Source organism: Rhodococcus sp. FG69, assembly GCF_057808915.1.
The window spans coordinates 1-56974 of record NZ_JBMDIX010000036.1 but is presented as its reverse complement, the minus strand read 5'-3'; the positions used below and the strand labels follow the sequence as shown (position 1 = coordinate 56974).

Genomic DNA, 56974 nt, shown 5'->3' with positions numbered 1-56974 from the left:
CGACCAACGTGCCTCTGGTTCGGGGTTCGTTCCATTCGTCTCCCGGATCGTCGAAGACGAGAAGATCGTTGCGCCACAGCTCTTCGCCGGTAGTCCGATCGAATGCCGTGTCGCCCAGGACCACAGGAACGCTGGAGTCGGTGGGCTCGTCGATCGACAGATAGTGCTCGGCGGACCCCCGATAGGTCGCCAGCTCCTTTCCATTTCGAGTCGATGCGGTCGATCCGGTAGCATCGGAAGAGGTTGCATTGCAATCGAAGTCGGACGCAACCGCCAGATCGCCCGCTGTTCGGTACTGGGCAATCATGCAGTCGTCGAGGATGTCCGTCGACCAGATTTCCTCGCCGGTTTGGGCATCGAAGGTGGCAAAATTTCCGCCCACGTCGAAACTCCCGACCTCGGGACCCACTATCAACTGGTCGGCGTACTGATCCTCCCACCCTGCCGATACTGCGATCGGTGTGCTCCAATCCGCGTCGTAGTCGTCCAGCATTCCGCGGTGGAGCGTGACTTCGGCGCTCTCGAGGTCGCCCTCGGCGATGTACAGGCGATCGTTGGCGACTGTCGCAGCGACTATCTCGGGTGCAGTCTCGATCGTATGCGATTCACCCGTGGTCAGATCGAAGGTGACCAGGCCGAGTTGTTCGCTGTACGACGGCCTGTGGCAAACAAGCATGCCGCCCAGCGGCTGCTCTGCGCACGACGCGAGTTCGAATGCGGGCGACGTCCACTTCACAGCGCCGCTGGCCGCGTCGACGGCGACCATGACGGCGTCGGAGTTCATGCCATCACCGTCCGGAGTGACCGCGAGCGTGAGCAGCATGTCGTCGATGCGGATCGAGCCCGGGCCCCAGGGATACATCGAACCGGTTCGGGGATCGGAGAACGTCGCGCCGTCGATTCCGCTTGCCGACACTTCCGTCACCCACGCCACTCCGGGAGCGGCAGGGGAGGCGTCGGTGATGCGCTTGATCGTCGTCGATCGGTCTTGCATCAGGACCACCGCGGCCGCAGATACCGTGACAACGGCGACGGCTCCCGCGATGGCGCGTTGCACGGAGGATTTCACGGTAGATCCAATCCGGGTGTCAGGGCGAGTCTTTCGAGATCCGCGCGTTCCCATGGACGCTCGGTCGTGATCGTTATTCCCATTCCGGAAGGTGACGGCAATGACACGGTGGTGCCGGTCACGGCATAGCCGGGGTCGGGTTGCGGGTCATCGCTGATCGCGATGGTGAGTACACCTGCCGCGCTGTTCACGACCTGGCAGAGTCCGCCGCCCCATCCGCTCGTGCGTAGTGATCCGAGCGGTGGCGATGGTGCAAGAGCGGCGGTATCAGCCTGGCGCAGCGCGGCATCCAAGGTTGCGACATCGGTGACGGTGTACTCGCGAGTCGATTCGGTCAGCGTGGACGGGCTGCACTCCGAGATGTTTCCCGGGGTCCCGGGTGGGGGAGGGGTGGAGGTCTCCAACCCGGGCGCGGTCACTATGTCGATCAGCTCGTCCCGCGAGAGCGGCAGAGCCTCTTCCTCGGCCGGGGCCGATGTGTAGGCCGACACCACGGAGTCGTCGGGGCGATAGGCGGTGGCATTGCGCTCGTAGGTGCGATCACCGTTGACCTCGTACCAGGTGGTCAAGGTGTCGACCACGGTACCGTCGGACATGGTCGCCCGTTCGTCGACATCGCCTGCGATGCAGGGCGGTACACCGCCGTCGGTCTGGCCGACGCCGACGCTGAGATAGCCGTCTCCGGTGTCGGCGGGAATCGATCCGTATGCACTCGTCGAATCGATCGCAGTCTCTTCGGTCATTCCTTCGTAGACGGGAATCGGATCGAAGTACGGAATGATGCCGTCCTGGAACGTGATTCTCGATGGGAGTGCAGCGAGGAGTGCTTGCGACATGCGATGCGCTTTCGGTCCGCTGAACCGTGGCGCGATCGGATTGTCGTAGCTCTGCGAGCCTGTTCCGAAGTATGACGAGTACGTCGAAGCCACCGGCCGGTCGACGGTGTCACATCCGGGGATTGTCGTCGGGTACTCCACTTCCGGGGTGACGTACTCGTACTCTTCGGCCAATGGCGGGTTGTCCGATGCCGGTGCGACAGGCTGCACCGTCAGCTCCGGCGCCTCCGGTGTGGCGGTCAGACCGGCGACGACGATTCCTGTTGCGACGATAGAGGTGATGACCAGAGTGGTCACCACGGCGTCGTGCCGTCGCGGCGGTGCATGCTCGGTCATGGTCCTCGTTCGGGTCGAGATCGTCTCCGGCGGTCACCGAGATGTCTATTGATACCATTCGTTTTGTTAACGAGCGAGGTGTCGATCGACGATGAGTTCTTTCCGCGCTGGAAGTCTTTACTGAACGACTGCGACGAAGGGAAGAATCATGGCCAAGCTCCTGTACTCCGCAACGATGTCGGTCGACGGTTTCATCGCCGGTCCCGGCGGTGACATGTCGTGGCTGTCCGAGCACGTGGGCGAGAAGAACGAGACTGCGGACCGCCTACTCGAGCAGATCGGCGCAATTGTGTGCGGTGCCGTCACGTTCTTCGGTGACGATCCGAACCGTGGTACCGACGCGGAAGGCGCCTTCGGAGGGCAGTACGACGGACCGGTCGTACTGCTGACTCATCGTCCGCCTCAGCCGCCGCCCGAGGGACTGGTCGTCGCAACCGATCTGGAATCCGCCGTCGCAACGGCGAAGGAGATGGCGGGGGACAAGTACGTCAATATCTTGGGAGCCAACGTCGCGCGTCAGTGCATCGAACAGCAGTTGCTCGACGAGATTCTCGTCTTCACAGCGCCGGTTCTGCTGGGCGATGGGGTGCGGTTGTTCGACCGTCCGGGAGGACGCGCAGTGCGAATGGAACAGCTTTCACAGGAAACCGAATCGTGGTTCCGGGTGGTCTATTGAGGCTGCTTCAAGCCGCGAAGGAGCAAGTCACCGACGAACGTCGCATTCTCCTCGGGACTGACGTTTCGTCGTGTGAAACATCGCATGAGGAGGGTGTTGGTGATACCTGCCGCCAGGTCCGCAGGCGTGCCGATGAGCGCTAGGGTCCCGTTGTCCTGACCCCGCTCAATGATGGGCCCGATGATGGCCGGGATGTTCAGCTTCTGCTTCACCGACATCAAGCCCTCAGGTTCGCCGTAAGTGTCGTGGGCGACAGCCACCAACAGTGCGTCCATGAAAGCACTTTCGTCCGCGGCAAGCTGAGCGCAACGGAGTAGGAAGTTGTCTATGACCGTGACGTCGTCCAACCCGATCAACAGGTCGTCGGCCACGCTTTCCCGCAGCGCGTCGACGTTGGCTTGCAGTGCGGCCACGAGAATGTGGAGTTTCGTCGGGAACAGCTTTTTCAACGCGGCACGCGGAACACCGGCGTCGTCAGCGATGTCGTCCAATCTCGTCATGAAGTAGCCGCGCTTGCCCAGTTCAATTCGTGCGGCCATGATGATGGCTGTACGGGGGTCGCGCGGCATCGGTGTGGGAGTCGAACCTTCGATGGGCTCGATCATGTCGTCCAGGTGCTGGTGGCCACCAGAGGTGTCGACGGCGGAACCGATCAGGGCCAGAAGGGCGCTTGCCACCGCATCGGCCGTGACCGCTTCGGGGTCGACTGCGCTTCTGCTGCGGAACCCGTCGAGTAGTGCATTCACCGCGATCGCAAATGTTCGGGTGGTGAACGGACGCCGCAGCGCCGCGTCCGTCGTACGGAACAGCGCCTCGAATGCGGACAGTGCGAGCCTGTCCCGTCTCGCGTAGTCGGTCTTGATTGCGTAGTCGCTGCCGAATACTCGGGCCAGTAGGTCGGTTGCTGTCGACGTGTCGTCCGTGAGGCCGGCAAACCAGCGGTTGACGATCGCGAGCACCGCGGGACGCAGCGAATTGTCGTGCGCCTGCATCGTTGAATCGACGAGGTGTTCGATGTCTTCGGCCGAGACACGTTCGAAGCTCGTGAGCTCGGTGACGACGGCGTCGATGAAATCGGCCTTGGTGTTGAATTTTCGGTAGAACGTCGCTTGTGACGCGTTCGCATGGTGGACGATGTCCTCGCTGCGAATTCCCCGGTCGAGCACCTGCCTGGGGTTGCTCACGAGATACCGAATCCCCGCGTCGATGAATTGACGAGTTGGACCGTCGTGGTCGGTCAACGTGGCCCCTGTCGAATTCGGTTGCATGTCGGATTGCCACTGTATGACAAGAGCGTGCGGTTCACAGCGTTCGGTGAGAGTCATTGCTATCACCTGAGTGCGCGCACACTCAGGTGGCGGAGTGAACCTGCGGAGATTCTGAGATTCCATTGATGTCCGACCACGCCCGCGTCGCCGATCGAATTCGGCGGCGCCCGGACACCAAGGACGATCGATGAGCGTTGCAGCGCATTTCCCCTCCAGTCTCGTCCAGTCGCCGCATCTCGAGGGCCCGACGCGTCGGACCGATCCGGGACTCAGTGCCCGCGAGGTCGAAGTGCTGCTGACGTGGATCAGGAACGACCACAAGTCGGCTGTATCGCAGCAACTGTTCATTGCACCTGGGACGGTGAACACGCACCTCACTCGGATCCGCACGAAGTATCACCGTGCCGGTCGTCCTGCATCGACCAAAGCCTCGTTGCTGGCACGGGCGATTCAGGACGGCCTGATCGGGCTCGACGAGCTGTGATGGGGTCGAAGCGTAGCCGAGGTGATCGCATTGATCGCTGTGGCGCTGTAGGTGCGGGCAGCGTCCGATCGTGGGTGGAAAGTGAGTCCCGGCGGTAACTCTGAGGGCAGGTAGCTCAGAGACCGGATTTGCGGGTTCGGTAGGCCGCGACCGCCTCGCGGTTGCCGCACGCCGTACTGCAGAATCTGCGCGAACGGTTGCGCGAGAGATCCAGAACGATGCCGTTGCAGTCTGCCGCGCAGATGTCGAGCCGTGACAGCTCATCGGCGCGGATGACGTCGATCATCGCCATCGCCGTTTCGACGGCAATGCGGTCTGCGAGTGGGCGATCATCGCTCACCGCATGTAGGTGCCAGTCCATCTCGCCGTGGCGGACCAGTCTCGGCAAAGCACGGGCGTCGGACAGGATTGTGTTCACGATTTCCACCGCGGAGTCCCGATCGCTGGTCAGCAGGCGACGCAGCGACGGGCGCAGATTTCGGACGGTCTCGAGTTCGACCTCGTCGCCGTCGAAGCGGCCGGTGTAGCCCTGCTCGACGAAGAAGGCCGACAGCTGCTCCCGTGTGGTGAGCGTATCGGGGTCCTCGCCGGAGTTCACCAGAGCGACCGCCGACGTGAGCGCACCCTCGGTGTCATGAGTGAAAACCATGTTGACACCTTACCTCGCGGTCCCTAGTGTCATGGTCCATGACTTCTTTGACCAATGACATAGCGCTTCGGCCGCCCTCCCGGCTCGCCTCGGGGCTCGGCTTGGCCGTGGTGTCCTCCGCAGCGTTCGGGTTGTCGGGGCCGTTGGCGAAGAGCTTGCTCGACGCGGGTTGGTCTGCCGGGGCTGCAGTTACATCCAGGATTCTCATCGCCGCAGCGGTGCTGCTGATTCCGGGCGTGTTGGCGTTGCGTGGTCGCTGGGGTCTGCTGTCGAGCAATGCCGGAATAATCCTCGCGTACGGAGCCTTCGCGGTCGCGGGTTGTCAGTTGGCGTTCTTCAACGCCGTCGGCTACATGCCGGTGGGCGTCGCCTTGCTGATCGAATTCACCTCCCCGATTGCGGTGATCAGCTGGATGTGGTTGCGGCACAAGCAACGTCCGACGCTGAAGACTGTTGCGGGTGCCGCGCTGGCCGCCGTCGGATTGATTCTGGTGCTCGATCTCGTCTCCGGCACATCCATCGACCCGGTCGGTGTGGTGTGGGCCCTCGCGGCGATGGCCGGTGCTGCTGTGTACTGGATCATGTCCGCCGACGAAGGCAACGGGTTGCCGCCGTTGACGCTCGCTGCGGCCGGATTGCTCTGCGGCGGAACCATTCTGCTGCTGGCGGGATTGGTCGGGATCGTCCCGTTCTTCGCTACTGCCGGCGACGTGCTGCTCGCCGGTCTCACGATGCCGTGGTGGATATCGGTCCTGGGACTCGGCGTCGTGACGGCGGCGGTGGCGTACGTCTGCGGCATCGCCGCGATCAGGCGCCTCGGCTCTCGCCTCGCCTCGTTCATCGGACTCACCGAAGTACTCTCGGCACTGGTCTTCGCATGGCTGCTCCTCGGCGAGACTCCGCGGGCAGTCCAAGTTGCCGGCGGTCTACTCATCCTCGCCGGCGTTATCGTCGTCAAGCTCGGGGAGCCGCGAGCAGTCGACACTCCCTGACAATCTCCGACGACCGAGCCCGGAAACCGTTCCGAGCTCGGTCGATGATCCTTCCTCAGGAATTGACCGCCTGCGCAAGCTCTTTCAGTCGCGGAAGTGCGCGGTTGGTCAGCAGGTCTCTGCGAGTCTCGGCTGACACCGCCATGCTGTCCTTCCACAGTGAGCGTCCCGCCATGGCGCCGCTCGCACCGTTGGCGACAGCCGTGCGGACCTGTTCGATGAACGTCTCGTGATCGACTCCCGCCGACAGAACGGCCCACGGAACACCCTGCGCTGCTTCGGTGACAGCCGCGCACGCTTCGGCGGACCCGGGGAATGGAAGCTTGAGAACCTTCGCCCCGCACTCGACCGAGATACGGGCGGAATCCGCGATGAGCGTGCCGAAGACCGCCTTGTAGTCCTCGTCGGATTCACCGTCCAACTTGTAGGTGAGGATCTCGACGATCAGAAGAAGGCCCTCCGACGAGCATGCCTTGACGATCTCGCGGATTTCCTCGGCTACACGTGAATCGACGCCCTGCTTGTCGGGGCGCATGTAGAACAGCATCTTCGCCACGTCGCCGCCGAGGTCGCGAACGACACGAGGGGTGACGCCGTCGACGTAGCGGGTGTAGCGGAGCCCGTCGGTTTCTTCGAACCCCGATGCGTCCATTCCGACCACGAGTGCGGTGTCGCGGGAGAGGGTGGCGTCGTCGACGATCTTCGGCAGAGCGACCTCGGGGTCGAGCAGAATGGCCGGCGCGTGGTTCCCGAGATAACGCACGAGATCGGCCTTGGCCCCGGCGAGTTGCTCGAAGGTCACCGAACCTGGCCCGTCGGGCGCGTCGGTCATGACGGCTTTCATTCCATTGCGCTGATCGCCTGCCACGATGAGCATGTTGCCCTCCGGTGTGGAAATGGCAGCCATTCCGCGGCGTTCGAGAGTGGTGAGCTCGTTCATGGTTCTCTCCTGTTGTTGTGGTGAAGTGGTCGTGTTGTTGTGGTGAAGTAGTCGTGAGACAACGTTGTCTCGAATCGGATATGTGGGCTCAGATTTTCGTGAGCGCGAGAAGTTGTGCGGCGAACATTGCCGCGCCGTACGCAGTGTCCTGCGATCTCGTGGACACGCTGACATTCGGCAGGACTTTCGAGCGGGCATCTCGAACGCTGGTCATGCTCGCCCAGCCGCCGGTGAGCAATGTGCTCGTGGCTTCGGGTACTTCGGCGTCGAGAGCATGCGTCAGCCGAGCGATCTCGTCGTTCCCGTGTAGCAGAATCGCCCGGAAGAGCTCGGCGGAGTTCACCCCGTCGGTTCGAAGGGTGATCGACAGAACTCCATCGTCATTGCGAGCTCCGCTGACCTCGAGTCCGCCGTCGGTCACCGCGTTGTCGGGGCCGAGTGCCGCCACCCGTCGATCGAGAAGATCCCTACCCGCGCGATCGTTGATGTCGCACAGTTGCAAGGCTCGGCGCATCAGTAGACCCGTCTTCACCCCCGCGACGAGGACGTGCTGGCCAGGCACTACGTGACGGACAGAATTGATGAAGTGGGCAGCCAGGCGTGTCCGGGCTGCCCGGGTGAGCGGTTCGTCGAGGACGCGAAGCAGAACTTCGGCTGTGCCCATGGAAACGTGGTAGCGGTCCCGATCGATTTCTCCGCCGGAGACGGCGGAGACCAGATGGTCGTGGCCGGCGACGGTGAGACGGGCGCCGGCGATGGCGTCCGGAAGCGTTGGATGGTCTGCTGTTCCGAGATCGGATCCCGCGTCGATCAGTGGAGGCAGAAATTGTGGTCCGACGCCGACGTATTCGAGCATTTCGGTCCACGGCTCGCCGGTGTCCTGATCCAACAAACCGGTGCGCGACGCCAGCGAGTAGTCGGCCACGGCCCGGCCACCGAGCGACAATACGACGAATTCAGGTAGGTTGAACCATCGCAGTCCGGTCAGATCGAGGCCGTTGTCTCGCAGATGCAGAATCTTGACGACGGACACCTGGACCCCGGCGGGCAGGCCGGTTCGGCCGGCGAACTCGTCTCGCAGCTGCTGGGGTAACGCGTCGACCTGCTGGCGACCTCGGGGATCGAACCACGCGAATGCCGGGGCGCAGACAACGTTGTCTTCGCTGAGCAAGAAGCCGGTTTCGCCCATTCCGGAAATCGCGATGGCCGCGATGCGGGCGAGCGGGTCGCCGGTAGTCTCGGGCAATCGGCGGGCGACCTCGTCGAACAGCGAGGCGACGGTGTCCAACAGGTCCTCGGCCGCAAGATCGGTGGTTCCACCGGTCCCGTGCCGCCAGGGCGTCGGGCGCTGCTCCATGAGCAACTCGGTGCCGGTCTCGTCGGTTACCAGTACTTTGACGCCGGTGCTCCCGAGGTCAAGTCCCGCAACAAGTCTGGATTTCACGGACGTGTTCTCATTTCTTGGAAGTCGGGGTGAGTGAGTGGGAAACCCGCTCCATCAACACCGTGGGAGCGATCTGTTCCTCGGGTTCGAGATAGGGATCGTCGAATCGGCGCACAAGACGATCGAAAGCGAGGTTGCCGATGCGGTAAGGATCCTGGTCGATGCATGTCACCGACGGATCGACGGCGTCTGCAAGTGCAAAGTTACCGAACGAGACCATCGCGATGTCGGTACGTCCGATCTCGTGCAGAACGGACACGACGGCAATGGCATGCCGTGCATTGGCCACGAAGAATGCAGTGGGGGGCTCCGGCTCGGCCAGCAGCTTCTTGACGACCGGACGTACAGAATCAGCTGCCAGTGAAACATGAGGTGCGAAAGCAGTATTGGGTATCCGCCCCAGGTCTGCGAGGACGTCGAGATACGCTTCACGGCGACGTCGCGCAGTTTGCAATCTGTCGTCGAATCCGAGCAGGGCGATGTTCGAATGGCCGGAATCCACGAGCTTCTGCACAGCCTGCTTGGCGGCACCGTAGTCGTCGACGATCACCGAATCGAATCCTGGAATCGATCGGTCGATGGTGACCGTCGGCAGAGTTCGACGCCGTGGAACGAGGAAGTCGCTGTGATCGCCGACCGGAGCGAGGATGATCCCGCGGACGTGCTGGCCCGCGAGCACGGCAAGTTGGTCGCGTTCACGCTGTGCATCGAACCCCGTGCTACCCACGATGACTGCTAAGCCGAGCTCGAGTGCGCGGTCCTCGACTGCGCTGACGAGAGATGCGAAGAACACGTCGTCGATCGAGTCGACGATGATGCCGATGGTGTTGCCGGAACCGGACTTGAGTGATCGTGCGGCTGAGTTGGGAACGTAGTTCAATGTCTGCACAGCCGCCTCGACCCGCTCCCGGAGCTCGGGCAACACCGTGTCCACGCCGTTGACGACGCGAGAAACGGTCTTGAAACTGACGCCGGCCAACGCGGCGACGTCTTTGATGCTGGCTCGCTCGGTCACGTGAACTCTCGGTGGATCGTTCGGTGGAGGGTGCTGAACTCACTCTCCTCGGAGGCGTTGAACTCACCTGTGAGACAACGTTGTCTTGTATGATCCACGCTATGCCTCATGTCTGTCAAGGTGTCACCGGAAACGCCGGAGTATGCGCACCCGTTCTTGTCGTAGCCGGCGCTGCCGGAAGCGGAAAGACCACCCTCGGAAGGGAACTCGCCAAGCATCTAGGTGCCCCGATGTTGGACCTCGACACCCTGACCAACCCCCTACTGGACCGGCTGGACTCGCTCGTCGAGGGTCCGCATTGGAACGGCGCAGGGCCGCATTCGGATACGATCCGGGAGGGGCGGTACGACGCCCTGCGTTCGGTCGCACGTGACCTAGTGGCCGTCGGTCAGCGTCCCGTTCTCGTGGCTCCGTTCACGCGTGAACTCGCCGCAGGACCCGAATGGGAAAAGCTGGTGCAGGACGTGGCCCCCGCCGACGTCGTGGTCGTCCACATCGATGGATCGCCAGAACTTTTCGCCAGCCGACGCGCCGCTCGCAAGGCCGCCCGCGATGAGCATCGGCCCGTCGACGCGCCATCTTCCCCGGTCCTGGTGCCCCACATCCGTGTCGATGCCGAATCGAGCACGGCAAGTCAGGTCGAACAGATAGTCCGGGAGCTCGGTCTCATCTGAACGGATTTTCGGTTCTCGGAGAGCAGGATTCGCGTCTTACGAGTTCGACACCGAGCACGTTTCGTCGCCGATACCGGGCGTGTGGGCTGTCGATGCGTCGGATCAGCCGCTCGATTGCCAAGCGTCCGAGTTCGGCGGGGTTTTGATCGATCACGGTCACTGGCGGGCGCACCGCGTCGGCCAACGGGAAATCGCCGAATCCGACGAACGCCAAGTGCAGCAGATTCATCTGTTGCAGGACTGGAACGCATGCCATCGAGGTTCGCGCGTTCGAAAGGAACAGTGCTGTCGGCGGGGAGTCGAGATCAGTGAGTTCGGTGAGCGCGGCTCTGGCGTCGTCGCGGTTCTGGACCCCGAGTGAGACCAGCGCGTCATCGAACGCGATTCCGTGGCCTTCCAACGATTCTCGGTATCCGTCCAGCCGATTTCGGCTGGTCGGGATGCGTGCGCTGTCGCCGATGATCGCGATGCGAGTGTGTCCGAGATCGAGGAGGTGATCCGTGGCCAGAACCGCGCCGCCGTGATCGTCGTCGACGAAGCTGTCGGTCTTGAGGCCGTCCGGTGCGCGATCGACGAAGACTGTCGGTGTCTTGTCGAGCCAACGCTCGAGGTAGCGATGGTCGTTTCCGGTCGGTGCGATGATCAGCCCGCTGAGTTGTCGACGCAGTAGCGACTCGACCAGGCCTTGTTCCTGGCCGCCGTCGTGTCCGAGGCTGGTGACGAGAACAGCCATACCGTCTGCTCGTGCGCGATCCTCGACCGCGCGAGCGATCGAAGAGAAGAATGGGTCGTCGATGTCGGGGACAGCCACGCCGACCGCTGCGGACTGGCCAGTCCGGAACGAAGTTGCCATCGTGTTGGGAACGTAGTTGAGCGAGTTCAGTGCATCGGTGACCCGCGCTCGTGTCTCCGGGTCCACGTGTGGGTCGTTGTTGTACACCCGTGAGACGGTTTTGGCGCTGACCCGTGCCAGGGCTGCAACGTCTTGCATAGTGGTCATGTTCCTACCCCCGTCTGCTCGTCATCGGCTGGTGTAGCCGCCGTCCACCGGCAGCGACACCCCGGTGATCATGGAAGCATCATCGCTCAACAAGAACGAAATGGGTGCGGCGATCTCGTCCTCCGTCGCCCATCGTCCCAGCGGCATCTGATGTAGGAACGGCTTTTCGACTTCGGGGCGACCCCAGTAGAACGCAGACATGTCCGTCATCACGACGGTCGGGTTCACGCCGTTGACGCGAATCCCGTGCGGGCCGAGCTCGAGTGCCGCTACTCGCGTGATGTTGTCGAGTGCGGCCTTGGATGAACCGTAGGAGATGTGGCCCGTCAATGCCACGAGACTGGCCTGGCTCGAGACGTTGACGATGGATCCGGTTCCCGCAGCGATCATCGCCGGCGCTGTGTGCTTGATGACCAGCAAGCTTCCTCGGGCGTTGATGGAGATGACTTTGTCGAACACCGAGATGTCGGTGTCTTGGGGCGTGGCGATCTCACCGCCGAATCCGGCGCAGTTGACTACGCCGTACAGCTCCAACCCGCCAACTGCATCGCGAACACTGTCCTCCGACGTCAGGTCGAACGGCAATGGTCGCGCGCCGGACTCGGCGGCCAGCTGCTCGAGTGCATCGACGGACTGGCCTGCGGCGATGACGTCTGCGCCGTCGGCTACGAGGCGACGCACCGTAGCGGCACCTATACCGCCGCTTGCGCCGGTCACTAGAATCGTTCGGCCGTCGAACTGTGCCATGAAAATCTGCCTTCGTCTCTCGGGTCATGTCACCGATGTCATTCGGCGGTCGCACGTCCGAACATGTCATCGATGTCATGGACGCTACAGGAAGGTGTGTCACGTAGGGCAGCGATTCGGCGAATCCTCGTATTCGTGCATTTCAGATGCCCTTGTGGGTGCCTTAGGGTTATCGAGTTCTGAGCGTCCCCGGCCGACCTCCGCGGTGGGTCCATGTCATCGATGACATGGATTCTCGCCAAACGCGTGACAAGTCGAGTCGCGTGGGTCACACTCGTTGCAGAACGAACCTCGAAACGAGGGTCGACGGCACCCATCTCACTATCTCCGGGCTGCTGTGAACGAGCGTCGGCGAGGGATGGAACATGCAGGTGACAGGCACGCTGCGCGATCGCAAGACCGGCGGTGACGCGGTCCTCGATCGCCACACCGTCGAATTGTCTATTTCACCCAAGGAGTACTCATGACCAGCGTTGCACCTGTTGCGACTCCGATACTCGAAGCCAGAGGCTTGTCTCGGAGCTTCGGAAACGTCCGTGCTCTCGACGATGCCGACTTCGATATCTACCCAGGCGAAGTCGTCGCACTTATCGGTGACAACGGCGCCGGCAAGTCCACGATGGTCAAGGCGCTGTCGGGCAGTCTCGCCGTCGACAGCGGTGAGATTCGCTTCAAGGGAAACCGGGTGGATCTCGATAGCCCTACTGCTGCAGCAGAACTCGGAATCGAGACCGTGTTCCAGGATCTGGCCCTTGCACCGCATCTGAACGCACAACAGAACATGTTTCTCGGTCGTGAGTTGCCCGCCAAAGGCCTGTTCGGGAAGCTCGGCTTTCTCGACGTCTCCAGCATGCGCAAGCAATCGCAGGATGCTCTCGACGAACTGGGTGCGACCGTGCGAAGCCTGACCGTTCCGGTAGGAGCCATGTCGGGTGGTCAGCAGCAAGCAATTGCAATTGCCCGAGCCGTCGCCTGGGCCAAAGGCGTCGTCTTTCTGGATGAGCCGACCGCAGCCCTCGGAGTCGTGCAGACCCGCAACGTTCTCGACACCATCCGTCGCGTCGCGGACAGGGGAGTGGCAGTGGTCTTCATCAGTCACTCGATGCCCCATGTCATCGAGGTGGCCGACCGAGTGCAGGTGCTGCGTATGGGTAAACGCGTCGCCACGCTCGACGCCAAGAACACGACCATGGAAGAACTCGTCGGTGCGATGACCGGCGCAACAACGGGAGCAGCACGATGAGTCATCAGACGATCACCCCGTCCCTCGAACCGTTGCCCCCTAGCGGCAATCCATCGCGGCACACGTTCGATTTCGTCGAATCGATCGGAAAGCTGGCCCGCATCCAGGTATTTCAGATCGTGCTCGTGTTGCTCGCCATCTGCATCGTCTTCTCGATCATGGCGCCCGGGAGCTTCCCCGAATGGGGCAACATCCGCCAGATTATCCAGAACGTCTCCATCCTGGCCGTGCTCGGCATCGGCATGACGTTCGTGATCGTCACGAGCGGTATCGACTTGTCCGTTGGATCGGTACTGGTATTCTCCGGTGTCGTCTCGGCCAAGACCATGGCCGCGATCGGAGGCCAAGGTTGGTCGGTCGCAGCGATCGGGATCGTGGTGTCCCTATTGTGCGGTCTTGCATGGGGATTGCTCAATGGGTTCCTGATCGGCATGGCGAAGGTGCCCCCGCTGATCGTCACACTGGGTACTCTCGGTGGAGCTCTGGGACTGTCGCAGGTCATTACCGGCGGTGTCGATATTCGCGACGTACCACCAGTGCTGGTCGATACGATCGGCTACGGCAATGTGCCCGCCACCACGATTCCGCTCATCTCGAGTATCGCCCTCGTGCTCGTGGTCATTTTCGGAATCATTCTGCATCGCACCAAGTTCGGCCTGTACACCTTCGCCGTGGGATCGAAAGAGCAGTCCGCGCGACGCGTCGGCATCAAGGTGGACATGCATCTGGTAAAGATATACGCACTGTCCGGAACTCTCGCCGGACTCGCGGGCATTCTGTCACTGTCCCAGTACGGAACCACTGCAATCGCGGGCCAATCGCAGACCAACTTGAACGTCATCGCTGCCGTGGTCATCGGGGGAACCAGTCTCTTCGGTGGTATCGGCACCATGTTCGGCACGGTCGTCGGTCTGTTCATCCCGGCCGTACTGCAGAACGGCTTCGTGATCGTCGGAGTTCAGCCGTTCTGGCAGCAAGTCGCTGTGGGTGCGGTGCTCATTGCCGCCGTCTACTTCGATCAGCGTCGACGCGACGCAGCGAGCCGAGGCCAGTCACCTGGTTCCCTCAGGAAGCTCTGGTCGCGACATCCATAACCGGTCCAGTCCATTCTCCCTCTCCTCCAACCACATAGAAGAAAGTCGACCATGATCACATCACGCACCGCCGTCGTTGCACTGAGTGTCGCTTCGGTCTCCGCAATGTTCCTGGCAGGTTGTTCCTCCGATTCCGAAAGCGGCAGCGGCAAGATCGCCTTCATTCAGGGCGTGAGCGGCGACGAGTTCTACATCAGCATGCAGTGCGGAATCGAGGCAGCTGCCGAGGCCGCCGGAGTCACCGTCGACACCCAGGGGCCGGTCAAATTCGATCCAACCCTGCAGAAGCCGATCGTGGACTCGGTCGTGGCATCGCGACCATCGGCAATATTGATTGCGCCGACAGATGTGGCGGCCATGCAGGCTCCGCTCGCGGCCGCGGCCGACGCGGGCATCAAGGTCGTACTCGTGGACACCACCCTCGAGGATCCGTCCATCGCGGTATCCGCCATTTCCTCGGACAACAAGGGCGGCGGAGCCGAGGCGTTCGACGCCATCGAACGGCTCAGCCCTGGCGGTGGCAAGGTGCTGGTCATCTCGACAGATCCGGGTATCTCGACTGCCGACGCACGAGTGGCCGGATTCGAGGAAGCGGTCGGAGCCAATTCCCAATTCGAATACCTGGGTGTGCAGTACAGCCACAACGACCCGGCAGAGGCTGCTCGACTGGTCTCCGCGGCTCTGGCCAAGGACTCCGACATTGTCGGCATCTTCGCAGCCAACACATTTGCGGCCGAGGGTACAGCGACCGGAGTGCGGCAGGCAGGTAAGCAGGATCAGGTCAAGATCGTCGGCTTCGACGCCGGTCCTGCGCAGATCAAGCAGCTCCGCGAAGGAACCGTGCAGGCACTCATTGCGCAGCAGCCAGACACGATCGGCACCGATGGCGTCAACCAGGCCATGGCGGCTCTCGACGGCAAGCCAGTGACTGCGGACATTTCCACCGGTTTCCACGTGATCACCGCGGACAACGTCGACGGCGACGGCGCGCAGTACGTCTACAAGTCTTCCTGCTGATCCCTCGATGCTGCGGTGGTGCTCCTGGCGGCGATATGCCCGGGAGTGCCACCGCATACCACGTTCGTCTTCAACCGAGCGGGCCTCGTCGAGGGCCGAGTCACACTATCCGGACATATGGAACACTCGAGAGGGTGAACCGTGCCTCCCTCGCATTACCAGCCATCGCCGTCGCCGCGCTTCTGATTACTGCGTGTAGTTCATCCGAACCCACTCCCACAGCACCCACTCCCACAGTCGAGTCGACCGCGCAGACCACGCAGACGCAGGCGTCGTCGAGTGCCGATGTGTACACCTTGCCCGGATCTGGTGTCTTTCCCGAGGGAATCACCGCGGACGACGGCACGTTCTACGTGACTTCGACGGGAGACGGTGCTGTGTTCCGTGGGAGGCTCGGCACGTCCGAGCTGGAGGTCTTACTGCCCGGCGGGGCGGACGGACGCACCGGGGCTGCAGGAATCGATGTGTCCGACGGTGGCGACGGCGACGACGATGTGAACAGGCTGGTGATCGCCGGCGGCGCGACGGGCAAGGTCTGGGTGTACGACAGTATGTCCGGGACACTGGTGGGGACCTTCGCCAACGGCCTCGGTGAAGAAGCAACCTTCCTCAACGATGTCGTGATCGCAGACAACGGCGATGCATTCGTCACCGACTCCCGCAGTCCCGCACTGTTCCGGATCCCCGCCGAGCAAGTTCGCGACGGGGCACAGGACGGACCGCTGGAAGCGTTCGTCGACTTCACCGGATCTCCGTTCGTGTACGGCGAGGGGTTCAATGCGAACGGCATCGTCGAGGTGGACGACGACGCACTCGTCGTTGCACAGTCGTCGACCGGAAATCTGTACCGCATCGACGTCCGGTCGAAAGAAATTACGCAAGTCGATCTGGGCGGCACGACCTTGTCGAACGCGGATGGTCTCGAACTCGACGACGACACGCTGTACGTGGTGCGCAACCGCGACGGCGTCATCGCTCGGGTCGATCTGTCCGACGACGGCAGGTCCGGTCGTGTGGTCGGTGAGATCACCGACGCGTCGTTCGCGTACCCGACGACCGTGGCTGCGACGGAGGACAGGCTCCTCGTGGTGAACAGTCAGTTCGACAAGCGTGGGGGCGAGCCGGTCGAGCCGTTCACCGTCAGCTCCATTCCGGAGTAGACGACATTCTGTCGGATGCTCTGGGTATGGTCGCGGCATGACCGACCATGCGCACCATCGCATCGACTATGTCGAGCTATCCGTCACGGATCTGACCGCTGCCCGTGACTTCTATTCGGCGGCATTCGGCTGGGAGTTCAACGAGTACGGCCCCGCGTACGTGGGCATCAAAGGCGCGGACGGCGACGAAGTCGGGGGTCTGGCGCAGGTCGCGGAACCTCAGCCGTCGGGTGGTCCCCTGGTGCTCCTGTACTCGGATGACCTGGATGCATCCGTCGACGCCGTCACCACTGCTGGTGGTGCAGTGGTGAACGGGCCGTACGAGTTTCCCGGTGGACGACGTTTCCATTTCACGGATCCGAGCGGAAACGAACTGGGGGTGTGGGCGTCGTCCTGACGCTGCAGGGCGTGTCAGCGCAGGATGTCGTCGATCTGCCCCATCGCCTGGCCCATGCCCTCTTCCATACCCATCTCGATCATTTTCTGCATTTGATCGGTGTTCTCGAACTTCGACGTGATGGTCATTCGGGTTCGACCGTCGACGTCGTCGAGAGTGACGACCGCGTGGGTGATTCCGAGCGACTCGACCGGTTCCCAATTGTCGTCGGCGAACCCGTCGTCGAAAGCGAGTGTTCTGGGCGCATCGATCGACGTCAAACGCCACCAGCCGCGGGCCTTTTCGCCGTCCGGTCCCGTCATGTAGTAGTTGGCTATGCCGCCGGGTGTGAACTCGAGCAATTCGAAGGTTGCGGGCCACGTCGGGGGTCCCCACCACCGCTCGAGCTGACGTGGATCTTCCCAAATTTGCCACACACGTTCGACATTCGCATCGAACTCGGCGACGATGGTGAAGCTCAGTTCCTTGGCGTTCTGTTTCGTGCTGATCACAGTCATGAAGGGTCTCCCTCGTCTTCGGTGAGAATGTCGGCAATTCGATCTACGCGTTGTCGCCAGATCGTTTCGTACTCGGCCAGCAGTGCTCGTGCTCTTTCTATGCCCAGCAGATGAATTCGCACGATTTGCTCCCGTCCGCGCTTCTCCTTCTTCACGACCGAAGCGCGTTCCAGTATCGCAACGTGTTTCTGCACGGCTGCGAAACTCATGGAGTAGTGAGCAGCGAGGCCGGACACCGAATGCTCTCCGGTGAGTACCCGCGACACGATGTCTCGCCGAGTGGTATCTGCGAACGCCTGGAACAGGCGATCGAGGTCGGCATCACTGACATCATCTACAACCATTTGGTTGTAGATTACGAGATGTGTTGTCCTCCGTCAAGGGGCAGCGGTTGATGCCCTCTTGGGTGTGTCAGCGTTCGGTGAACTCGGCCAATTGGCGTGTCACCGTTCCCCATCCGTCGTAGAAGCCGAGATCACGATGCTGGGCGGCGTCGGCGCCGTCTTTGTGCATTGCCAGTGCCGTGTACTCGGTGCCCTCCGGGTGGTCGGCGAACGTGATCGACGCTGTGATGAACGGTTGGGCAGCGGGGCGCCATCCGGCAACGAGCGCTGTGGTGAACACGAGTCGTTCCAGTGCGTCGACGGCAAGGAAGCAGCCGTCGATATGAGGACCGAATTCGATTCCGTCATCACTGATCTCGGTAACGAAGGATCCGCCGGGAACAAGTTCGAGGTCGACAACTCGTGAGGAGGCCGGTGCGGGCACCCACCACTGCTCGAGTTGGGACGGGGTCGTCCAGGCTGCCCATACCGCGGCTCTCGGCGCTTTGATGATGCGAGAAACGGTGAGATCGAGTGAGGGTGCGGTCGACTGTGTCATGTCGTTACTCCTGATTGGTGACGAACCGTTCGAGGCGGTCGGTGTGGGCTTCCCAGATTTCTTGTTGACGCTCCAGCCAGCTTTCGACGGCCGAGAATGGCGTCGCGTCGAGTGTGCAGGTGCGTACTCGACCAACTTTGTTCGTCGTGATCCAGCCGCCCTGTTCCAGTACTCGAACATGTTTCATGAATGAAGGAAGTGCCATGTCGAACGGCTCGGCAAGTTCGCTGACGCTCGCAGGGCCGCGTCCGAGTCGGTCGATCACGGCACGGCGGGTGGGATCGGACAACGCCTGGAAGACGTCGTCCAGATGGGCTGTTTGCTGAGCCATAAGGCAAAGTATCAGTCCAAGGATAGTTAGCACAAGGGCTAAGTGATGGAGAACTGGTGGCGTGAAGCGATGGACGAGCCGATACTGAGAACCATGCTTCCGGTTCTCGATATGGCGGCCGCAGACAGCGACCCCGACACCTTCCGCTCGGAGCTCTTGGCCGCAGCGCACGAGTCAGGCTTCTTCTACCTCGTCGGACACGGTGTGCCGGAGAGGAAAGTCGATGAAATCTTCGGGCTGGCTCGCCGGTTCTTCGCTTTGGGCGCCGACGAGAAGAACGAGATTTCACAACTGAAGAGTCCGCACTTCCGCGGCTACTCGAGACTTGGCGGTGAACTCACCAACGGGGCACGTGACTGGCGTGAACAAATCGACATCGGTCCGGAACGTGAGCCGATCGCCGACGCCGAGGGCTATTGGAACCTGCAGGGCCCGAATCTCTGGCCGTCGGCTCTGCCTGAACTCGAGCCTGCGATGACTGCCTGGGAAGAGAAGATGTCCGGCGTCGGTCTACGACTGCTGCGCCAGTGGGCACGAGCGCTCGGCGCGGATGAAGGCGTGTTCGACGACGCCTTCGCGCACCGTCCCGCAACCCTGATGAAAGTGGTTCGGTACCCGGGTAGTGCGGAGAACCCGCAGGGAGTCGGCGCACACAAGGATTCCGGGGTCTTGACATTGTTGCTCGTCGAACCTGGTTCACGGGGTTTGCAAGTCGAGCTGGCCCCAAACGAGTGGATCGACGTGCCACCACTCGACGGCGCCTTCATCGTCAACATCGGCGAGCTCCTCGAAGTTGCGACGCAGGGGTATCTCCGCGCGACCCGTCACCGTGTCCTGGCACCTGAACCCGGAGTCGACCGGCTGTCGGTTCCGTTCTTTCTCAGCCCTGCGCTGGATGCCGTTGTACCGATCGTGCCGCTACCGGAAGAACTTGCTGCGCGATCGCGGGGAGTCGAGGCTGATCCGGACAATCCGATCTTCTCGACGTACGGTGAGAACGCGTGGAAGTCGCGCACGCGTGCTCACCCCGACGTCGCAGAGTTGCATCATGGGATCATGCCTGCGGGCAAGACGTCGGCGTACTGAGCTACTCCTCGATCCGCTCTCTCCCACCGGTGAGGTCAGCACGTTCGGCTGCCATCCGTCCCTGACTTACACCTAGCCTGTCCGAGACGCTGATCTTGACGGTTTCGAGTTTCGGGAACAAGTTCTCGAAGACCGATGCGACCGCACTGTCCCGCTCGGCGAGAATCGGTACCAAAGAGGAACCATAGGTCTCGCCGGCCGATCGATCGGCTCGTGCGCGGGCTTCCGCCAGTCGTTCTCGTATCCGCCAGGCATAGCCGAGGAGGAACGCCCGTCGAAATCCTCGGGAGCGACTGGCGGGATCCGTGCCCGCATGGTCGAGTGCCCGGGCGGACTGCACGAGCAGTGATGTGTACAGGAGTTCGCACAGATCGAGATCGACGGGCATGCCGGTGATACTGATCAAGCCGAATTTCTTGTACCACACCGTCTTGGCGCCGTTGGTCGTCGCTACGCCGGACAGCAATTGCATCTTTGCATCGGCGTAGGGGTTGTCGACGGTGATTCGTCTCGTCACCACCATCGCGTCGAGCCTCGAGCCTTCGGCGGCATCGACGACCGCACTATCGATCGCATACCGAGTCATCAACTCCTGAGCCTTCGCGGCGAACGTGTCGGATTCCTCGCTGAACGTCGATGACTCGGCCTTCGCGAGCAGTGCGCGGATCTTGTTCAGGATCTTGATATCCGGGCGATGTGAGGTCGGTACAGATTTCCGGATACTCCATTGTGACGGCGGTGGAACGACGACGGTCATGGACGGAAGCAACCGCAGCTGGGCCAGCAGTCGAAACAGATGCAGCCAGAACGCTCGCGGGTCCGCTCGTGAGAACTTTCTGTAGTAGACGAGATCGGTGCTCGGATCGATTCCGAGATCGCGCAATTGGCCGCGCCATTCGTCGGGAGCATTCGATAGTGCGAGTGTGCGCCTGGAGTGCGATCCGATCAGCGCCTCTAACAACGGTATGGCGTGTTTGTCGAGCCGACGCCTGATGACGTGGATCAGTTCGGCTGGTTGCCAGCCGCGCTCGAAAATGTCCGACAACACGGAATCCGCGTACGCGATGCAACGGCCGTCCATGCCTGCCGATGACCGACTCGATTCCAGTTCGACGATCTGATCGACGAACCGTCTCAGCGCAGCGCCCGACGTCATCGGGTCAGCCGCCAGAAAGACTCCCGAGGCCATCAGGCGATCTGCGTCCATCGTGCGTGTCAAAGCGTGAACGTTCATGTTTCCCCTCGTCGAGTATGGGCCGACGACCAGTGAGGGGGTGCTGGAGTCGGTGTCCGTGCTGTTGTATCAAGTGGGACCGACATGTTCTCCGGTGACAGATGGCGGGAGTTCGACAAGACTCGGGCGCTCCGCGCCAGTGGCACGGTCAAGTAGGTGCTAGTTCACTCAACCGTGCCACTGGAGGCGGAGCCGACAACCACTCACCGACGGCGACGCCAGGGCCTGCGCCGCTCGGGCGCGATCTCGATGTCCGGCAGCAGGCCGGCATTGAAGTCTGCGACGAGATTGAGCACAGTGCTTTGGGCGCAGGACTTGTTGGTTCCGATATAGCCGGACGGCCCACGCTTGATCCAGCCGGTCACATAGGTACCGCGAACGACATCGCCGCCGGGCGCATCGAGTACGCGACCGTCGTCGTTGGGGATGATGCTGCGTCGGTCGTCGAACGGAACTCCTGGTAGTGCAACGCCGCGATATCCGATCGAGGTCAGTACCAGCCCGGTGTCGACCGTCTCGACCTCGCCGGTCGGAATGGACTGGACCGTTCCGTCTGCTGCGGTTTCGAGCGTCATGCGATCGAATTGCACACCCGTGACCGCTGTTTCGCCGCGGATAGATGTGGGCGAGAGCAGGTATCGCAGCACGATTCGCCTGTGATCGTTGCCCGAGATGTCGTCCACGCGGCGCAGCAGGTTCAGTTTCTGCGCCACTGCGTGTGGCAGATCGTCTGTTTCGGCCAGGCTGTCGGTAGCGGCGTCGAGCATCATCTCATCCCGGTGCATCGAGACGTCGATGCCCGGAGTTGCGAGTAGGCCTGCGAATTCGGGCACCGTGAAGGCCGACTGAGCGACGCCTCTGCGACCGACGACGAGAACTTCTTCGATGTTCGACTCGCGCAGCGCCCTCAGTGCATGCGCGGGGACGTTCGTGCCCACGAGGCGATCCGGATCGATCGTCAGGATTCTCGCGACATCGAGTGCGACGTTGCCGTTGCCGATGACGACGGCCCGCTTGTGCGAGAGGTCGTATCGGCGGTGCGCATGATCGGGATGTCCGTTGTACCAGGCAACGAAGTCGGTGGCAGACGCTCGTCCCGGCAGATCGGCGCCTGGGATCGTCAGCTCACGATCCTTCGAAGCACCGACGGCGTAGACCACCGCGTGATGGTCTTCGAGGAGTTGATCGTGAGTGATGTCTGTCCCGACCTCGACCCCGAGGTGGAATTCGAAGCCGGACTGGGCGGAAATCTGATCGAACAGGCGCGAGACCTGCCGTGTCTTTTCGTGGTCGGGAGCTACGCCGAGGCGTGCCAAACCGTGCGGCTGGGGGAGCCGGTCGTAGACGTCGACCTTGACGCCAGGCTGCGTGAGGAGTTCGTCCGCGGCGTACATGGCCGAAGGACCTGATCCGACGATCGCGACGCGAAGGGGCTGACGCTCCTTCGTGACGACCGGAGCCGGCGACACCGGTGCAAGCAGCGGCCGGTCCGGACGTTCCTGCTTGTAGAAGTCGGAGTTGATCGTCAGGAACGGGAGCTGCGCTTCGGTCAGCTTCGACTTCGGGACGATCGCATCGACCGGGCACGCTGATACACAGGCGCCACAGTCGACGCAGGACTCCGGGTCGATATGCAGCATCTCTGCCGTCAGGAAGTCCGGCTCGTCCGGTGTCGGATGGATGCAGTTGACAGGACACGCGTACACGCACGACGCGTCGCTGCAACATGATTGGGTGACAACGTGGGGCATGACGTTTCCTGACGGCAGGCGCTGCTATGAAGCTAACTGGCGCTGTGGATTACGGATCAGGCTGCGAACTGACTCGAGCTGCGATCAGGTTCGCTGCGGAAGCGCGAGGCTTTACCGTCGATTCCGCACAGCTTCCATACGACCTTCGCAGCGCGATTCATCATGCCGGTGTCGGTGGCGAGCATGCGCACATCACCGAAGTAGTCCTGCAAGGTGTGCTGCGATTCCTCGGTGCCCCAGAACAGGTCGTCCTTGACGTACTTCGGAATGTCGAATTTCTGCCAGAACTTCTTCGGCGGGATGACGATGACATCGCACAGGATTCGCATCGTGATCGGGAATGCGAGCGAGAGGAAGAACCGGCCGATCCTGGACATCTTCGGAACGCGGCGACGCAGGAGTTGGTGCGCGAAGGAAATGTGGCGTGCTTCCTCGGCTACGTGAATAGCCATGACGCCCTGCATGATCGGATGAATCTCCTCACCGGACCGCAGGACGGACTTCTGGATGTGGTCGATCGGCTCCTCACCGGCGAGGACGCCGACGAAGAAGAGCTCGGGAAGGAGCGTTGCGAACAACGGAATGATCGGGGAGAGCATCTTCATCGGACGGCTCATGCCCGGCGCATCGGCGTCGACGCGATTGACCATCTCCTGGAACATCAGCGTGTGATTGCACTCTTCGATGGACTCGTGGGTGCAGTAGCGCGCTTCGGGATCACCGTTCGGCAACGAAAAGACGTACTGCATCATCCCGCGAATGAGGATGTTCTCGAACTGCAGACCGACCTTCGCAACGTTGGCCTGACGCCACATGCCGATAGCGATCTGCTGGTCCTCGGGGAGTGCCTGATACCAGGCGTGGCCGCCGATCGGATCTGTCTTGGACGGGAGGATCCACCGTCGGTCGTTCGCGGTGACCTCGAACTCGGGCGACTCCCAGTCGATGTCCACGTACGGATCGAAATGCTTGTGTACCGAGCCCTCGGACAGCAGTCGCAGAGTCTCGTTGTACTGCTCTGTCTCCGCGTCGGTGTCGATCGAGCGTCGCTGATCTACTGACGTCGTTGTCATCGCTTCTCCCTACGTGGTGCGAACATAGGTTTAATGTAACTCGAAGTATCACCAAATGGAAGTGAAACTGGAACATTCTTGTGAATACTTCTCTGACCTGGTGGCGAACGGCCTGGCGGCCTCGGAGGAGATGCGCGAATGCAGGTCTTCGGCCGCGGGGTTCAGCACAGAAACAATCCGAAGAGTGGCGAGTGAGCCCGCTCGCCCGGCCGATTTACGTTGCCATGTTGACTAGGCTGCGGGCGTGACGAAAGCACTCTGGTGGGCCCTGGCTGTGGTCGCGTTAGCGTTCACCGTGTGGGTCGGGGCCTCGTCGTCGATGGCCGACTTCTCGTTGGAGTGCTCGAAGATCGGCGAAAGCAGATCGTCCTATCAGTGCGATGACCGTGCAGTCCACGTGCTGGGGGTATGGCCACTGGTCGGAGTGGGGCTGTTGCTCGCGACACCGCCCGTGGTGGCGGCATCGGCACTGCGAGAGTGGGTTTCGTGGTGTGCCGTCGCGGCACTCGTCGGTCTATCGATCGCAGGGCTGGCGAATTGGGCCTCGACTACTTACTGGAGCTTGCTTGTCATCGCTGTTCCGTTGGCGATCCTCGGGTCGATCATCGCCGCGTTCCAGCGAACTGCCCCGCGCACGGAGACGTCAAGACGTCGCGGGTTTGCCTAGTCCACTTCGTCGAAAGGCGTCTACTTCTCGCAGCCGACGCCATCCTGGTCGCGGTCGAGTTTGATGCTGTATCCCGGATCGCCGACATAGATCGGTGCAGCGCCCGCAGCCCTCACTGCATCGCAATTTGCATAGATCACGAACGAGGGCGCCTCGGCGACGATGGGTGCGGGTGGCACGTAGACGGGCTCCGGCTCGGCGATGTACACCGGCGCAGGGGCGGGCGCTGGTACGTACTGCGTCGTGGTCAGCGGAGGCGGCGCGTACACGGTCACGGTTTCTGGAGTCGGCGCGATCGTGGTGGTCGTTGTTGCAGTGGTGGTCGTAGTTGCAGTGGTGGTCGTAGTGTTTCGGGAGGTTGTCGTGGAAACGTCGGCAATTGCCGGGGCAGCGAAAGCTGCGGGTTCCGGAGCATCCTCGCGGTCGGCCGTGGCACCGCCGATCCCGAACGCAACGAGTGCCGGGAGTGTGGCGAGGGCAGGAGTCGCCCAGATGATTCGGCCACGAGAAGGCTTGCCGAACAGATACGCACCACCCGCCGCCGCGGCGCATACACCGACAACGAAGCCTGCGAGTGAGAAATCGACGAGTGAACCCAGCAAGATCACAAGACCTATCACAAGCGCTGCCCAGCCGATGATCTTCCCGAACAACGGACGGGAAGGTTCCGGACGATGTGCACCGGGAAACACGTACGGCTCTGAAAATGGGTCTGTCATCGGGGCGTCCTGAAGATCGGCTACTGATACGGCGCGTGAGCACCGTGGTCACAGATTCGATCGACCGAGGGGCTCGAGCGGGATTCCGGCGGGCGTGGTCTACACCACGAGAAACGATGCGGTATTCCGATCACCATGTCGCTCAGGAAGACGCTGTCGTTACATACCTGTCGGTCCTTCTGTAGGCCCTTCGGGCTTCAGATGCCGTCTTCGGGGTCGTAGTCGCCGAAGGGTTCTGCGAGAGAGACGCCGGCGTGGACTGCAGGGCGCAGCGGAACCGGCACGGTGAGGGCGTCGCCCACTGGCACGAGAATTCCCTGCTCCTGCAATGAGCGAATGCGGTAGTCGATCAGCTGAGCTGTGCGGAGATCCTCGCCCTCGAGGCCGTCGTAATCCTCGTCGGCGTTGTCGAGGGGGAGGTCTTCGGTCATCGCGGCGAGCAGAGTCTGTATCGCGAAGGTGTTCGACAGGGCCATCGAGATGTCGACCTCGCTGAGGCTGAGCTGATGCCTGATGTGATGGGTCACCACGGTGCGCAGGGTCTCGACCGACTTCGACGAGAATCCGTCGACGGCCGATCCCGGTACGACGTCGGTTCCGTCCGACTCGAGAACATCAGCGGCGAACGCTGCTGCCCAGAAGTCCAGCGTGGCGATGTCTGCAGGCTGATCGTTGTGCGCGTGGTCGTTGTCCTCGAGTGCGGAGGAGAGCTCGGGGATCTGGGAAACCGGCAGACTCTGCGTCCCGACACGCGAGACAAGTTCTGCGACACCGGCGATGAGCGGCAGCGCGGACAGAGCAGCCAATTCGTCGTGCTCACTCACGGCAGGCAGTTCGATGTCTTCCGGATCCAGGACGTCGGGGTCGTTGTCGATGAAGTCGGTGAGGTCCTCCATGCAGTGCGCGAAGTCCTCGTCGGTCCCGGTCCAGGTATCCGTCTCGTCGAGGAACGTCAAGAATTCGAGCAACGTGATGACGATATTGGTCGCAGCAGCAGCGCCGTTCTCCTCGTCGGATTCCTCGATCCGCTCCACTGCGTCGACGATGAAGTGGGCATCGTTCGGGGTCCACGATGTCACCGAGAAACCTGGGTTCGCGCGGTCGATCTGCGTCAGCGTGGTGTGGACGAGGCCGACAACGCGGTCTGCGTGCTCACCCATGTCGCGTCCGACGAGCCATTCGGCGAAATTCTCGAGCACTCCGGCGGGGAACGTGGGATGGTGACTACCGGCCGGCGCGGACTGCTGACGCCGTTGACGAGCTTTGGTCTTTGCTGCTCGCTTCTGTCCGCGACTTGCCGGTCCCTTGGATCCCATGACCGTCAGCCTAACGGCTGCCCTGCACCGTCGGCTCTCATCGGCGCGCCCGGAACGGGTGTCCGCCTCCCTCCCCGCGCACCTTTCAGCGAGTGCGCGCGTTGCAACTTGCGCGTGGGCTGGAAGGTGCGCGGGGGGACGTGGGGGTGACCGAATGAGTCGTTCGGTCACCGGGGGCGAGGTCCGGACGAGCGAGACCAATTGCCTAACTGGACAACTGCGGCTCCCTTGCGGCCGGAGGATCGACTTCCTCGTCGTCGCTGAACGGATCACCGCTGCGGGGGCTGTTGTACCGGGCCTCGTCGAGGATCCCCTCACGCTTGGCGACGATGGTCGGCACCAGAGCCTGGCCGGTGACGTTGACCGCAGTGCGTCCCATGTCGACGATCGGTTCGACCGCGAGGAGTAGGCCGACGCCCGCGAGAGGCAGGCCGAGCGTCGACAAGGTGAGGGTGAGCATGACGGTTGCGCCGGTTGTTCCCGCTGTCGCGGCGGATCCGATGACCGAGACGACGACGATGAGAAGGTAGTCCGTGAACGTCAGTGAGACGCCGTAGAACTGTGCGACGAAGATTGCTGCGATCGCGGGATAGATTGCGGCGCAACCATCCATCTTCGTCGTCGCACCGAGAGGGACTGCAAACGACGCGTACTCGCGCGGCACGCCGAGGTTCCGCTCGGTGACACGCTCGGTGAGCGGAAGAGTGCCGATGGACGAACGCGACACGAATCCGAGCTGAGTGGCAGGCCAGACGCCGGAGAAGAACTGGCGTACCGAAAGCCCATGTGTGCGAACGATGATGGGGTAGACGACGAAGAACACGATCGCGAGGCCGACGTAGATGGCCACCGTGAACACACCGAGTGAGCCGATCGCATTCCATCCGTAGGTTGCCACAGCGTTGGCGATCAACGCGGCGGTGCCGATGGGTGCCAGGCGGATGATCCACCACAGCACTTTCTGGACGATCGCGAGAAGCGACGCGTTGAACGTCAGGAACGGTTCGGCTTTGTCCCCGATCTTGAGGGCAGCGATACCGATTGCAGCTGCGACCACGAGAAGCTGAAGAATATTGAAACTCAGCGACGTGGTTGCGGTGCTGGTAGCGGTGCCGTCGACCACCTCTGTGGCCACCGAGGTCTTCGATCCGAGCGCGAGAAAGTTGTTCGGCACCAACCCGGTCAGGAACGACCACCACGACCCGACACTGCTCGGGTCCTTCGCGGCCGTGGCTTCGACGCCGGTCCGCGAGCCCGGCTGTGCAACGAGCCCGATGACGATGCCGATGATCACGGCAATGAATGCAGTGATGGCAAACCACAACAGGGTCTGGACCGCTAGGCGTGCAGCGTTGGCGACCTGACGAAGGTTCGCGATCGAGGACACGATCGCAGTGAAGACGAGCGGAACTACCGCCACGGTCAGTAGCTTGACGTAGCTCGAACCGACTGTCGCCACAGTGCCGATCAGCCAATTGTCGCTGCCGTCGGCCGCGTCGGGCATCGACCGTGCGACGAGACCGAGAACGACTCCGAGAATCAACCCGGCAACGATTTGTGGCCCGAATGATGTTGCCCACGTGGGCACACGGGAACTACGGGTAGCGCTGGGCGCAGACATGAACATGCCTTTCGAGAAAAGAAGAGAAGTCGAGGAACGCCCTCGAATCAGAGAATGTGACGTCGGGTCGAAACGGTCACCGACAGATAGCGCTGGCCTGCAAACGTAGGTCGACGTACCGTCGACTGGTCAGGAGTGGCATCACTTACTTGACACTACTCCCTGTACCGCCGTCTGGATGCGGCGCCTGACGGTGACCGAACGTGCGATCGATCTCGGCAAACGCCCCGGCGAGACGTGCCTCACGGTGGATGTATCGCGGGGGGCTGCGCGGTCTGTGGACGTGAGAATCTCGCGAAGCACAGCAGGGCGGGCTGCCTACCGGCAGTAGACGTCCAACAGCTCTGCGTACGAACGTGATCGAGGCTTCAATAGGCGATACGGAACCCGCCGATGAGGGTGATCGAATTGCCGTCGGGATCTTCGACCGTCGATAGTCGCACCCCCTTGTTGGCCTCTACGATCTCGCTGCAGTGGATGCCACGTCCAGCGATTTCAGCGATCTGCGCCCCGAGGTCGTCGACGGCGAAGTTGAGCAGACCCGACCCAGCGCGCGTCTCGTCGACGCTCACCTGTACCCAGCCGCGGTCGGTGACCTGCCATTCGACGAGGACGGGCATCGGATTGTTGTCGGCTCGCCGTCCGAAGAGTCTTTCGTACCAGGTGTTCGACCGGTCGATGTCCGACACCGGCACCACCGCGAGTACATGTTCGAGAGCCATGGGTACATCCGTTCCACTGGAAAACAGTTCTTACAGGTGGACCGGCGAACTAGGGGAAACTCATCGCCCGGCATATTTCAGGCAAACGTGCCTTTCAGGTAGCCGACCAGTTCCGCGGCGGTACCCGGTGACTGCCGGAATCCCAGGTAGCCGTCCGGGCGCACGACGAGAGCGGTCGGGCCCTCGACCCCGTACGCCGCCTTGAACTCACCGTCGGCGTCGACGATGACGGGTAGCGTCGAATCGATGTGCTCGGCAACCACCAGGTACACGTCGAGACAGCCGTGTGCCGCATCGACAGCGTGGGTGGCCAGCTCCTCCGCCTTCGAGACGTCACCGTCCGACCACAGAAGCAGCGTGTGATCGACCCCGGCGAACAGCTCGAACAGACGCAGCGGAAATGCCACGACGTCCCGACGCAGCCCCCGTGCATCCGGCGCCCGCTCGCCCGGCTGAACCGAGGTCGACGCCTCGTCGACGGTGCCGACGAGTTGCCCGGGCGGGTACGAGATCAACAACTGCGCTTGACGACGCATCGCGGTTTCGAAGGAGCTCTCACCGGCGCCGATGCCTTCTCGGGCATTGCGCACCGTCATCCCGACGACCGCTTCTCCAACCGGCCTGCGCTCGGCGTCGTACGTGTCCGTCAATCCGGGTGCCGCGATGCCACGAACGGCCAGCGCCACCTTCCACGCGAGGTTGTGCGCATCCTGGATGCCGGTGTTCATTCCCTGGGCCCCGGTCGGCGGATGGATGTGGGCAGCATCGCCCGCGACGAACACGCGCCCTCGGCCGTAGGCGTCGACGATGCGGTGACTGATTTTGAAGACCGACGACCACCTCAAGTTCGATGCCGTGGTCGGTTCGGGGGAGAGGCGGTCGAGAACGGCTTGTATGTGGTGGAGCTCGGGAGCGGGGCCCGCGGTGAAACCGTGCACGATTCCATCGCCGGAACTCGGGGGTGGGGTGGTCAGTTCGGGTGGTACGAGCATCGACATTCGGTACCGACCGCGGCCGGGAAGAGGTATCGCCACCAGCGCGTCGTCGGCGGTACCGTCGTCTGCCTTGTGGGTGCTTCGAATGCCGAATCCGGGAGGTTGCGACCAGTCGACCTCGACGTCGCCGAGCATGTATCCCTCGGCGAACGCCCCACCCTCGAACGTCAGGCCGAGGTTCTTGCGGACGACGCTGTGGGCACCGTCGCAGCCGAGGAGGTAGTCGACGACGACCGTCGATCCGTCACTCAGGGTTGCCGTCACGCCCTCGTCGTCCTGCTCGAACGATACGAGACCGATTCCGCGCTCGACGACAGTTCCGAGCTCGGCCAACCGCTGGGCGAGGACGCGCTCGGTTTCGTATTGAGGGAGGCCTGCGAACCAGTAGGGAACATCGGGGGGAAGCGTCAGCTCGATTCGCCCGACCTCGACCCCGTTCTCGAAGACGATCTGTCCACGCATCATCGTCGAAGCGTCCAGGATTGCTTTCAGGACGCCCATGTTCTCGAAGACCTCGAGCGTCCGGGGTTGGATCCCAACCGCTTTCGCGTACTGCGGCGGTTCGCTCAACGGATCGAGGATGCGGCAGTCGATGCCCCGTCGTCGAAGCTCGATCGCCGCCGTCAGTCCGATCGGTCCTGCTCCTGCAACGAGTACCTGTGTAGTCACTGTTCCACCGCCTGTGTCGCCTGGGTCGATAGGTGGAATCATCCAGGGTGCCGTCGGGACGAACGGGACTTTGCGTGGACTTCATTCGCAATGGGTGAGTTGGCGGGCGAGACGTGTCGGTCGACTCGAGTATGGTCAGTTGATCGAACTTTCGTACGAGTGCTGGGGGAGCAAAGTTGGTGCTGAGGGTTCATCGCGCGGCACGTGCGAGCGCGTTGGCAACGGCGTTGGCCGATGTGTTGGCAACCCCTCTGGCGGACCCGTTCACCCCCGAGGTGATCTCGGTACCGGCTCGCGGCGTCGAACGCTGGTTGACGCAGACACTGTCGATGTCTCTCGGGACCGAAGGAGCGGGTACAGCACGTTCGGACGGTATTTCGGCCAACATCGACTTTCCGTCGCCCACCGCACTCGTCGGACGCGCTCTGTCGGCAGCGGAGAATCTCGACCCGGCAGACGAACCATGGTCCCGCGGGCGAATGCTGTGGACGATCTTGGCGGTCGTAGACGAGTCGATGAACGAGCCGTGGTGTTCGGTTCTGGCCACACACCTCGGACACGGTTCGGACGAACACCGCGCGGGACGGCGGTGGTCCACCGCGTCGCACCTGGCCGATCTGTTCCGCGCGTACGGAGCAGACCGTCCGTCGATGATCGCCGAGTGGGCAGCAGGACGGGACACGGATGGGCTCGGAGGGCCACTCCCCGCGGACCTGCGTTGGCAAGCCGAACTGTGGCGGGCTGTTCGAGTCCGCATCGGTCATCCCAGTCCTGCAGAACGTCTCGAGGCCAGTTGTGCTGTACTGGAGAATGATCCGTCGATACTGTGTGATCTACCGGAGAGATTGTCGATCTTCGGCGCCACTCGTATGACAACCGATCAGCTTCGCGTCGTTTCCGCTATCGCCCGGCATCGCGATGTGCACCTGTGGATTCCGCACCCCAGCATGCACATGTGGGATCAGCTGTCGGATCGTCCGACTGCTGTCCGACGTCGCGACGACGGTTCTGCGGTTTCCCTGGAACATCCATTGCTGTCTTCGCTTGCGCGCGACGTCCGAGAACTCGAGACACGCCTACTCGAACTTGCAGTCGCGACGGTACACACGGTGGAGAACGAAAAACCATCTCCAGAAACACTTCTCGGCCGTATCCAGTCGGACATCATGCATGCGAGGGTACCGACGACGGCTGCCGAACCCGATGGAAGCATCGCCGTTCACGCGTGCCACGGATCTGCACGCCAGGTCGAGGTTCTCCGCGAGTGTCTGCTGCACATTTTCGACGCGGACCCGACGCTCGAACCGCGAGACGTGCTCGTCATGTGCCCGGATGTGGAAACGTATGCACCGCTGATTCGGGCGACATTCGGTCAGCGCGGCCTGGGGCATCCCGGCCACGAACTTCGAGTGCGGCTCGCCGATCGGGGGCTCCGCCGTACCAACCCGATGCTTTCGGTGGTAGCAACGCTCCTCGATCTGGCGGTCGGACGGGTGACGGCCAGCGAGGTGCTGGATCTCCTTGCATCAGAACCGGTTCGTTTACACTTCGGATTCGGCGACGACGACCTGGAGCGGCTGCGCGAATGGACCCAGGTGTCCGGCGCACGGTGGGGTATCAATTCTCGTCAGCGCACGCGTTTCGGCCTCGGGGACTTTGCGCAGAACACGTTCAACTTCGCAGTGGACCGGCTGCTACTCGGTGTTGCTGCCGACGAGACCGCGCACGAATGGCTCGATCTGGCATTGCCCGTCGACGACGTCGATGGAAACGATATCGATCTCACCGGAAGGCTCGCCGAGTTCATCGATCGACTTGCCGTCGTCGTACGTGATCTGCAAGGACCTCAGACCGTCGGACAGTGGCGGACCGCGCTTGTACGCTCGCTCGACCTGCTGACCGACACCAGTACGGCAGATGCATGGCAACGGGCACAAGCACTTCGCGAAATCGAAGAGGCGACCCGGCACGGCGACGAGTCGGAACTCCGCCTCGCCGACGTACGCGCGATGCTCACGCACGCACTGGCGGGTAGGCCGTCACGAGCGAATTTCAGAACAGGTGAGTTGACGGTGTGCACCATGGTTCCGATGCGGTCGGTGCCGCATCGGGTGGTGGTTCTGCTCGGCCTCGACGACGAGATATTTCCTCGCGCGGGCAGCGAAGACGGTGACAACATCTTGACGCGCGACCCCGCCCCGGGGGAGCGTGACGTCCGAAGCGAGGACCGTCAAATGCTGCTCGACGCGGTCATGTCGGCCGGCGAGAAACTGTTGCTGTTCTATACCGGCGCCGATCCGGTGTCCGGCGCAGTGAAGCCTCCGGCCATACCGCTGAGCGAACTGCTCGACGTCGTTCGCGCTACCGCAGACGCCGACATCGTCACTCGGCATCCGTTGCAGCCGTTCGATTCTCGCAATTTCGATCCAGACGGTCCGTTCAGCTACGACCGTGCTGCGCTCGCGGGTGCTCGCGCCAGCGAGAGAAAACCCGTTGCATCGCCCGCATTCCTTCCGAAAGCTTTGCCCGCGTCGCCGGCCGATGATGTCGAGCTCAGTGATCTGATTGCGTTCGTCGAGCATCCGATTGCAGCGTTCTTGCGGCAGCGGCTCGGAATTCGGATTCCCGACGCCGGCGACGATGTGTCGGACTCGTTGACTGTGGAGTTGGACGGCCTGCAGAAGTGGGACATCGGTGATCGCATGCTCGTAGAACGACTAGGCGGAACCGACATCGCCGACTTCCGTGCGGCGGAATGGCGCCGAGGGACGCTTCCGCCCTTCAAGCTCGGGGAGACGCAGCTGCAGGACATCACCCGAGCGGTGGAGGCACTCGTCGATGTCTCGCGTGATGTCCACTCCGGACCCGCCGAGGTGCGCGACATCTCGGTGGTTCTACCGTCCGGGCGGCGAGTGACAGGAACTGTTGCCGGCATTCACGGCGCGGCGATCGCCCGCACGTCGTATTCCCGCCTTGCCCCGAAACATCGTTTGGCGGCGTGGGTGCGGCTGCTCGCCCTACAGTCCCAGGACGATTCGCGAACGTGGCAGGCCGTCACCACAGGCCGTGGGACCGGGCGTCGTGCAGCGTGGCGATCGACCATCACGGCCCCGGTCGACGCGCTGGCTCAGCTCGAGAAGCTCGTCGAACTTCGTGATCTGGGGTTGTCCGAGGTCCTACCGTTCGGGCCGACTGCGTCGGCAACCTACGCGGAGCGACGCTTTCGAGGCACGCCTCAGCGGGAGTCGATGGATGCGGCGGAGAAGCAGTGGTCCGACAAATTCGGCGATGTCCACGACCGAAGCATCGTCTACGTTCACGGTGCGGCCGCGCCGTTCACCGATGTCAGCAGCGCGCCGGGCGGCGAGGGATATCCCCGGTGGGGCGAGGAAAACACCCTGTTCGGGATACTCGCGTGCAGCCTCTGGGCGCCACTGCTCGATGCCGAGACGGAGGGCCAGCCATGACCGACTTCGACCTTCTCGGACCTCTGCCGACCGGGACCACCGTGCTCGAGGCCAGTGCGGGAACCGGCAAGACCTACGCGATCGTCGGTCTCGCCACCCGCTATGTCGCCGAAGGAATCGCCGAGGTGTCGCAACTCTTGCTGGTGACGTTCTCGCGCGCGGCGACCCAGGAGTTGCGCGAACGTACCCGAAGCCGATTCGCGGAGGTGGAGGCCGCGTTGGCCGACGCGAGTTCCAACTCGACCGATCCGTTGGTCCGTCACCTTGCGGCGGCACCTGCCGACGAGGTTGCCCTGCGCCGGGTGCGATTGACGCGGGCTCTGTCGGAATTCGACTCGGGCACGATCGCGACTACCCACAGCTTCTGTCAGCGCATGCTCGACGGCCTTGGTATCGCAGGCGAACGCGAACCCGAGGCAATCCTCGTCGAAGCTGTCGACGATGTGACCGACGAGGTGGTCGACGACATCTATCTGCGGCGGTACGGACGGTCGGACTTCGGCCCTCCGATCGGTCCGTCCGACGCACGGCAGGTCGCCCGCGAAGCCGTGCGTGATCGGCAGGCGCAGCTCGTTCCAGAGCCCGACGAGGAGACCGAGGCAGGCAGCCGCGTGCTCTTCGCGACCGAGGCGCGCGAAGAAGTCGGGCGACGCAAGCGATCCGCTGGGGTTCGTGATTTCGACGATTTGTTGAGCCTGTTGCATGGAGTGCTACTGGACCCCGCCCACGGCGAATCCGCCTGCGCACGTGTCCGTGACCGGTTCCGGGTGGTGCTCGTCGACGAGTTCCAGGACACCGACCCGCTGCAGTGGGACATCCTGCGGCGAGCGTTCCACGGCAGGTCGACGCTCCTACTGGTGGGCGATCCGAAACAGGCGATCTATGCATTCCGCGGAGCCGAGGTCCTGAGCTATCTCGACGCCGTAGCGCTAGCCGACCGCCACCTCGAACTCACCACCAACTGGCGTAGCGACGCCGGGTTGCTGACAGCGCTCGAAACCGTCTACGCGGGAGCCGCATTGGGACACGAGGACATCGTTGCCCATCCAGTAGGTTCGACCCAAGCCTCGTCGCGAATGTCCGATCGGCCACCGCTGCGGCTGCGCACCCTTCCCCGAACCGGTGCTGGGCCGTTGAACAAGTCGGGATTTCCTGCCGTAGGTGCACTCCGCGAACGTGTCGCCGACGATCTCGCCGCCGATATCGTCGAGCTGCTCGAATCCGCCACCGGGCTGACCCTGCCAGGCCATGTAGACGTGGTGACACCTGGTGACGTCGCCGTCCTCGTTCGAACACGAGCGCAGATCGTGTTGGTTCGCGCAGCACTCGATCAGGCAGGCGTTCCCTCGGTTCTCGCCGGTGGGTCGAGCGTCTTCGAAACGCCGAGTGCGATGCAGTGGCTGTGGTTTCTGCACGCACTCGAACAGCCACATCGCGGCGATCGCGTCCGACTCGCCGCACTGACGCCGCTTCTCGGATACACGGCCGAGTCACTCGACGACCGCGGCGACGACGCGGTATCCGAAGTCAGCACCCTGTTTCGCGACTACGCGGTGTTGTTCGCGCAGGCCGGATTCGCTGCGGTGTTCGAAAAGGTTGCTGCAGAATCGAACCTGGAAGCGCGACTTCTCGGTCAACGCGGCGGCGAACGACAGCTGACCGATCTTCGACACCTCGGGCAACTCCTCAACCGCGCAGCCGTCGAAGAATCGTTCGGACCGAGTGCGCTGACGCGGTGGCTGACCGACCGCGTCGAGGATCCGGCATCCGGAAGTGTGACCGACCGCAGCCGACGGCTCGACAGTGACGCTGCGGCTGTCCAGATCGCGACTGTGCACGCGAGCAAGGGGCTCGAATTCCCGGTTGTCTACGTTCCGTTCGCGTGGGACGCCGCGAAGAATCCGTACCCGAGCACTCTGCTGCTGCACGACGAGGACGGCAGGCGAGTCCTCGATGTCGGTGGCAGGACAGGCAACGGATACGCCGCGCGCAAGTTGGTGCGTGATGCCGAGGAGGCAGGGGAGGAGCTCCGTCTGCTCTACGTCGCACTGACTCGTGCGCAATGCCAGGTCGTGCTGTGGTGGGCGCCCTCCTACTCCACTGCTGTTTCGCCGCTTCACCGATTGCTCTTCGGCAGGGCGAAGGGTTCTGTGCAGCCGGAGGACAAGATCAAGGTGCCCGACGACGCCATTGCTGTTCGCCAGTTGGAGTCGTGGGCATCACCGGCCGGTGGACTCATCACTGTCGAGCAGGGCGGTGCGACGCGTTCACGCCCGATCGAGAAATACCTCCAGAGCACCGAGACAGAGCTGGACGCAGCGTCCTTCCGCCGCTCACTCGACACGCTGTGGCGTCGGACGTCGTACTCCGCGTTGACGGCAGCCGCGCACGACGGGCCCGGTGTCACCAGCGAACCTGAACGCCCAGAGAAAGACGACGAGCCGGACGAAGCACCCCCGATCGACGACGAGTTGGACGGCATCCCGTCACCGATGAACGGTCTGCCTGCGGGCGCTGCGTTCGGAACCCTCGTGCACGAGGTACTCGAACACCTCGACACGGCGGCACCGAACCTGGAATCGGAACTGCTGCGCAGATGCACCGACGCCATCGAGGAGCGGCTGGCGGACATCGATCCGCGGGCGCTGGCCGCAGCGCTGCTCCCGGTACTCCGAACACCGTTGGGGTTCGGCACACTCGCAGACATCGCGCCGTCCGATCACCTCGCGGAATTGGACTTCGAACTGCCTTTGGCGGGCGGAGATCACCCGGTATCGCGAGCCGTCACCCTGAGAGCAATCGCCGGGTTGCTGCGTGAGCACCTCCCCGTCGACGACGTACTCCGTCCGTACGCAGACCAGTTGGAGATCCTCGAATCACAGCCGCTGCGTGGCTATCTCACCGGCAGCATCGACTCCGTTCTGCGCATCTCGAGTGGTCATTCCGCAGGCTCCACTCCTGGCTCGGATGGTCATTCCGCAGGCTTCACTCCTGGCTCGGATGGTCATTCCGCAGGCTCCACTCCCCGGTACGTCATTGTGGACTACAAGACCAACCGACTATCCCGAGGAGACCTGACGGTCATGCACTTCACCCGGGATCGGATGGCGCAGGAGATGTTGCGTTCGCACTATCCACTGCAGGCTCTTCTGTATGCGGTCGCATTGCACCGCTACCTCAGATGGCGCCAGCCCGGATACGACCCGCAGATACATCTCGGTGGCGTGCAGTACCACTTCGTCCGGGGCATGGTCGGGCCGAACACCCCGCCGGGCTGTGGTGTGTTCGATTGGCATCCACCGTCGAAGCTCGTCACCGAAGTGTCTGACTTGCTCGCCGGGATCGAGGGGTCATGATCGCAGCGCAGCTGGTGCAGCGTGCCCGCGGCAGGCTGAAGACGTTCAACGAAGTGGGGATTCTCGCCGCCGCGGACGTACATGTGGCACTGAGACTCGGTGCGCTCGGTGGCGAGACGTCAGAGGAAGTGTTGTTCGCGGCGGCCCTCGCCGTCCGGGCAGTCAGGTCGGGCTCGGTGTGCCTGGACTTGCGACGCCTACGCGATGTCACCGTCGACGAGGAGTCGGACGTGGACATCGATGCGCTGCCGTGGCCGGAACTCTCCGAGGTGCTTGGCGCGCTCCGCGCGAGCCCACTGGTGACCGGCGGCCAGCGGGGGCCCCTCAAACCACTGAGGCTGGTCGACACCGACGAAGGCGAGCTTCTTTATCTCGACCGATATTTTCTGCAGGAGCGAACTATTCGGATGGTCCTCGACTCCCGCGAGGCTACCCATCCGGACGTCGACACCGAGGCTGTGCGCTCGCTGCTGAGCACCCTGTTCGTCGACGATTCGCGCCAACCGACAGCGGCCCCCGACCGACAACGCATTGCTGCCGCACTGGCCGCAACGTCGTGGACAGCGGTGATCGCAGGTGGGCCCGGCACCGGGAAGACACATACCGTTGCGCGAGTACTGGCGATGTTCGCGCGCCAGCTCGGTCCGTCGATCCGAATCGGATTGGCAGCACCGACGGGCAAAGCTGCCGCGCGCCTGCAGGAATCGGTGACCGAACAGTCCAGCGATCTCGGATTGCCGCCGGGACTCGTCGCCATGACTCTGCATCGATTGCTGGGGTGGCAGCGGGGGAGCAAGAGCCGATTCCGGCACAACGCGTCGAACCGACTGCCCTACGACGTCATCGTGATCGACGAGACGTCGATGGTGTCGCTGACGATGATGTGCCGGTTGCTCGAGGCCGTCCGCCCGGAGACCCGACTGATACTGGTCGGTGACCCCGATCAGTTGACGTCCGTCGACGCCGGCGCGGTACTCGCGGATCTGGTCGCGCGACCTGTGCGCAGTGCACCGAACGCCGAACTCGAGGCATTGATCGTCGCCGACCTCGACGCGCACGACGATCCGAACGAGGCCGCTTTGTCACCCGCGGAACGGGAACGACTCGGCAGTGGCGTCGTGCGCCTCAGCCGGGGACGGCGTTTCGGAGGAACGATAGCCGAACTGGCCATCGCCGTTCGGGACGGACGTTCGGATCGTGTGATGGATCTGTTGCAGGGAGACCACGAAGAACTGTCGTTCCATTCGCCGACGGACCTCACCGCACTTCACCGCGACATCCTGACGACGGCAACCACGGTGACCGCAGCAGCCAACGAAGGCCACGCCGCTCGAGCTCTCGAGGGCCTCGAGTCCCACCGGTTGCTGTGCGCCCACCGCCAAGGGCCTCACGGTGTGCAGACCTGGGCACGCCGCGCGATGGAGTGGGTAGGAGAGTTCTCGGGAGCGTTTCTCGACCCAGCACAGTGGTATCCGGGGCAACCGTTGCTCGTCACGGCGAACGATCACGAGGCGCGAATCTACAACGGCGACACCGGTGTCGTGGTCGACACCGGAGGTGGCTCGCTGATGGCTGCATTCCAGCGCGGTACACAGCCGTTGCTCGTGCATCCGAACGTGTTGTCCTCTGTGCAGACGGTCTACGCGATGACGATCCACCGAAGCCAGGGCAGCCAGTACGACACCGTGTCGGTGATGCTGCCCGAACACGCGTCTTCGCTGCTTACTCGCGAATTGCTGTACACCGCGATCACACGGGCGCGGAAGCACGTCCGAATAATCGGGACCGAGGAAGCCGTGCGGGCAGGGGTCGACCGCCAGGTCCTACGCGCCAGCGGACTCCGCCGGACGATTCTGCCGTGACGAGGAGTTGTGGTTGACCGCCGCAGCATTGCGAAGGCTCTCTGCAGTGTCGTTCCATGACCGTGCCTGCTGCCTCCACACTCGCGCTGCAGCCCGTGAACCCTCGCGTGAGTACTGGATCGACCTCGCCGCGCAGTAGTGTCCTTGCGCAGTTGCGTGACGACGCAGATCGTCGAAGTCGTCCTCGCGGCAGACTGAGTGCACAGTGGACGGATCGACCGTGGCGCCGACCAGGTCGCACCATGCGTGCAGCGAGCGGAGCCCGATAGGAGGGTCTGGCACCGTCGAGTGTTCGGTCGAGGTGCTGGCGTGGGCCAGTGAAACCGGCCCGTCGTTGTTCACGCCCTGACCGACGGCCCACGCCGTCAGAAACGACGGGTGCGGGATGTTCCAGACTTCTCGGAACGTGGCGACAGCGACTGTGGCGAGGTAGTCCGATTCGTCGGGGGCGGCATCGAGCACGAAGTCCATGACCGTCCCATCAGGGGTCGGTTTCCCTGGCTCCGACCATCCGAGGCCGTGCAGTCGCCGGTCGGCCGAGTCGGCGTCCGGTGCATCCGGGTACAGGTACGACGGAAGCGACGCGACTCCCAGGATCTGCTCCGCATCGACTGCGACCAGGTCGACATACGGACGTTGGCCACGTTGCCCGCGGGACGCCTGTGCCGAGGAAATGGTGATATACGTCCCGGTTGGCATCGCCGCGACATAGGCGGCAAGGTTCGTTTCGAACCGCTGCCACGCATCCGATACGGCGACATCGAACGCCGGCATATCGAACGCCGGCATATCGAACGCCGGCATACCGAACCCCGTAATCCCGAACCCCGGCATACCGAACCCCGTGACATCGAGTCCGTCCTCACGTGCAGCACCCATGCGCGCTCCTCTTCTCGACCACACCACCGGATCTATCCGCCGAACAGAAAGATAGCGGCTGGGTCCGACAAAGTCCGTGAGGCGAGGGTGCACCTCGCGACGTGGAGGCGCTGAGATCAGTACACGTCGCGCAGGTAGCGCTTGGAGCTCTTCAGTTCGGCCACGTAGTCCTCGGCCTGGTCGGGTCCGAGACCACCGTGTTCTGCCACCACCTCGTGCAGTGTTGCGTCGACATCCTTGGCCATGCGGGTCGCGTCACCGCACACGTAGAAGTGTGCGCCCTCTTCGAGCCAGGCATACAGTTCCTTGCCGTTCTCGGTCATCCGGTGCTGGACATACACCTTGTCGGCCTGGTCGCGGGAGAACGCGAGGTCGAGGCGGGTGAGAACACCGTCGCGGGACAGATCGTCCAGTTCGTCCCCGTAGATGTAGTCGTCGGCCCGGCGGCGGTCACCGAAGAACAGCCAGTTCCTGCCCTTGGCCGAGCGGGCCTGCCGTTCGTGAAGAAATGCGCGAAACGGCGCGATTCCGGTGCCGGGTCCGACCATGATCACGGGAACATCGTCGTCGGACGGCAGCCGGAACGACTTGTTGGCCGACAGAAATACCCCGACCGATTCTCCCTCGGTGACGCGGTCGGCCAAGAACGTCGAGCACACGCCGCCTCGGTCGCGTTCGGCGGACCGGTACCGCACGCTCGAGACCGTGAGATGGACCGAGCCCTCGTGCGCGAGCGGTGAGGAGGAGATCGAGTACACGCGATGCTGCAACGGGCGAAGGAGCTCGAGCAGCTCGGCCGGTTCGAGCGCCGTCTTCTCGTCGAGGGCGAGGACATCGAGTACGTCCTTTCCCCAGATCCAGGCGTCGAGAGATTCGCGGTTGCCGGTCGCGAGGATGTGTTGGAGTTCGTCGTCGTCCGAGCGCTCTGCGACGGCCTCGATGAGGTCCAACGACGGTAGGCCGATCTCGTAGGAATGGGTCAGCAACTCGTCGAGCCGTTGCTCGGCGCCCTTGATGGTCACCGTCGTATCCGGCTCGACCCGAAGCTGGCCGATAAGGGCGTCGACGAGTTCGGGGTTGTTGACAGGCCGGACGCCGAGACCGTCACCGGCTTCGTAGGCGAGCCCGCTGTCGCCGAGGGAGAATGCGTAGTGCCGCACTTCCTTGGACGACTCGGGACCTGACAGCCGTTTGTTGGCCAGGACCGTCGCTTGGTACGGATTCTTCCGGTTCCACGGCGAGCGCTTGGATGCTGCTCTCGCGGGCTTGGCTGATTCCAGTCGTGCGTCGATGTCTGTACCCGCTTTGCAGTAGCCGTCGTAGCTGGTGGCACCCAGCATCATGACCGCGAAGTATAAACCGTCGAACCGAGCCACCGAATATGCAAGGCCGGCATCGCCGGTGAGCAGACCGGCGCAGTCGACGGATCCGGCGGACGCGCCGGACTACTCGCGATGGACGAGAATATGTGAGGATCGTCGAAGACAGATACTCGGTCCGGGGGGACCGATCAACCGAGTTCGATCAGTCGAGTGGTTCGCAGGGGCGGGAACTTCAGAGCATGGATCTTTTTCAAGTCGTTGTCATCGGGATACTTGCGCTGGCGTCTTTCACTGTGTTGGCGGGGTTCGTGGTGATGCTGATCGGCAGTGCCCGTCGTCAGCCGGCACGTCGAGCGAAGGCGCGCATCGCGCCGGGGTGGTACCCAGATGCGCAGGACGAGTCGCTTCTTCGTTACTTCGATGGTCGGGTCCCGACGCGGCAGACGTCGCGACGGGAGATGTCGTAGTACTCCGATAGCGGTTCAGGTGCGTCTCTTGCGTGGCCGCTTCGATCGCGGTTGCGAGGACAGGTGGTAGTACAGGGCATCTTCGGTGTCTTCGACTACTACTTGAACGACGTCCCCTACCTCGAGGAAGTCATCGACGGCGATGCGATCCTTCGCCCCGATGACTGCCTTGACCGACCGTGCAGGGATCAACCCACGTCGGCCGTCGGGACCGACGGCCAGTGCGTAGCGTGGGCCGGTTCGTGTGACCCTGGCCGAGATGATCTCCGAGTCCTTCGGTACCGGACTCGGTTGCGCCACCGCGTCCTTCGACACGGCCGTCTGTGAATCGAGCTGAGCGGCCAGATCGTCGGCCATACGGTCGACCTGAAGGAGCAGATCGGCCATCTGGCGCGCGTAGTCGTCGTGCGCTTTCGTCGGCTTCAGTGCTTCACCGGGTTTGTACATGTCCTCGTGCGTCAGCTCACCCCAGGCATCTTGAAGCCTGGTCTTGACCTGCACCTCGACCTTGACGTCGAGGTCGCCCTGGTGAGTGGCGACGCGGACCAGCAGAACAGCGTGATAAGCGCGATAGCCGCTCGGTTTGGGAAACGCAACATAGTCCATCGGTTCCTTGGCGAACCGAACCGAGCACTTGGGGTCACGGCAGGCACGCTCCAATGCGTCCACGAATGCGTGGAGATCCCGCGGGCTCTTGCACAGGACTTTTATGCCGATCAGATCGCCGAGAGCGTCGACCACTTCGTCGACACTCGTCGGCTCGGTGATGCGGCCTTCGGCGATCTTGCGCCGGAGCTTGTCTGCAGCTCTGATCGGGTCTTTGATCCGTGCGGACTGGGCGTTGAGTCGGTCGCGATCGACGTTGTCGAGGATCTCGTCGGCGATGGTCTCCAGGAAGTTCTGGGCAGTGACCAGCGCAGCCTGCCAAGCGCGCCGACGTTCCGTGTAAGCCTCGTCGACGAGTTCGTCGATGCTGGTCGAGGCTGTCATGACTGGAGTCTCCGATCGAAGACGGACTGTGGATATGTAGCCGAAGGCTAGCGCAGTGCAACGTCGATCAGCGTCAACCCGGCGGCGGTGTCTGCGTGGACCGTTCCGTAGGTGGTCGAACCGTCGCACATCGGTCGGTATGTGGGATTAGTCTCTTGAAGCATGACGGCCACGGTCGCAGAGGGCGACGCATTCGTAGCGCAGTTCGATCCCTACAGAAGGGAGCTGCTCGCGCACTGCTACCGCATGACGGGATCGATCCATGACGCAGAGGATTTGGTCCAGGAGACCTACATTCGTGCGTGGCGGGGGTACAGCAAATTCGAAGGCAGGTCGTCGATGCGGACCTGGCTGTACCGAATTGCGACCAATACTTGCCTGACCGCTCTGGAAGGCAAGGCCAAGCGCCCGCTGCCCACCGGACTGGGCGCCCCGAGTTCGGACCCCACCGACGAGTTGGTGACGAGACACGAAATCGCGTGGCTGGAGCCGATCGCCGATGCGGAGCTCACCGATGCGGGCGATCCGGCTGCGATCGTCGTCGGGAGAGAGTCGATTCGCCTTGCTTTCGTCGCGGCGCTCCAGCACCTCTCGGCGAGGCAACGCGCTGCCCTGTTGATGCGGGAAGTTCTGCAGTGGAAAGCGTCGGAAGTGGCCGAGGCGCTGGCTACGACCACGACGGCGGTCAACAGCCTCCTGCAGCGCGCACGCGCGCAACTCGACGAGATCACACCATCCGAGGACGATGTCGTCGAGCCTGCTGCGGCCGAAACGCGCGAGTTACTGGCGAAGTACGTCGATAGCTTCGAGCGGTACGACATCGAACAACTCGTGCAGCTGTTCACCGAGGACGCCGTATGGGAGATGCCACCGTTCGAGGGTTGGTACCAGGGAGCAGAAACCATCGGCACCCTCATTCGCGGCAATTGCCCGGCCAGCAAGGCTGGTGACATGCGTATGGTCGCCACCTCGGCCAACGGGCAACCGGCTTACGGGTTGTACATGCGAAACGAGGAGGGTGTCCACGAAGCGTTCCAGTTGCACGTCGTCGACGTCAGAGAAGCCGGCGTTGCCCACGTGGCCTGCTTCTTCGATCTGCGACTGTTCGAGAGGTTCGGCCTACCGGATCGACTGTGAGCGCCTCGGGTTCGGCCGTCGCTGCCGAACCCGAGTGGCCCCTAGATCGACGGTGACTCCGGCCCGATCATTCTGCGGAGTCGGGTGTTACCGCGGACGGGTCCATCCACATCACTTCCCAGACGTGGCTGTCGAGATCGCGGAATGCACGGCCATACATGAATCCATGATCCTGGGGCTCCATCCACGGCGATCCCCCCGCTGCGATGGCCGAGTCGACGAGAGAGTCGACCTCGTCCCTACTGTCGGCGCTGACGCACATCAGCACCTCGCGGGACTGCGTGGTGTCGGTGATGCTGTCGGAGATGAAGTCCTTGAACCGTGACTCGGACAAGAACATGACGGTCGCCTGCTCGCTGATGACCATCGACACACAGTTTTCGTCGCTGAACACGTCGTTGAACTCGAAGCCCAGCTCGGCGAAGAACGCACGGGTTGCGGTGATGTCTTTGACCGGCATGTTGGCGAAGAGCATTCTTGGCATGATTTTCTCCATCAGTGGGATGAGCAGTCGGGTCGAACCCTCTGTGGGGCTCGAACATGAAGACCGCGCCCCGAGCCGAAAGTCATCGCCAACCGGAGGTCTTCTCGTCCGTTCCGGTTCGTGACGCGACGAGGCCCCGACCAGATGCTCTGGTCGGGGCCTCGCGCACACGAAGGAGGGGGACGTAACTCTCTAGCGGGTAGCCGAGGCGATACGGGCGAGCATTCTCGCGAACGTCGAGCCGTCGGAACCCAGTTCTTCGAATGTGTTCGATTCTGCCGTGATTGCTGCGTCGCTGGTGGCGGCAGCAAGTCTGCGTACCAGCTGGGTGCGGAGCTCGATAGCGCCGAGGATATCGGCGTCGAGTGTGGCGACCTGCTCGTGGAGCTGGTCGATCTGTACGTCGTGTGTTGGTGCTTCGTCGGCGCTGATGGCGAGCGAATCAATCTGCAAAGTCACATCGTCTCCTTTTGTTCGCGTCCTGAGGAGTGATTCGTTTTGCCTCTCAGAACTGTTACACGGTCGCTCTATGTGTCAACGATGTTTCGTGGCCTTTACCAACATGCCCACAGTTGTGTGCTGGGCCAACCATTTGGTGCTGTGATGCTGCCAACAATCGCGACCGAGCGTCTGGGCCGAACTGCCAGGAGGCGCCGCGCACGGGTCAGTGTGTGTTCGAGCCATACCAGGTATTCGGAGCCGGACCCGACTCGTACTTGCCTGAAGTAACGATATAACAATGCCCGCGTCACGCGGTAGCGAATTCTGGGAGAGTGGAGCGCAGACACGGCCGAGGAGCTGAACATGTCCGAACACCTGGAGATCGGTACCGACCGCGAGCGCGTCGAGGAACGTGTCCGCCGGTGGTGCGAACGCGCCCGCCTGGATGGGCGTCGGCCGTTGCTGTCCGACTCCGCTGCGATCGGCATCGCTGCGGGCAGACTCGACGAACCGACGAGGACTGCCCTGGCGGCACGGCGTCGAGCAGGGAAAAGGTTGCCGTCCGTCGGAGGTTTCAGTGCACTTCGTGTGCTCGAGGACGAGCGACGGCGATGGCTCGCCAAGGACACCAAGAACAAGCCCGGATCCGCGCTCGTCTATCGGCTGCGGGCCGCGGAGCTCGGGAAGCGTCTGGATCATCTGCGTACCACGATGGTGATGTCCACCAGCCATTACGCGACCGGGGTGCGCGCGGTCCGGCGGGATCGACGCGACGGGCTCCACCTCGATCTCGACCAGCGCGATGCGCTGTTCGACGCGCTGTTGCACACTCCCGTGCCGAAACAGGAATCCGGGACGGTCATCGAACGGACTGGGCTGTCGTTGCTCGACTCTGCGGCCGGGCGTGTATCGGAGGTCGCGAAGAACACTGTGTTCGAGGAAATCGGAGATCGGGCGGCGACCGTGATGGCTGGCCTCGCGGACCGTCAGGACTTCACGTTCAGCGACCGGTACGAGACGATGCTCTTTCTTGCCGGATCGTCGTTCGATCAGGTGCACGCCTCACCGGCCTGGCGGTCCGAGCACTTTCTCGTCCAACGCACTCAGCTGGACCTGACGGACGAACTGACCCAGGTCGCGGTGGATGTCAATTCTCTGCGCGAGATCGACGACGAGCTCGACGGCATCGCCGCGATGATGTTCGACGACGCCACCCGCGCTCAGGTCGCCAGCCGCCGGGTGGCCCTCGACACGGTGTGGACGCAACTCATCGAGCGGGTGGCCGCGGTGGTTCGAGTTGCGGATCTGGTCACCCGCGCAGAGGGAGATCTCAGGACGCTGGACATCATGGAGAAGGCCCACAGCCTCGATGGGAGGATCGACGCTTTGGTAGCACGAGCCGGTCACCGCGAGTTGTCCGCGGACAACACGCATTTCGTCGGTGACCAGCTCGGCCACAGCTGATCTGCAGTCCCGTACCTCCCCGAGCGACTACGCGACGATAGCGAACAGCACCGCCGCCACGGCGAAGCTGACCACGGACAGGATTGTTTCGAGCACTGTCCACGTCTGCAGGGTCTGCTTGACGGTCATGTTGAAGAACTTTGCAATGATCCAGAAGCCACCGTCGTTGACGTGGCTCAAGATGATCGAGCCGGCGGCGATGGACATCGCGATGAGTGCCGTCGCCATCGGCGAGTAGTCCTGAGCCGCGACGAGCGGTCCGACGATTCCGCCGGTGGTCACGATTGCGACCGTGGCCGAACCCTGCGCGATGCGGAGGGCGCAGCTGATGACGTAGGCCAGCACGATGATCGGCAGACCTGCGGCGGCCATGGCATCGGCGAGGGCGGTACCGATCCCCGTTGCAGAGATGACTTTTCCGAAGAATGCGCCTGCACCGACGACGAGTAGCAGCATCCCGACCGGGCGCAGCGATTCGCCGGTCAACGTGCTCAGCTGCTGCACCGTCGACCCACGTCTGATGCCGAGGACGTAGAACGCGATCAGAACGGCGATCAGCAATGCGACGGCCGGCGTTCCGAGGAAAGTCAGCACCTCGAGGAGGTTGCCGGGATCGAGCAGAATGCTGCCGAACGTCGCGCCGAGAATCAGCACGAGCGGAACCGCGATGATGGCGCCGATGAGCCCGACCGACGGGGGAGTGGTGACGACTGCTCGCTTGGTTGCGACGGCGGTGCCACCGGTCGGCTCGTCGTCGTCTGCTTCGTTGATGAAATCGTCCGGCACGTCCACCATGACGCGCTTTCCGATCCAGTTGCCCCATACCAGACCCGCTGCGATGAATCCGGGTATGCCGCAGACGAATCCCATGAGAATCAGCCAGCCGAGGTTGACCTCGAGGAGCCCGCCGAGCGCGACGGGGCCTGGGTGCGGCGGAAGGAATGCGTGTGTCATGGACAGGCCGGCCAGCATCGGCAGTGCGTACAGAACGAGCGACTTTCCGCCCTGCCGGGCCGCCACGTAGACGAGCGGTGCGAGTACGAAGATGCCGATATCGAAGAACACCGGGATGCCGAAGATCAACCCGAGCAGGCCCATTGCGATCGGTGCGCCGCGATCGCCGAAGACGCCGAGCAATTTGGACGTCAAAGCCTGTGCGCCACCGGAGCGTTCGAGAATGGCGCCGAGGACTGTGCCGAGACCGATGATCACGGCGATATGGCCGAGGATACCGCCGAAGCCCACCTCGAGGAGGGATTCGTTGCTCTTGATCGCGGTTCCGACGATTTCCGACACCGGCAGACCTGCTGCCAGAGCGAGGCCGAGCCCGACGATCAGCAGCGCAATGAAGGGTTCGAGCTTGATCTTGATGATCACGACCAGAAGTACTGCGATGGCAAAGCCACACAGTACGAGAAGGCCAGGGGTGGATGTCCTGAGCCAGTCGACGGCGGTAGTCATGTCTTGCCTTTCGGTGCGGGCCCTGGGCCCATGGATTCGACGAAAACTTGTGCGCGTGAGGCGATATCGTCCCAATTGCTCGCCGCGACGGAGGCAGGGGACACGACGTCGGTACCCGCAGTGACGGCGACGGCGCCGTGTGCGAGGAAGTCCGCGGCGTTGGACGCGTTGACTCCGCCGGAGGGAACCAGTTTCGCGTCGGGCAGCGGTCCCAACAGGTCCTTGAAGTGGGATGGGCCGAACGCCCGTGCGGGAAAGATCTTCACCGCAGCCGCTCCGAGGTCCATGGCGTCCATGACCTCGGAGGGAGTGAGTGCGCCCATCATGACGGGAATTCCGCGGGCAGCGGCGGTGTCGGCGACACGGGGCCGAAGTCCCGGGGTGACCAGGAATTGTGCACCCGCATCGATGGCGGCACGGGCCTGTTCGGCAGTCAACACCGTGCCCGCCCCGATCACGACCCCTGCATCGGCAGCGCCACGCAGGAGTTCGAGGACCCCCGGAGTCGTGAACGTCAGCTCGACGGCCCTGATACCGCCGCGAGCCAGGGCGTCGGCCAGCGCTGCGGGATCGGAAATAGACGGAGCGCGAACGACGGCCAGTGCACGGTCGACGAGAATGGTCTGCAGTGCGTTCATCGGTTGGACCTCAACGAGTGACCGGCGAGGTTGCCGGTGGGCGCACCCTCGTCGATGGCGAGGGCTCCGTTGACGAAGACATGACTGATTCCTATTGCCTGTTGCTTCGGCATCTCGAAGGTGGCTGCGTCGATGATGGTGTCGGGGTCGAACAGGACGAGGTCGGCTGCATTGCCTTCCGCGATCGTCCCTCTGTCCTTCAGGCCGAGACGCTGTGCAGGACGACCTGTCAGATGATTGATGCAGTCTTCGAGCCCGAGCAGCTTCTCCTCTCGGACGTAGTGGCCGAGGTAGCGCGGGAACGTGCCCCAGGCGCGGGGATGTGGCCGTTCGCCGACCAGGATGGCGTCGCTTCCACCCATGTGATGGGGATGCGCCATGATGGCCCGCACGTTCTCTTCGTGGCCGACGTGCTGCAGAATCGTGGTCGCGAGCTGATCGCGTCGAAGAATGTCGAAGAAGGTGTCGACCGGTGACTCGCCTCGCTCGGCAGCGATATCGACCATGGTCCGGCCGACGTAGTGGTCCAAGTCCGAGTTCGCGACGCCACTGAGCTGGATCGTCTCCCACTCCACCGTGACGCCGTGGCAGCCGTCGGACCCGTTCACATCGACGTCCGCAGTGATACGAGCCCGCATCGCCGGATCTTCCATCCGCGCGAGGGCCTGATCGGGTCCGCCCGACATCGCCCAGCTGGGCAGCAGCGCGGACAGGGTGGTCGCGCCTGGCAGGTAGGGATACGTGTCCAGCGTGACGTCGCAACCGTCGGCGATCGCGGCATCGACCTTGTCGAGGAATTCACCTGCGCGGCCACGGTTCACGCCGAAGTTCATCGTCGCGTGCGTCAGATGCAACGCGCATCCGGTATCTCGAGCGAGGTTCAACATCTCCTGATATGCATCGAGTGCGCCGGCGCCGTACGAGCGTGTATGTGGCGCGTAGAAGCCGCCGAAATCGGCGACCACCTCGCACAGCGCGCGCAGCTCGCTGGTGTCGGCATACATTCCAGGCGTGTACGTCAGGCCGCTGGACATCCCGACGGCGCCCTCACTCAGACCTTCCGCCAGTAGTTCCTGCATGCGCGAGATCTCACGCAGCGTCGCAGGCCGCTGATCACCGCCGACGGCCAAGTACCGCAGCGTGCCCTGCGGCACCAGGTATGCAGCGTTTGGAGTGATGCCTTGATCCAGGCGCGTCAGGTACTCGGCGACGGAGCGCCACGAAAAGTCCAGGTCGGAGGGGTTGCCGTTCCAACCGGCTATCTGACGACGGACGATGTCGAGGGTGGCGTCGTCGATGGGGGCGTACGCGATGCCATCCTGTCCGATGACTTCGGTCGTCACGCCCTGACTGATCTTGGGGAAGTGGCCGGGGTCGGTGAGCAGTCGAAGATCGGAGTGCGCGTGCATGTCGATGAAGCCCGGGGAGAGAACGTGGCCGGGTTCGATGTCGATGATCCGGTCGGCGCCGTCGAGGACGCCTGCTTCGGTGACAGCTGCGATGCGGCCGCCGTCCAGCAGCACATCGCGACGCAGCCGCGGGGATCCGGTTCCATCGACGACGTCGGCGCCGCGAATCAAGATTGTCATGTCGTCGTCCTAGAAGAAGGTGTGTATCAGGTCCACGACGCGGGGATCGTCGGAGTCGGCGTCGTCGATCACGGGGATGAGACGCCACTTGTCGAAAGCTGTGCATGGATGCGAGAGGCCAAGGCGAACAACGGTTCCTATCGGCGCGGTGGAGTCATTGGGTGGGAATCGCAGGAACGAGTGTTGGTCGTTGAGGGCGGTGACCTCACCCTCGACCGACTGCGGAACCGGTAGGCCCTCGTCGTAGGGGAGATCGCGTTTTCCGGCGTCGAGAAGAGCAAGTCCCGATTCCGGCCGGGACACCACCCGTGCCCATCCGTGCATCGCTGCCTCGAGCGGATGCTCGGATCGGGTCGGAATCATCGGCGAAATCTGTGAGTAGAAGCCGTCGTCATGGATGATGTACGCCCCGGATCGCAGCACGACCGATGTTGCGACACCGCGGCTTCCGTTCTCGTCGGCGAGACCGGCCAGATGGTCGACGACGAGGTCTTGGTAGGCACTTCCACCAGCGGTGACGACGGCGTGGTCACCGTAGAGGCCCGCGGAATCGAGCTCGCGGTGAAAGTCTGCGACGGTGTCGAGGTAGACGGAAACTGCAGTCAGACCCGACTCGGAGCGGTCGTGACTGAGCGCGCCTTCGTAGCCACCGACGCCGGCAAGTGCGAGGTACGGAGACGCGGTGATCGCGTCGGCGACCGCGCGGGCGGCGACGGTGGTGCGCGCGCCGGTACGGCCGTGTTCACCACCGAGTTCGACGATGACGTTGACCTTTCTGGTGGCACCGGCGGCGGTAAGGGCCCTGTTCATCGCATCGATCGTGTCCGGACCGTCTGCCCAACAGTAGAATTCGAACTCGGGATGATGCGCGAGTTCGAGTGCCAGCCACTTCAGTCCGACCGGGTCGACCAGCGCGTTCGCCAACATGATGCGTTCGACGCCGAAGCTGCGCGCGAGCTGCACTTGCCAGATGGTCGCCAAAGTGATTGCCCACGAACCGGAATCGAGCTGTCGCTTCCACAGTGCGGGGGCCATCGTGGTCTTCCCGTGGGGAGCAAGTTCGACCCCGGCCTCGGTTGCCCAGGTGGCCATCACGGAAATGTTGTGGTCGATCCGCCGGGCGTCCAGAGTCAGCAGCGGAGTCTGAAACAGGTCTACGGACGGCTTCTCGGCAACGAAGTCCTCGATCGACCGTCCCCACGCCTGCGGGGGTAGCGACTTGTGTTCCGGGCCGATCGTGAGCGTCCGGAGAGCACTGATGGTGCGAGAGTCGATCAAGGTGAAGGCCTCCAAGCTGAGTGCGCATGCACGTTGCGTATTTTGCAACGTGCGTTGCGCAAAATGTCTATGGTTAGTAGTGTGCATCCAACAGGGCACGCTCGCAAGCATTCGAAGGAGATCTCTTGTACTCATCGCCTCGCGCGGTATGCGTAGGAGAGGGGCTCGTAGTGCTCGTAGCGGAGCCCGGTGCGCTCGAAGATTCCGAATCGTTCTCCCGGTCGGCCGGCGGCGCCGAAGCCAACGTCGCCCGCGTTCTCGCGCAGCTCGGAGTGTCCACGTCGTGGATATCACGGGTTGGTGACGACGGGTTCGGCCGCTATTTGCTCGCACAGCTCGACGACGCCGGGGTCGATGTCTCCGCAGTGGTTGTCGACCCCGCGCGACCGACCGGCATGTATGTCAAAGAACGTGGCGGAGGAACAGGTGTCGGGCGAGACCTGCCGCGTGGCGAGAGCAAGATGACCTACTTTCGCGCAGGGTCGGCGGCCAGTGCGTTGTCGGCCGGAGATCTTCCCTCCGGGTTGGTCGACGCCGCTGAGATCGTTCATTTCTCGGGAATCACGGTTGCGCTCTCGCCGTCCGCAGAGTCGATGACGCGAGCTTTGCTGGACTCCGAGTCGACCGTCAGCTTCGACCTGAACTTTCGCCCTCCGCTGTGGGGCAACAGGATTGCAGAAGCGTCGCAAATCCTTGCCGAGCACGTCCGTGGAAGCAACGTCGTGCTGATGGGCGCCGACGAAGCGAACGATGTCTTCGGAATCGACGACCCGGCGGCCCTCCGCGCTGAATTCGCCGAACCGCACCACTTGGTGGTGAAGAACGACGCTCATGTCGTGACTGCGTTCGACGGCTCCTCCCGCGTCGATGTCCCAGCCCTGAAGCTCGACGTTGTGGAGAAGATCGGCGCAGGTGACGCGTTCGCCGGCGGCTACCTTGCTGGATTGCTCCAGGGCCTCTCGCCGGTCAAGCGTGTGCGGCTCGGGCATCTGTGCGCGGCAAGTGCGCTCACCGCGCACGGTGATGTAGCCGAAATTCTCAGTTCGTCGAGACTCGATACAGCACTCGGACTTTCCGACGCCGAGTGGAATGCGGTGCGCTTCACGGATCTGGTGACGGCATGAGCCAGAGCCTGTCCCGGGCCCTCGTCATCCTCGGCATGCTCGGCGAGGAGACTCGTTCGCTCGATCAACTTGCGACTGCTCTGGACGTTCACAAGACGACGGTCCTTCGTCTGTTGCGAACCATGGAGGCCGACAGGTTCGTGCAGCACGACGCCGAGCACAAGTACGTCCTCGGTTCTCGATTTTTCGAACTCGCGAACCGGGCGCTCGAGCAGAGGGACATCAGGACTGTGGCCAGACCACATCTGGCTGCACTCAACATCTCCACCGGTCAAACGATCCATCTAGCTACGTTCGAATCCGGCGAAGCTGTGTACATCGACAAGTTCGATGCCACGCAGAGCGTCCGCATGTATTCGCGGATCGGCAAACCTGCCCCATTGCACTGCACAGCTGTCGGCAAAGTGCTGGTGTCGGCGAGACCACGAGCGGAGCAGATCGACATCGCTCACCGGATCGAGTATTCGCGCTTCACCGATCGGACGATCGATACGCCCGAGCGCTATCTCGCCGAGTTGCAGCTTGTAGCGGACCAGGGTTTTGCCGAGGACCACGAGGAGCACGAGTCGTTCGTGAACTGCGTGGGAGTACCGATTCGCAATGGAACGGGCGAAACCGTCGCCGCTGTGTCGATGTCGGTACCGGACATGCTTCTCGATCACGCGCAGGTACTCGGAACGCTGCCCGAAATCGTCGATGTTGCGGCAGCTATTTCAGCAGACCTCGGATGGAAGCCGGGCAGTGAAACCCAGTTGTAGACGGCCGAAACCTCGTAGAAAAGGAAAAGAATGAGCGAAAAGTTTGCAGTCCGTACCGATGGGGCGCCCGCGCCCGCCCACACGTTCTCGCAGGGTGTGCGCAAGGGGCCGTTCGTGCAGGTATCGGGCCAAGGTCCGGTCGATCCGGTGACGAGCGAGTACCTGTACCCGGGTGACGTTGCAGCGCAGACCACTCGGACGTTGGAGAACGTTCGTGCGATCGTGGAGGCCAGCGGTGCCACGTTCGACGATGTCGTGATGCTCCGCGTCTACCTCACCAAACGAGAAGACTTCGCCGTCATGAACGATGCGTACGGAGAGTTCGTGAACAAGCATACGAAGGGCGACGTGTTGCCCAGTCGCACAACTGTGTTCACCGGTCTTCCTCGTGAGGAGATGCTGGTCGAAATCGATGCCGTCGCCATAGTCTGATTCGACGAGTCGGTCGACATCCGCGCGGACCCACCGTGACCGCGGACCCCCTGACCGGATCAGGTCAGGGGCGGCCGCCGTCTTCCGGGACGGCGAGTCACGCGTTGTCGACGAATCCACCGGTGCGCAATGCCTGTCGTAGCGCGCGGACAATTCGATCCCACGGCACGGCCTCGGCTTCGCATTCGGCCGCAGTCTGAGACTCGCCCCGCTGAAGTGCTTCCTGTGCATAGTCCCGCCACGACTGGGCTTGTTCTGAGCAAAACGTCTCGTAGCTCGTGATCTTGGCGCGGTCGGCTCCGCACACGGCGACGACGTCTTCGGCGTCGACGGCGCCGCCGGATTGGGCGTCGATCTCCAGCAGCGTCATCAATTGCCCCGGCACGTCCTCGTCGACGGCTACTTCAGTTATTGCCGCCGTGGTGTCGGCCTCGTCGGCGTAGGCCAAGCGCGCGGCCGCGACGACACCTCCGAGGTTCTTGGCGAACGCGTCGTCGACGCCTCCGACGAATGCGGCCAACCTCGTAACGGCATTGACCGCGTGTTGTGGAAGGAACGGGTTGGCGTCGATGCTCAATGCGGCGTGGACACGATCTTCCACAAGCAGAAACTTCAAGCGTGGATACCGACGGTTGAGGTCGGCGACTACTTCGGCAGCACGCGTCCGGCCCGCAATTCGTTCGACGATGGGGGCGTGGATTCTCACTTCGTCGGAGCTGGCTACGTAGAGGTACGCAGCAACGGATCCCATGGTGATGCGGTAGCTGCCATCGCCGGAGGCGTGCACGTCGACGTCCGGCACCGCGCGTACCGCGGCCTCGACGGAATCAGCCAGTTGCGACTCGGTCGAGTGAACGGCTCGGCTCGACGGGTCGACACTGTATTGAACGTCGCGAGGGGACTCCTCGACCTGACCGGCCAGGAACGACGGGTGTGGCACATTCCAGGTATGGCGGATCTCGGTCACGATGGCTGCTGCGAATTTGTCCACCCATGCCTGGGCTTCTTCGAGTGTGTGAATGTCGCCGGAGTGCTTCCACGGCGCTGGGGGTGACTGCAGACCGGATGCTGCGCAGACAAAGGTCCCGTGGCCGGTCGAACTGATGACCATTCCACGCTCTACGGACTTGTCCGGTTGAAAGTCGGGGGAGATGGACGTCTCCGCTCCTGAGTTGTCCGACGCCAGATGATCCGCGAGCTCGGCGGAGAACACCCTCCAGTCGCGGTCGGTCTCGTCGTCCAGACTCGTTCCCTCGAACATCGCCATTGCTTCCCCGTTTCAGTGCAGATTCGAACACGCGATCGAAGAGAAGTTAGCTCGAGGTACCGACAAGTCCGGCCATCGTCAGCGATGCGGTCGAAAAACAGTGGCCGGAACGAGCAGTTCGGCGGAGGTCAGCGAGCCGTGGTGCCCGTTCAAGGCCGACGCAGTCGATTCGGCTTGGCTTCTGATCACCGCGGAGGAGTCCTCGGCAAGGGCCAAGAGATCTCCGATGCGGTCATAGGCGCCGGATGTGACCGTCGGGCCGAACCATCCCCGTTCGATTGCATCGTCTTTTCGCACCATCGTGAAGCGACCGGTCAGCAACTCGCTCCAGGCCGCCTCGACGTCGTCGACGCTGCGGTCGCGGATGTAGAGGTATCGCATTCGTGGTTCGCCGCCGAGCAAGCGAACTCCGTCTCGCAACTCCGGGATGGTGTCATAGTCGAAGCGGCGTTCGATCTGGACCATTCCGTGGTCGGCGACTACGACAAGTGCGCCATCGTCGGGAAGCCGTGCCGCGATGGACTCGGCCATGAGATCGACATGGCGAAGGTGCAGTCGCCACGCGAGGGAATCCGGACCTCGAACATGCCCGACGAGGTCGAGGTCTCCGTGATAGGCGTACACGAGCGTGGGGCCGGCGGACTGGAGCGCCATCGTGGTCTCCGCGGCGAGGTCGGCCAACGAGATCGACGCACGGAATTCCGCGCCGCGGAGTGACGCACGAGTCAAGCCTGATCCGTTCTGCATGGACGGACCGATGTGCACGACGTCGACACCCGCATCGCGGGCGCGTTCGAATGCCGTCGGTATCGGCTGAAACCGTTCGGGAACCAACTCGAGGGGTAGATCGTCGGAACTGGCGCCCTGCAGCTTCCACTGCAGACTGTTCATGAGTCTCTTGTGACCCGGGATGGCGACCGAGTATCCGACGACTCCGTGTTCGCCGGGCGGCAGTCCAGTGCCTAGGGAACTCAGACTGGTCGCGGTCGTACTGGGGAAGCCGGCGGAAATGGGCGCTGCAGTGTGCGAAGTCAGGAACGGAGCGTGCTCGGGGTGCGCCGCGAGCTGTTCGCTTCCGAGCCCATCGATCATCAGGACACACACCCTCAGTGCGCCGTGGAGGTTCAGGCCGAGTCGGTCGGTCTCCGAGCTGACACCTAAGTAGGAGAGAACCGAGGGCACGACATCGGCAAGAGAACCCGTCCCGTAGCGCGGCGAAAGCAACATGGACCCACCGTAAGCCTCCGGTTCAAACCGTGCAGCGCCCGTTGTTAACTGACGCGGCGCACTGACCAGGCGATTTGCGAAGGAGTTCTTCTTGGCGTAACTTTTGTCGAGTCAGAGCGACACGGACACCGGCCCAAACCGCAAGGTACGGGACACGCGGTGAGACGGTGATCGACCTGGCGCTCCCGGACGAGGACGAGATTGCCTTGCACGGGAAACGAGCGTGTAGCCCCGGAGTCGATGCGAGAGCATGGCGATGGTGTGTGCGTGTTCTTTGAGAACTCAACAGTGTGTCGATGAATGTCAGTGCCGAAATTTTTTGTTTTGGTGAAAGCATTCGATGTATCGATCATCCGCTTGTGGTGGTTGTTGTCGGGTGTTGTTTGAATGCTAGTTGAGTTTTTTTGCTAGTGATTTGACTTGATGTCTTTGACTGATTCGCGATCTCCTGTGTGGGGGTTGTTGTTTCGCAGGTCTTTTACGGAGAGTTTGATCCTGGCTCAGGACGAACGCTGGCGGCGTGCTTAACACATGCAAGTCGAGCGGTAAGGCCTTTCGGGGTACACGAGCGGCGAACGGGTGAGTAACACGTGGGTGATCTGCCCTGCACTCTGGGATAAGCCTGGGAAACTGGGTCTAATACTGGATATGACCTGCTCTCGCATGGGGGTGGGTGGAAAGATTTATCGGTGCAGGATGGGCCCGCGGCCTATCAGCTTGTTGGTGG

At 62.8% G+C, this 56974-nt stretch carries 51 protein-coding genes, 1 rRNA gene and 1 pseudogene (1 of these 53 cut by a window edge); 21 read left to right on the top strand and 32 right to left on the bottom strand.

Annotated elements, in window-relative coordinates:
* Both ACODSO_RS23155 and ACODSO_RS23150 read right to left on the bottom strand, forming a co-directional pair.
* Positions 1–1069, bottom strand: partial view of a PQQ-binding-like beta-propeller repeat protein gene (locus tag ACODSO_RS23155; RefSeq protein WP_489039011.1) — the 5' portion only. It extends 104 nt beyond the left edge of the window; only the first 1069 of its 1173 coding nucleotides appear in the window; it begins with the start codon at positions 1067–1069; the stop codon falls past the left edge of the window.
* Positions 1066–2241: a hypothetical protein gene (locus tag ACODSO_RS23150; RefSeq protein ID WP_489039010.1), complete on the bottom strand. Its 1176-nt coding sequence runs from the start codon at positions 2239–2241 to the stop codon at positions 1066–1068. The genes ACODSO_RS23155 and ACODSO_RS23150 overlap by 4 nt, the downstream gene beginning before the upstream one ends.
* A gap of 148 nt (positions 2242–2389) precedes the next feature.
* On the opposite strand from ACODSO_RS23150, the gene ACODSO_RS23145 reads away from it, so the two are divergent.
* The gene (locus ACODSO_RS23145; protein WP_489039009.1) at positions 2390–2917 is read left to right on the top strand and encodes a dihydrofolate reductase family protein; all 528 of its coding nucleotides are present in this window, start codon (positions 2390–2392) and stop codon (positions 2915–2917) included.
* Here ACODSO_RS23145 and ACODSO_RS23140 read toward each other — a convergent pair.
* Positions 2911–4242 carry a TetR/AcrR family transcriptional regulator gene (locus ACODSO_RS23140; RefSeq protein WP_489039008.1) on the bottom strand — a complete coding sequence of 444 codons (1332 nt, stop codon included), beginning with the start codon at positions 4240–4242 and terminating at the stop codon, positions 2911–2913. The genes ACODSO_RS23145 and ACODSO_RS23140 overlap by 7 nt on opposite strands.
* 130 nt (positions 4243–4372) lie before the next feature.
* Here ACODSO_RS23140 and ACODSO_RS23135 point away from each other — a divergent pair, with 130 nt between their 5' ends.
* Positions 4373–4669: a LuxR C-terminal-related transcriptional regulator gene (locus ACODSO_RS23135; protein WP_489039006.1), complete on the top strand. Its 297-nt coding sequence runs from the start codon at positions 4373–4375 to the stop codon at positions 4667–4669.
* Between the two features lie 115 nt (positions 4670–4784).
* Here ACODSO_RS23135 and ACODSO_RS23130 read toward each other — a convergent pair whose 3' ends face one another.
* On the bottom strand, positions 4785–5318 hold the full coding sequence (locus tag ACODSO_RS23130) for a CGNR zinc finger domain-containing protein (protein ID WP_489039005.1): 534 nt from the start codon (positions 5316–5318) through the stop codon (positions 4785–4787).
* 38 nt (positions 5319–5356) lie between these two features.
* Between ACODSO_RS23130 and ACODSO_RS23125 the strand changes: the two genes are divergently transcribed.
* Positions 5357–6310 (top strand): EamA family transporter, encoded by a 954-nt coding sequence (locus ACODSO_RS23125; protein ID WP_489039004.1) that lies wholly within the window; start codon positions 5357–5359, stop codon positions 6308–6310.
* 55 nt (positions 6311–6365) lie between these two features.
* Here ACODSO_RS23125 and ACODSO_RS23120 read toward each other — a convergent pair whose 3' ends face one another.
* The 3 genes from ACODSO_RS23120 to ACODSO_RS23110 all read right to left on the bottom strand — a co-directional run bounded on the left by ACODSO_RS23120 (position 6366) and on the right by ACODSO_RS23110 (position 9709).
* On the bottom strand, positions 6366–7250 hold the full coding sequence (locus ACODSO_RS23120) for a hypothetical protein (protein WP_489039003.1): 885 nt from the start codon (positions 7248–7250) through the stop codon (positions 6366–6368).
* Between the two features lie 88 nt (positions 7251–7338).
* The gene (locus ACODSO_RS23115) at positions 7339–8694 is read right to left on the bottom strand and encodes an FGGY-family carbohydrate kinase (RefSeq protein ID WP_489039002.1); all 1356 of its coding nucleotides are present in this window, start codon (positions 8692–8694) and stop codon (positions 7339–7341) included.
* 10 nt (positions 8695–8704) lie between these two features.
* On the bottom strand, positions 8705–9709 hold the full coding sequence (locus ACODSO_RS23110) for a LacI family DNA-binding transcriptional regulator (RefSeq protein WP_489039001.1): 1005 nt from the start codon (positions 9707–9709) through the stop codon (positions 8705–8707).
* 101 nt (positions 9710–9810) lie between these two features.
* Between ACODSO_RS23110 and ACODSO_RS23105 the strand changes: the two genes are divergently transcribed.
* Positions 9811–10383 (top strand): P-loop nucleotide/nucleoside kinase family protein, encoded by a 573-nt coding sequence (locus tag ACODSO_RS23105; protein WP_489039000.1) that lies wholly within the window; start codon positions 9811–9813, stop codon positions 10381–10383.
* Here ACODSO_RS23105 and ACODSO_RS23100 read toward each other — a convergent pair.
* Positions 10376–11383 carry a LacI family DNA-binding transcriptional regulator gene (locus ACODSO_RS23100; RefSeq protein ID WP_489038999.1) on the bottom strand — a complete coding sequence of 336 codons (1008 nt, stop codon included), beginning with the start codon at positions 11381–11383 and terminating at the stop codon, positions 10376–10378. The genes ACODSO_RS23105 and ACODSO_RS23100 overlap by 8 nt on opposite strands.
* Positions 11384–11404: 21 nt before the next feature.
* Positions 11405–12130, bottom strand: a complete 726-nt coding sequence (locus ACODSO_RS23095; protein ID WP_489038998.1) for an SDR family oxidoreductase — start codon at positions 12128–12130, stop codon at positions 11405–11407.
* A gap of 463 nt (positions 12131–12593) precedes the next feature.
* Between ACODSO_RS23095 and ACODSO_RS23090 the strand changes: the two genes are divergently transcribed.
* The 5 genes from ACODSO_RS23090 (at position 12594) to ACODSO_RS23070 (ending at position 17041) form a co-directional block, all read left to right on the top strand.
* Positions 12594–13373: an ATP-binding cassette domain-containing protein gene (locus ACODSO_RS23090; protein ID WP_489038997.1), complete on the top strand. Its 780-nt coding sequence runs from the start codon at positions 12594–12596 to the stop codon at positions 13371–13373.
* On the top strand, positions 13370–14467 hold the full coding sequence (locus ACODSO_RS23085; RefSeq protein WP_489038996.1) for an ABC transporter permease: 1098 nt from the start codon (positions 13370–13372) through the stop codon (positions 14465–14467). The genes ACODSO_RS23090 and ACODSO_RS23085 overlap by 4 nt, the downstream gene beginning before the upstream one ends.
* Before the next feature lie 51 nt (positions 14468–14518).
* Entirely contained in the window at positions 14519–15484 is a 966-nt protein-coding gene (locus ACODSO_RS23080) for an ABC transporter substrate-binding protein (RefSeq protein ID WP_489038995.1), read from the top strand.
* Between the two features lie 134 nt (positions 15485–15618).
* On the top strand, positions 15619–16644 hold the full coding sequence (locus tag ACODSO_RS23075) for an SMP-30/gluconolactonase/LRE family protein (protein WP_489038994.1): 1026 nt from the start codon (positions 15619–15621) through the stop codon (positions 16642–16644).
* Between the two features lie 37 nt (positions 16645–16681).
* Positions 16682–17041 (top strand): VOC family protein, encoded by a 360-nt coding sequence (locus ACODSO_RS23070; protein WP_489038993.1) that lies wholly within the window; start codon positions 16682–16684, stop codon positions 17039–17041.
* A gap of 14 nt (positions 17042–17055) precedes the next feature.
* Here ACODSO_RS23070 and ACODSO_RS23065 read toward each other — a convergent pair whose 3' ends face one another.
* From ACODSO_RS23065 to ACODSO_RS23050, 4 genes are all read right to left on the bottom strand, one after another.
* Complete coding sequence (locus ACODSO_RS23065; RefSeq protein ID WP_489038992.1) at positions 17056–17538, bottom strand: SRPBCC family protein; 483 nt, start codon at positions 17536–17538, stop codon at positions 17056–17058.
* Positions 17535–17882, bottom strand: coding sequence for an ArsR/SmtB family transcription factor (locus ACODSO_RS23060; RefSeq protein ID WP_489038991.1), 348 nt, complete (start codon positions 17880–17882; stop codon positions 17535–17537). The genes ACODSO_RS23065 and ACODSO_RS23060 overlap by 4 nt, the downstream gene beginning before the upstream one ends.
* 67 nt (positions 17883–17949) lie before the next feature.
* Positions 17950–18420, bottom strand: coding sequence for an SRPBCC family protein (locus tag ACODSO_RS23055; protein WP_489038990.1), 471 nt, complete (start codon positions 18418–18420; stop codon positions 17950–17952).
* A gap of 4 nt (positions 18421–18424) precedes the next feature.
* Positions 18425–18751, bottom strand: coding sequence for an ArsR/SmtB family transcription factor (locus tag ACODSO_RS23050; protein ID WP_489038989.1), 327 nt, complete (start codon positions 18749–18751; stop codon positions 18425–18427).
* A gap of 93 nt (positions 18752–18844) precedes the next feature.
* Here ACODSO_RS23050 and ACODSO_RS23045 point away from each other — a divergent pair, with 93 nt between their 5' ends.
* Entirely contained in the window at positions 18845–19837 is a 993-nt protein-coding gene (locus ACODSO_RS23045) for an isopenicillin N synthase family dioxygenase (protein WP_489039023.1), read from the top strand.
* A gap of 1 nt (position 19838) precedes the next feature.
* Here the strand turns inward: ACODSO_RS23045 and ACODSO_RS23040 are convergent, their stop codons facing one another.
* The 3 genes from ACODSO_RS23040 to ACODSO_RS23030 form a co-directional block, all read right to left on the bottom strand.
* On the bottom strand, positions 19839–21071 hold the full coding sequence (locus tag ACODSO_RS23040; RefSeq protein WP_489038988.1) for a DUF2786 domain-containing protein: 1233 nt from the start codon (positions 21069–21071) through the stop codon (positions 19839–19841).
* A 203-nt stretch (positions 21072–21274) separates the two neighbouring features.
* Complete coding sequence (locus ACODSO_RS23035; RefSeq protein ID WP_489038986.1) at positions 21275–22822, bottom strand: FAD-dependent oxidoreductase; 1548 nt, start codon at positions 22820–22822, stop codon at positions 21275–21277.
* 56 nt (positions 22823–22878) lie between these two features.
* Positions 22879–23895: an AurF N-oxygenase family protein gene (locus tag ACODSO_RS23030; protein ID WP_489038985.1), complete on the bottom strand. Its 1017-nt coding sequence runs from the start codon at positions 23893–23895 to the stop codon at positions 22879–22881.
* 244 nt (positions 23896–24139) lie between these two features.
* Between ACODSO_RS23030 and ACODSO_RS23025 the strand changes: the two genes are divergently transcribed.
* The gene (locus ACODSO_RS23025; protein ID WP_489038984.1) at positions 24140–24562 is read left to right on the top strand and encodes an ABC transporter permease; all 423 of its coding nucleotides are present in this window, start codon (positions 24140–24142) and stop codon (positions 24560–24562) included.
* A gap of 20 nt (positions 24563–24582) precedes the next feature.
* Here ACODSO_RS23025 and ACODSO_RS23020 read toward each other — a convergent pair whose 3' ends face one another.
* The 5 genes from ACODSO_RS23020 to ACODSO_RS23000 all read right to left on the bottom strand — a co-directional run bounded on the left by ACODSO_RS23020 (position 24583) and on the right by ACODSO_RS23000 (position 30646).
* A complete protein-coding gene (locus ACODSO_RS23020; protein ID WP_489038983.1) occupies positions 24583–25281 on the bottom strand; it encodes an excalibur calcium-binding domain-containing protein in 699 nt (232 codons plus the stop codon).
* Positions 25282–25478: 197 nt separating this feature from the next.
* Positions 25479–26597 (bottom strand): hypothetical protein, encoded by a 1119-nt coding sequence (locus ACODSO_RS23015; RefSeq protein WP_489038982.1) that lies wholly within the window; start codon positions 26595–26597, stop codon positions 25479–25481.
* Positions 26598–26802: 205 nt separating this feature from the next.
* Positions 26803–28218, bottom strand: coding sequence for a dicarboxylate/amino acid:cation symporter (locus ACODSO_RS23010; RefSeq protein ID WP_489038981.1), 1416 nt, complete (start codon positions 28216–28218; stop codon positions 26803–26805).
* A gap of 368 nt (positions 28219–28586) precedes the next feature.
* The gene (locus tag ACODSO_RS23005) at positions 28587–28940 is read right to left on the bottom strand and encodes a VOC family protein (RefSeq protein WP_489038980.1); all 354 of its coding nucleotides are present in this window, start codon (positions 28938–28940) and stop codon (positions 28587–28589) included.
* Positions 28941–29017: 77 nt separating this feature from the next.
* Positions 29018–30646 carry an FAD-dependent monooxygenase gene (locus ACODSO_RS23000; RefSeq protein WP_489038979.1) on the bottom strand — a complete coding sequence of 543 codons (1629 nt, stop codon included), beginning with the start codon at positions 30644–30646 and terminating at the stop codon, positions 29018–29020.
* A gap of 137 nt (positions 30647–30783) precedes the next feature.
* On the opposite strand from ACODSO_RS23000, the gene recC reads away from it, so the two are divergent.
* Genes recC through recD form a run of 3 tightly spaced genes read left to right on the top strand, consistent with a single transcriptional unit; the run spans position 30784 to position 39289 of the window.
* Positions 30784–34071, top strand: coding sequence for an exodeoxyribonuclease V subunit gamma (gene recC, locus ACODSO_RS22995; RefSeq protein WP_489038978.1), 3288 nt, complete (start codon positions 30784–30786; stop codon positions 34069–34071).
* Positions 34068–37427, top strand: coding sequence for a UvrD-helicase domain-containing protein (locus tag ACODSO_RS22990; protein WP_489038977.1), 3360 nt, complete (start codon positions 34068–34070; stop codon positions 37425–37427). The genes recC and ACODSO_RS22990 overlap by 4 nt, the downstream gene beginning before the upstream one ends.
* Positions 37424–39289, top strand: coding sequence for an exodeoxyribonuclease V subunit alpha (recD, locus tag ACODSO_RS22985; RefSeq protein WP_489038976.1), 1866 nt, complete (start codon positions 37424–37426; stop codon positions 39287–39289). The genes ACODSO_RS22990 and recD overlap by 4 nt, the downstream gene beginning before the upstream one ends.
* On the opposite strand, the gene ACODSO_RS22980 is transcribed toward recD, so the two are convergent.
* Together ACODSO_RS22980 and ACODSO_RS22975 are read right to left on the bottom strand one after the other, a co-directional pair.
* Positions 39251–40168, bottom strand: a complete 918-nt coding sequence (locus ACODSO_RS22980) for a TY-Chap domain-containing protein (protein ID WP_489038975.1) — start codon at positions 40166–40168, stop codon at positions 39251–39253. The two genes, recD and ACODSO_RS22980, sit on opposite strands and share 39 nt — an antisense overlap.
* A 116-nt stretch (positions 40169–40284) precedes the next feature.
* Positions 40285–41565, bottom strand: a pseudogene (locus ACODSO_RS22975) (sulfite reductase subunit alpha); the annotation flags it as partial.
* Between the two features lie 164 nt (positions 41566–41729).
* Here ACODSO_RS22975 and ACODSO_RS22970 point away from each other — a divergent pair.
* Positions 41730–41957, top strand: coding sequence for a DUF2510 domain-containing protein (locus ACODSO_RS22970; protein ID WP_489038973.1), 228 nt, complete (start codon positions 41730–41732; stop codon positions 41955–41957).
* Positions 41958–41972: 15 nt separating this feature from the next.
* Here ACODSO_RS22970 and ACODSO_RS22965 read toward each other — a convergent pair whose 3' ends face one another.
* Positions 41973–42947 (bottom strand): GTP pyrophosphokinase, encoded by a 975-nt coding sequence (locus ACODSO_RS22965; RefSeq protein ID WP_489038972.1) that lies wholly within the window; start codon positions 42945–42947, stop codon positions 41973–41975.
* Between the two features lie 162 nt (positions 42948–43109).
* Here ACODSO_RS22965 and ACODSO_RS22960 point away from each other — a divergent pair, with 162 nt between their 5' ends.
* Positions 43110–44084 (top strand): sigma-70 family RNA polymerase sigma factor, encoded by a 975-nt coding sequence (locus ACODSO_RS22960; protein ID WP_489038971.1) that lies wholly within the window; start codon positions 43110–43112, stop codon positions 44082–44084.
* A gap of 67 nt (positions 44085–44151) precedes the next feature.
* On the opposite strand, the gene ACODSO_RS22955 is transcribed toward ACODSO_RS22960, so the two are convergent.
* Positions 44152–44568, bottom strand: a complete 417-nt coding sequence (locus ACODSO_RS22955; protein ID WP_068373973.1) for a VOC family protein — start codon at positions 44566–44568, stop codon at positions 44152–44154.
* Positions 44569–44760: 192 nt separating this feature from the next.
* Entirely contained in the window at positions 44761–45027 is a 267-nt protein-coding gene (locus tag ACODSO_RS22950; protein WP_068373969.1) for a hypothetical protein, read from the bottom strand.
* 345 nt (positions 45028–45372) lie between these two features.
* Here ACODSO_RS22950 and ACODSO_RS22945 point away from each other — a divergent pair, with 345 nt between their 5' ends.
* Positions 45373–46473, top strand: a complete 1101-nt coding sequence (locus ACODSO_RS22945) for a hypothetical protein (protein WP_489038970.1) — start codon at positions 45373–45375, stop codon at positions 46471–46473.
* A 27-nt stretch (positions 46474–46500) separates the two neighbouring features.
* Here the strand turns inward: ACODSO_RS22945 and ACODSO_RS22940 are convergent, their stop codons facing one another.
* Genes ACODSO_RS22940 through ACODSO_RS22925 form a run of 4 tightly spaced genes read right to left on the bottom strand, consistent with a single transcriptional unit; the run spans position 46501 to position 51454 of the window.
* Positions 46501–47934, bottom strand: a complete 1434-nt coding sequence (locus ACODSO_RS22940; protein WP_489038969.1) for a GntP family permease — start codon at positions 47932–47934, stop codon at positions 46501–46503.
* Positions 47931–48572 (bottom strand): bifunctional 4-hydroxy-2-oxoglutarate aldolase/2-dehydro-3-deoxy-phosphogluconate aldolase, encoded by a 642-nt coding sequence (locus ACODSO_RS22935; protein WP_489038968.1) that lies wholly within the window; start codon positions 48570–48572, stop codon positions 47931–47933. Before ACODSO_RS22935 ends, ACODSO_RS22940 begins: the two co-directional genes overlap by 4 nt.
* On the bottom strand, positions 48569–50161 hold the full coding sequence (locus ACODSO_RS22930) for an N-acyl-D-amino-acid deacylase family protein (RefSeq protein WP_489038967.1): 1593 nt from the start codon (positions 50159–50161) through the stop codon (positions 48569–48571). Before ACODSO_RS22930 ends, ACODSO_RS22935 begins: the two co-directional genes overlap by 4 nt.
* Positions 50162–50170: 9 nt before the next feature.
* Complete coding sequence (locus ACODSO_RS22925; protein WP_489038966.1) at positions 50171–51454, bottom strand: type III PLP-dependent enzyme domain-containing protein; 1284 nt, start codon at positions 51452–51454, stop codon at positions 50171–50173.
* 110 nt (positions 51455–51564) lie between these two features.
* Between ACODSO_RS22925 and ACODSO_RS22920 the strand changes: the two genes are divergently transcribed.
* From ACODSO_RS22920 to ACODSO_RS22910, 3 genes are read left to right on the top strand one after another with little or no spacing between them, the layout of a single operon-like run.
* Positions 51565–52563 (top strand): sugar kinase, encoded by a 999-nt coding sequence (locus ACODSO_RS22920; RefSeq protein WP_489038965.1) that lies wholly within the window; start codon positions 51565–51567, stop codon positions 52561–52563.
* Positions 52560–53321 carry an IclR family transcriptional regulator gene (locus ACODSO_RS22915; RefSeq protein WP_489038964.1) on the top strand — a complete coding sequence of 254 codons (762 nt, stop codon included), beginning with the start codon at positions 52560–52562 and terminating at the stop codon, positions 53319–53321. The genes ACODSO_RS22920 and ACODSO_RS22915 overlap by 4 nt, the downstream gene beginning before the upstream one ends.
* A gap of 30 nt (positions 53322–53351) precedes the next feature.
* Positions 53352–53753, top strand: a complete 402-nt coding sequence (locus ACODSO_RS22910; protein ID WP_489038963.1) for a RidA family protein — start codon at positions 53352–53354, stop codon at positions 53751–53753.
* A 97-nt stretch (positions 53754–53850) separates the two neighbouring features.
* Here ACODSO_RS22910 and ACODSO_RS22905 read toward each other — a convergent pair whose 3' ends face one another.
* Both ACODSO_RS22905 and ACODSO_RS22900 read right to left on the bottom strand, forming a co-directional pair.
* Entirely contained in the window at positions 53851–55020 is a 1170-nt protein-coding gene (locus ACODSO_RS22905) for a T3SS (YopN, CesT) and YbjN peptide-binding chaperone 1 (protein WP_489038962.1), read from the bottom strand.
* A 78-nt stretch (positions 55021–55098) separates the two neighbouring features.
* On the bottom strand, positions 55099–56247 hold the full coding sequence (locus ACODSO_RS22900; protein WP_489038961.1) for an alkaline phosphatase family protein: 1149 nt from the start codon (positions 56245–56247) through the stop codon (positions 55099–55101).
* 477 nt (positions 56248–56724) lie between these two features.
* On the opposite strand from ACODSO_RS22900, the gene ACODSO_RS22895 reads away from it, so the two are divergent.
* Positions 56725–56974 (top strand): 16S ribosomal RNA (locus ACODSO_RS22895); the annotation flags it as partial.

Coding starts and splice junctions, on each gene's coding strand:
- ACODSO_RS23095 (WP_489038998.1), bottom strand. CDS start 12,130: ATGGCACAGTTCGACGGCCGAACGATTCTAGTGACCGGCGCAAGCGGC.
- ACODSO_RS23030 (WP_489038985.1), bottom strand. CDS start 23,895: ATGACAACGACGTCAGTAGATCAGCGACGCTCGATCGACACCGACGCG.
- ACODSO_RS22990 (WP_489038977.1), top strand. CDS start 34,068: ATGACCGACTTCGACCTTCTCGGACCTCTGCCGACCGGGACCACCGTG.
- ACODSO_RS23120 (WP_489039003.1), bottom strand. CDS start 7,250: ATGAACGAGCTCACCACTCTCGAACGCCGCGGAATGGCTGCCATTTCC.
- ACODSO_RS23035 (WP_489038986.1), bottom strand. CDS start 22,822: ATGCCCCACGTTGTCACCCAATCATGTTGCAGCGACGCGTCGTGCGTG.
- ACODSO_RS22955 (WP_068373973.1), bottom strand. CDS start 44,568: ATGCCAAGAATGCTCTTCGCCAACATGCCGGTCAAAGACATCACCGCA.
- ACODSO_RS22930 (WP_489038967.1), bottom strand. CDS start 50,161: ATGACAATCTTGATTCGCGGCGCCGACGTCGTCGATGGAACCGGATCC.
- ACODSO_RS23080 (WP_489038995.1), top strand. CDS start 14,519: ATGATCACATCACGCACCGCCGTCGTTGCACTGAGTGTCGCTTCGGTC.
- ACODSO_RS23000 (WP_489038979.1), bottom strand. CDS start 30,646: ATGATTCCACCTATCGACCCAGGCGACACAGGCGGTGGAACAGTGACT.
- ACODSO_RS23085 (WP_489038996.1), top strand. CDS start 13,370: ATGAGTCATCAGACGATCACCCCGTCCCTCGAACCGTTGCCCCCTAGC.
- ACODSO_RS23055 (WP_489038990.1), bottom strand. CDS start 18,420: ATGACACAGTCGACCGCACCCTCACTCGATCTCACCGTTTCTCGCATC.
- ACODSO_RS23065 (WP_489038992.1), bottom strand. CDS start 17,538: ATGACTGTGATCAGCACGAAACAGAACGCCAAGGAACTGAGCTTCACC.
- ACODSO_RS23010 (WP_489038981.1), bottom strand. CDS start 28,218: ATGTCTGCGCCCAGCGCTACCCGTAGTTCCCGTGTGCCCACGTGGGCA.
- ACODSO_RS23015 (WP_489038982.1), bottom strand. CDS start 26,597: ATGGGATCCAAGGGACCGGCAAGTCGCGGACAGAAGCGAGCAGCAAAG.
- ACODSO_RS22935 (WP_489038968.1), bottom strand. CDS start 48,572: ATGAACGCACTGCAGACCATTCTCGTCGACCGTGCACTGGCCGTCGTT.
- ACODSO_RS22960 (WP_489038971.1), top strand. CDS start 43,110: ATGACGGCCACGGTCGCAGAGGGCGACGCATTCGTAGCGCAGTTCGAT.
- ACODSO_RS22905 (WP_489038962.1), bottom strand. CDS start 55,020: ATGGCGATGTTCGAGGGAACGAGTCTGGACGACGAGACCGACCGCGAC.
- ACODSO_RS22915 (WP_489038964.1), top strand. CDS start 52,560: ATGAGCCAGAGCCTGTCCCGGGCCCTCGTCATCCTCGGCATGCTCGGC.
- ACODSO_RS23070 (WP_489038993.1), top strand. CDS start 16,682: ATGACCGACCATGCGCACCATCGCATCGACTATGTCGAGCTATCCGTC.
- ACODSO_RS22940 (WP_489038969.1), bottom strand. CDS start 47,934: ATGACTACCGCCGTCGACTGGCTCAGGACATCCACCCCTGGCCTTCTC.
- ACODSO_RS23045 (WP_489039023.1), top strand. CDS start 18,845: ATGCTTCCGGTTCTCGATATGGCGGCCGCAGACAGCGACCCCGACACC.
- ACODSO_RS23090 (WP_489038997.1), top strand. CDS start 12,594: ATGACCAGCGTTGCACCTGTTGCGACTCCGATACTCGAAGCCAGAGGC.
- ACODSO_RS23060 (WP_489038991.1), bottom strand. CDS start 17,882: ATGGTTGTAGATGATGTCAGTGATGCCGACCTCGATCGCCTGTTCCAG.
- ACODSO_RS23150 (WP_489039010.1), bottom strand. CDS start 2,241: ATGACCGAGCATGCACCGCCGCGACGGCACGACGCCGTGGTGACCACT.
- recD (WP_489038976.1), top strand. CDS start 37,424: ATGATCGCAGCGCAGCTGGTGCAGCGTGCCCGCGGCAGGCTGAAGACG.
- ACODSO_RS22980 (WP_489038975.1), bottom strand. CDS start 40,168: ATGGGTGCTGCACGTGAGGACGGACTCGATGTCACGGGGTTCGGTATG.
- ACODSO_RS23005 (WP_489038980.1), bottom strand. CDS start 28,940: ATGGCTCTCGAACATGTACTCGCGGTGGTGCCGGTGTCGGACATCGAC.
- ACODSO_RS22910 (WP_489038963.1), top strand. CDS start 53,352: ATGAGCGAAAAGTTTGCAGTCCGTACCGATGGGGCGCCCGCGCCCGCC.
- ACODSO_RS23020 (WP_489038983.1), bottom strand. CDS start 25,281: ATGACAGACCCATTTTCAGAGCCGTACGTGTTTCCCGGTGCACATCGT.
- ACODSO_RS23140 (WP_489039008.1), bottom strand. CDS start 4,242: ATGACTCTCACCGAACGCTGTGAACCGCACGCTCTTGTCATACAGTGG.
- ACODSO_RS23040 (WP_489038988.1), bottom strand. CDS start 21,071: ATGAACGTTCACGCTTTGACACGCACGATGGACGCAGATCGCCTGATG.
- ACODSO_RS23050 (WP_489038989.1), bottom strand. CDS start 18,751: ATGGCTCAGCAAACAGCCCATCTGGACGACGTCTTCCAGGCGTTGTCC.
- ACODSO_RS23135 (WP_489039006.1), top strand. CDS start 4,373: ATGAGCGTTGCAGCGCATTTCCCCTCCAGTCTCGTCCAGTCGCCGCAT.
- ACODSO_RS23130 (WP_489039005.1), bottom strand. CDS start 5,318: ATGGTTTTCACTCATGACACCGAGGGTGCGCTCACGTCGGCGGTCGCT.
- ACODSO_RS23125 (WP_489039004.1), top strand. CDS start 5,357: ATGACTTCTTTGACCAATGACATAGCGCTTCGGCCGCCCTCCCGGCTC.
- ACODSO_RS22945 (WP_489038970.1), top strand. CDS start 45,373: ATGTCCGAACACCTGGAGATCGGTACCGACCGCGAGCGCGTCGAGGAA.
- ACODSO_RS23105 (WP_489039000.1), top strand. CDS start 9,811: ATGCCTCATGTCTGTCAAGGTGTCACCGGAAACGCCGGAGTATGCGCA.
- ACODSO_RS23145 (WP_489039009.1), top strand. CDS start 2,390: ATGGCCAAGCTCCTGTACTCCGCAACGATGTCGGTCGACGGTTTCATC.
- ACODSO_RS22965 (WP_489038972.1), bottom strand. CDS start 42,947: ATGACAGCCTCGACCAGCATCGACGAACTCGTCGACGAGGCTTACACG.
- ACODSO_RS23100 (WP_489038999.1), bottom strand. CDS start 11,383: ATGACCACTATGCAAGACGTTGCAGCCCTGGCACGGGTCAGCGCCAAA.
- ACODSO_RS22900 (WP_489038961.1), bottom strand. CDS start 56,247: ATGTTGCTTTCGCCGCGCTACGGGACGGGTTCTCTTGCCGATGTCGTG.
- ACODSO_RS22970 (WP_489038973.1), top strand. CDS start 41,730: ATGGATCTTTTTCAAGTCGTTGTCATCGGGATACTTGCGCTGGCGTCT.